Source organism: Cupriavidus pampae (assembly GCF_914271485.1).
Taxonomy (GTDB): domain Bacteria; phylum Pseudomonadota; class Gammaproteobacteria; order Burkholderiales; family Burkholderiaceae; genus Cupriavidus; species Cupriavidus pampae.
Genome location: NZ_CAJZAG010000001.1, coordinates 1 through 55876, shown reverse-complemented (window position 1 = coordinate 55876; position 55876 = coordinate 1). Strand labels below are relative to the sequence as shown.

Sequence of the window (55876 nt, the reverse complement as noted above, 5' to 3'; positions counted from 1 at the left end):
GCATCTGGCCGGCGCGATGTTCTCGCAGATGACGCAGGCGGGGCTCGTGCATGTGCCGTACAAGGGCAGCAGCCCGGCCATCAACGACATGCTGGGCGGCCACCTGCAGGTGATGTTCGACAACCTGCCGGCGTCGCTGCCGCATATCCAGGCCGGCAAGCTGCGCGCGCTGGCGGTGGCCGGCAAGACGCGTTCGCCGTCGCTGCCGAACGTGCCGACGCTGGCCGAGGCAGGCCTCGCCGGTTACTCGGTGGAGCCGTGGTTCGGGGTCTATGGTCCGGCCAATCTGCCGGCACCCGTGGTGCAGGCGCTCAACGCCGCGTTCGTGGAAGCGCTGGCCCGGCCGGACGTGCGCGACAAGTTGACCCAGGCCGGCTTCAATCCGAAGGGATCGAGCGCGGCGGAACTGCAGACGCTGACGCAGACCGAGTACGACCGTTTCGGCAAGGTCGCGAAGGACGCCGCCATCACCGTGGACTGAGCCATCGATCAGGCCATTGCGACCCGACCGCGGGCATTGCCATTACAATCGCGCTGCATCGGGTCCGCGCCGGCCATGCCGCGCGGCGCCCGCTCCTCTTATGCCGAGCCCCCTGCCCGGGGGCTCCAGACTGCCTGCCGCATGACACACGATCCGCGCTTCCCCAATCTGTTCATCCTCGACCACCCGCTGATTCAGCACAAGCTCTCACACATGCGCGACAAGGAAACGTCCACGCGCACGTTCCGCGAGCTGCTGCGCGAGATCACGCTGCTGATGGGCTACGAGATCACGCGTAACCTGCCGCTGACCACGCGTCATATCGAAACGCCGCTGACACCACTGGAAGCACCGGTCATCGCCGGCAAGAAGCTCACGATCGTGCCTGTGCTGCGCGCGGGCGTGGGCATGAGCGATGGCCTCGTCGAGCTGATTCCATCGGCCCGTATCGGCCATATCGGCGTATATCGTGACGATCAGCATCGCCCGGTGGAATATCTGGTGCGCCTGCCAGACCTCGAGGACCGCAGCTTTATCCTGTGCGATCCGATGGTCGCCACCGGCTACTCGGCCGCATATGCGGTGGACGTGCTCAAGAAGCGCGGCGTGAAGGATGAATCCATTACGTTCGTGGCGCTGGTCGCCGCGCCGGAAGGCGTGGAGGTGTTCCAGAAAGCCCATCCGGGCGTGAAGCTGTTCGTGGCCTCGCTGGACAGCCATCTGGATGCGAACGCGTACATCGTGCCCGGTCTCGGCGACGCCGGCGACCGGTTGTTCGGCACCAAGAATTGAGTTAATGGGCGGGTGGCCACACCCACCCGCCCGTACTGCGTGCCGCGTCAGAACTTATGGCGCAGGCCGATGGTCGTACCAAACTGGTTTGCGCCGATGGCAGCCGTACCATAGCCGCTGCCGCCGATACCCGTGGCGGCCACGCCCATGTTCGACCCTTCCCGGTTCATGGCATAGCTCAGGTTCCAGTACGCATCGGTCCGCTTGGAGAACGCGTAGTCAGCGGACAGCACGAAGGTCCACGGATCGGCGCCCGAGCCGCGCACATCCTGATAATAGGCCGCGCCCGTCATCGCAAACGCCGGCGTGATCTGATAGCCGAGACCCAGCCAGTACAGATTCGACGAGTTCTTGCCGTCCGTGCCCGGCAGCGTGGCGAAGCTGTAGGCCTTGGCCCAGCGATAGCCCGCATACATCTTGACCGGCCCGACGGCGTAAGAGCCGGCCAATGCCGCGCGGCGGATCTTCATGTCGTCCGACTTCGGAATGCGGGCAACCGTGCCGTTGGGCGCGCCGACATTGATCTGATCCACGACCACACCCACCGCGAACGGACCGGATGCATAGCCCAGTCCAAGGCTCGACTCCGCGCCAAGCTTCGCCTTGCCCGGCACTTCGCCCCAGCCGCCACCGCCCGTGTTTGCACCGAAGCTGTACAGCGCGTTGACCGTGACACCGCTGAAGTTCGCCGAATACTTGATCGAGTTGTCGGCACGACCCGCAAACGCGCCATCCTGCGTGGCCAGCGAGTAGTTGGCCAGGACCATCGGGTCGAACTGCAGCGCAAAATCGAAGGCCGGGGTCTCGTGACGGCCCAGGGTCAGTTGCCCCCAGTTTCCGGCCAGACCGACGTATGCCTTGCGACCGAACAGGCGATTGTTCTGTGCGGACGTGCCGGTATCGAGATTGAACCCGTTCTCGAGCACGAAGACCCCTTTGAGACCGCCACCGAGGTCTTCGGTACCGCGCAGGCCCCAGCGGCTGCCCGCCATGCCACCGGACGTCATGTCGAGCGAGGACTTGCCGCCCGCGGTCGGCAGACCGGTCCGATACTGAACGCCGACATCGAGCACGCCATACAGCGTGACACTCGATTGCGCAAAGGCCGAGGTGGAAAGCATGACTGCGGCAGCAATAGGCAGAACCTTGAAGTTCATAAATTCGACTCTCTTATATTTTCGCAAGCCAATTCTTGCGAGCGAGTGAATTATGAAATCATCGATTTGATATGCTCAATGCCATTGATTGCCGATGTTGCGTCCTGACAAGCCACTCACAAGTTATTTTTATCCTTATAAATCAACATCTTATCTACGTATTTACGCAAATATTGAACATTGTTTCACATAAATAAGGTTTGGCTTATTTTTAAAATTCAAATAAATCAATAAGCTTTCTCACGAGCATTTTCATCGGTGCTCTACTTTCCTTGCAGCAAAAACAAGGGCCGCCCAAAAGGCGGCCCTTGTTTCATTCGGCAGGCAATGTGGCGCTATTTCTTGCGGCCAGACCCCAGCAGGCTGCCGAGCACGCCTCGAATCAATTCGCGGCCGACCTGCGAGCCGACCGTGCGCGCCGCGGACTTGGCCATCGACTCGATGATCGAATCGCCGCGACCGCTCTTGCCGGTGCCACGCGTCAGCGTGCCGAAGATATCGCCGGCCTGGCCGAGCCAGCCGCCCGCACTGTCGCCCGCCCCGCCGCCTGTTGCACCGGTAGCGTCCGTTGACGCTGGCGCGGACGCGTCGGTTGGCACCTTCGCGGGCGTAGCGGCCTTGCCACGCCCTCCATTGCCGCCGCCGTTAGCTACCCCGGCGCGCAGCTTCTCGTAGGCGGACTCGCGGTCGATCGCCTGTTCGTAGGCCCCCGCCACCAGCGAGGTGGCAATCAACTGCCTGCGTTCCTCGTCGTTGATCGGACCGATGCGGCTGCCCGGCGCCAGCACCCACGCTCGCTCGGTAATACCCGGCGTGCCCTTGGCATCGAGGCACGACACCAGCGCCTCGCCCACACCAAGCTCGCCAATGGCCTGCTCCAGCGAGAGCTTCGGATTGGCACGCATGGTCGTCGCCGCTACCTTGACAGCCTTCTGGTCGCGCGGCGTGAACGCGCGCAGCGCATGCTGGACGCGGTTGCCGAGCTGGCCAAGCACGGTATCGGGAATATCAAGCGGATTCTGCGTGACGAAATACACGCCAACACCCTTCGAGCGCACCAGCCGCACCACTTGCTCGATCTTGTCGAGCAGGCCCTTGGGGGCGTCATTGAACAGCAGATGGGCCTCGTCGAAGAAGAACACGAGCTTCGGTTTGTCGAGATCGCCCGCCTCGGGCATCTTTTCGAACAGTTCCGACAGCATCCACAGCAGGAACGTCGCGTACAGGCGCGGCGCGTTCATCAGCTTGTCCGCGGACAGGATATTGATGACCCCCTGCCCTTTCTCGGTCTGGATGAAGTCCTCGAGGTTGAGCATCGGCTCCCCGAAGAACTGGTCGGCACCCTGCGACTCCAGCGCCACCAGTCCGCGCTGGATCGCGCCGATCGACGCCGCCGAGATATTGCCGTACTCGGTGGTGAACTGCGCCGCATTGTCGCCGACGTACTGCAGCATCGCGCGCAGATCCTTGGCATCAAGCAGCAGCAGGCCGTTGGCATCGGCAATGCGGAACACGAGGTTCAGCACGCCCTGCTGGGTGTCGTTGAGCTCGAGCATGCGCGACAGCAGCAACGGCCCCATATGGGACACCGTGGCGCGCACGGGATGGCCCTTTTCGCCGAACACATCCCACAGCGTGGTCGGGCACCCACCCCATGCGGGTTCGGGCAGGCCATGCTCGGCAAGCCGGGCCTTGAGTTTCTCGGAGGGCTGACCCGGCTGGGAAATGCCGGTCAAGTCACCTTTGACGTCAGCCATAAACACCGGCACGCCCAGGCGCGAGAATCCCTGGGCGAGGGTCTGCAGGGTGACGGTCTTGCCGGTGCCGGTGGCGCCGGTGATGAGGCCATGCCGGTTACCCATCTCGGGCAGCAGCACCAATTCGTGCTCGGCGTTCTTGGCAAGGAGGATGGGATCGGCCATGGGAGTCTCTGTTAGCACGCGCGGCGCGTCAGTGCGACTTGGCCGCGTGATAAAATCCTGCGCTGATTATAGCCAGCAGATTGGCACATCCATCACATCGCGCGCGCGGCGCAACTCGCTGCAAGACCCCGCGCCGTGAGACTCGCACCATCAAGCGTATCCGCCTCGGAGAGAAGAAATCATGGCCGGTCATTCAAAATGGGCCAACATCAAGCACAAAAAAGCCGCCGCTGATGCCAAGCGCGGCAAAGTCTGGACGAGACTGATCAAGGAAATCACCGTGGCCGCCAAGCTCGGCGGCGGCGATGCCGATTCCAACCCGCGCCTGCGCCTGTCGATGGACAAGGCGATGGACGCCAACATGCCCAAGGACAACATCCAGCGCGCGATCCAGCGCGGTGTGGGTGGCCTCGAGGGCGCCAACTACGAAGAAATCCGCTACGAGGGCTACGGCCTCGCGGGTGCCGCGATCATCGTGGACTGCCTGACCGACAATCGCACGCGTACCGTGGCCGAAGTGCGCCACGCGTTCTCGAAGCATGGCGGCAACATGGGCAACGAAGGCTCGGTGGCGTTCATGTTCACGCATTGCGGCCAGTTCCTGTTTGCCCCGGGCACGCCCGAGGACAAGCTGATGGACGCCGCGCTCGAAGCCGGCGCCGACGATGTGGTGACCAATGAAGACACCTCGATCGAAGTCATCTGCCCGCCCAACGACTTCTCCGCGGTGAAGTCCGCGCTGGAAGCCGCGGGCTTCAAGGCCGAGCTGGCGGACGTCGTGATGAAGCCGCAAAACGAAGTGAGCTTTACCGGCGATGACGCCGTGAAGATGCAGAAACTGCTCGATGCCCTGGAAAACCTGGACGACGTGCAGGAAGTCTTCACCAACGCGGTCATCGAGGAGTAACGCCTCGGCGCGACTCGAACCCGAAACGGCGGCGGGGCGGCGCGTGACAGCGCCCGCCTCTCGCATGCGTTTCATATCTGGCAGTGATCATGAAAGTATTGGTTGTCGGCTCCGGTGGCCGTGAACATGCGCTGGCCTGGAAGTTGGCCCAGTCGCCAAAGATTCAGGTCGTCTACGTAGCGCCCGGCAATGGCGGGACCGCGCTCGACAAGCGCCTGCAGAACGTGCCGCTGACCGACCCCGAAGTCCTTGCCGCATTCGCCGAACGCGAAGGCGTGAACTTCACCGTGGTCGGACCCGAGGCGCCGCTTGCCGCCGGCATCGTGGACGTGTTCCGCGCGCGCGGCCTGCGCATCTTCGGGCCGACGCGGGCGGCGGCGCAACTCGAGTCGTCGAAGGACTTCGCCAAGGCCTTCATGCATCGGCACCACATTCCCACGGCTGCCTACGAGACCTTCTCCGACGCGGCGCGCGCGCATGCCTATATCGATGCGCAGGGCGCACCGATCGTGATCAAGGCCGATGGCCTGGCCGCCGGCAAGGGCGTGGTGGTGGCGATGTCGCTCGAGGAAGCGCATGCGGCCGTGGACATGATGCTGGCCGACAACAAGCTCGGCGATGCCGGCGCGCGCGTCGTGATCGAGGAGTTCCTCGAGGGCGAGGAAGCCAGCTTCATCGTGCTGGTCGATGGCAAGAACGTGCTGGCGCTGGCCACCAGCCAGGATCACAAGCGCCTGCTCGACGCCGATGCCGGCCCCAACACGGGCGGCATGGGTGCCTATTCACCAGCCCCGGTGGTCACGCCGGCGCTGCATGCGCGCGCGCTGCGCGAGATCATCCTGCCGACGGTGCGCGGCATGGAGAAGGACGGCATTACGTACACGGGCTTCCTGTACGCCGGCCTGATGATCGACAAGGACGGGAACCCGAAGACGCTCGAGTTCAACTGCCGCATGGGCGATCCGGAGACGCAGCCGATCATGGCGCGCCTGAAGACCGACCTCGTCGACGTGATGGAAGCCGCGGTGACCATGCGCCTGGACGAAGTGGAGCTCGACTGGGACCGCCGCACCGCGCTCGGCGTGGTGATGGCCGCGTACAACTATCCCGACACGCCGCGCAACGGCGACGAGATCACCGGGATTCCGGCCGAAACCGCCGATGCCGTGACGTTCCACGCGGGCACCACGCTGCAGGACGGCAAGCTGCTGACCACCGGCGGACGCGTGCTGTGCGTGGTGGGTCTTGCAGATACTGTCAAGGCGGCACAAAAGAACGCCTACGCGGCCGTGGAGCAGATTCGCTTCGACGGCGCGCAATACCGCACCGACATTGGCTATCGCGCCATCCGCCGCTGACGCGGCCGGACGCTCCCCCGACCGGCTCGCATTCCACGTCACGTGGGGCGGGCCCAGCCGGTACAATCGTGACATGACACCACGATGACCGCCGACGCTGTTGTTACCGACCGTCGGCGGTTTTGCTACCGGCCCATACGATCTACTCGATCATGATCGATTCCCAGGCAGTCCGTGCCTATCTGCTCGGTCTGCAAGACCGCATCACCGATGCCATCGCAGCCGTGGATGGTCAGCCGTTTCTGACCGACGCCTGGGAGAAGCCGCCCACCGAACGTCTGCGCGGCAGTGGCCGTACCCGGATTCTCGAGGGCGGCGCCGTCATGGAGCGCGCGGGCGTGGGGTTTTCCGACGTGCGCGGCGACACCCTGCCCCCGTCGGCCACGGCCAACCGCCCCGAACTCGCGGGGCGCAGCTTCGAGGCCACCGGCGTCTCGCTGGTGTTCCATCCGCGCAATCCGTACGTCCCGACCGTGCATATGAACGTGCGCTGCTTCATGGCCGTCAAGCCCGATGCAGAGCCGGTCTGGTGGTTCGGCGGCGGCATGGATCTGACGCCCTACTACGGCAATACCGACGATTGCGTGCACTTCCATCGCACCAGTGAACAGGCGCTCAGCCCCTTTGGCGATGACCTGTACCCGCGCTTCAAGCAGTGGTGCGACGAGTATTTCTTCCTGCGTCATCGCGGCGAGGCGCGCGGCATCGGCGGCGTGTTCTTCGACGATTTCTCCGCGCTCGGTTTCGACCGCAGTTTCGCGATGATGCAGGCCGTCGGCGATGCGTTCCTGGACGCGTACCTGCCGATCCTGCTGGCGCGCAAGGACACACCGTATGGCGAGCGGGAACGCGAGTTCCAGGCCTATCGCCGCGGTCGCTACGTCGAGTTCAATCTGGTGTTCGACCGCGGCACGCTGTTTGGGCTGCAGTCGGGCGGCCGCGCCGAATCGATCCTGATGTCGATGCCGCCGCAGGCCAACTGGCGCTACGACTGGCAGCCCGAGCCGGGCAGCCCCGAAGCGGCGCTGTACACGGATTTCCTGCCGCCAAAAGACTGGGCGGCAATCGGCGGCGCGGCGCGATGACGACTTCCGCTTCTTCGTTGCAGCGCAACAACGGCGGTCCCGCCGATCGTCCCTACCGCCTCGGCATCCTCGGCGGCACCTTCGATCCGCCCCATCGCGGGCACGTGGCACTGGCACAGTTGTTCGTCGAACACCTCGCACTCGATGAACTGGTGTGGATTCCCACCGGCCAATCGTGGCAAAAAGGCGACGACGTGACGCCCGCCGCGGACCGTCTGGCCATGACCGAACTGGCCGCCGCCGCGGTCGGCAAGACCGACGCCGTGGTGCACGCCAGCCGCATGGAGGTCGATCGCGCGGGCCCGAGCTACACGATCGACACCGTGCGGCAATTGCGCGAGGAGTATGGCCCCGAGGCGTCGCTGTCCTGGCTCATGGGGGCCGATCAATTGCTGCGCCTGCATACCTGGCATGGATGGGAAGACCTGTTCGCGCACGTGCACCTGTGCGTGGCCACGCGACCCGGTTTCGACCTTGCCGAGCTCGAAGGGCCGGTGCGCGCCAGCATGGCATCGCGGCTCGGGGACAAGCACCTGATACAATCCACGCCCTCCGGCCGCATGTGGCTCGATCAGACGCTTGCCGTCGATCTGTCGTCCACCGGCCTGCGCGCCCGTCTGGCCCGTGGCACGCCGGACGATGATCTGGCTGATGACCAGTTGCCGGACGGCGTGGCACACTACATCGCGAGTCACGGCCTGTACCGCAAGGCACGAAGCGACTCGCCTCCCAATCCGAATCAAGGCTGAACAAGAACACACCATGGATATTCGCAAACTGCAACGCGCCATCGTCGACGGGCTCGAGGATGTCAAAGCGCAGGACATCAAGGTGTTCGACACCACTCACCTGACCGAATTGTTCGACCGGGTGGTGATCGCCAGCGGCAGTTCGAATCGGCAGACGAAGGCGCTGGCCGCCTCGGTGCGCGACACCGTCAAGGAAATCGGCGGTCATATCGTGGCCGTCGAAGGTCTGGAGACCGGCGAGTGGGTGCTGGTGGACTGCGGCGACGCGGTGGTCCACATCATGCAGCCGCAGTTGCGCCTGTACTACAACCTCGAGGAAATCTGGGGCGACAAGCCGGTGCGCATGAAGCTCACCAGCGGCAAGGGCCTGGCCAAGGCCAGCGAGCCGATGGATGAGGAAGAGGAAGACACCGCACCGCGCGCCAAGCGGGCGACGAACCTCAAGCCCGCGCTGGCCCGCCTGCCGGAAGGCATGAAGGAGCCGTCGCCGCCGATGGGTCACGAGGACTCCGATCCGGACGCGCTCGCCGTGACCGGCCGCAAGGCCATCGCGCGCAAGACGACGTCCACGGGCGTGCCCCTCAAGGCTCCGGTGCGCAAGACGGCCGGCACCACCGCGCGCAAGACCGCGGCGGGTACCGCCACGCGCAAGGCCCCGGTGAAGACGGTTGGCACCAAGACCGCGACTAAAACGGCTGGCAAAACGGTGGCTACCAAATCGGCGGCTACCAAAGCGGCGGCTACCAAAGCGGCTGCGCCCAAGACCGCCGCCAGGAAGGCCCCTGCCAAGAAAGCGCCGGCCAAGACCGCGGCTCGCAAGCGCACTGCCTGATAGCACCATAACGGGCGGATTCCGGCATGCAACTCGTGATCGTGGCGGTTGGCCACAAGATGCCTGCCTGGATCGAAGCTGGTTTTGGCGAATATGCCAAACGGATGCCGCCCGAGTTGCGCATCGAACTGCGTGAAATCAAGCCGGAAGCGCGCTCGTCGAGCAACAACGCGGCAACCGTGATGCAGCGCGAGGCGACCCGCATCGAGGCCGCACTCGCACCGCTGACACGTCCACGCATCGTCGCGCTCGATGAACGCGGCAAGGACCTCACGACCGTCAAGCTGGCCGAGCAACTGACCGGTTGGCAGCGCGAAGGCGGCGATGTGGCCTTTCTGATCGGCGGCGCAGACGGGCTCGATCCCGCGCTGAAGGCGCGCGCGACCACGCTCATTCGTCTGTCCAGTCTCACGCTGCCGCACGGCATGGTGCGCGTGCTGCTGGCCGAGCAGCTCTACCGCGCGTGGTCCGTCACGCAGAACCACCCCTATCATCGCGTTTGAGGCACCGTGTCTGACTGGCGTGGTGCCATGCTTATACCCATGGACCCGTCCCTCTACGACATTCTTTACCTCGCCTCCCAAAGCCCGCGCCGCCGCGAACTGCTCACGCAGTTGGGCGTGCGCTACGAACTGCTGCTAGCCGATGCCGCTGAAGATGCCGAGGCGCTCGAGGTCGTGCTTCCTGGCGAGTCGCCGGATGCCTACGTCCAGCGCGTGTGCGCGCTCAAGGCCAACGCGGCACTGCAGCGCCGCCAGGGGCGCTCGCTACCCGCCCGGCCGATTCTGACCTCCGACACCACCGTCTGCCGGGGCGGCGACATCCTCGGCAAACCCGCCGATGCCGCCGAAGCGACTGCGATGCTCGCCGCGCTCTCCGGCACCACGCATCGCGTGCTGACCGCGGTGACGGTGATCTCGGCGGCCGGTACCAACCATGCGTTGTCGATCTCGGACGTCACATTCCGCACGCTGCATGCCGACGAAATCGAGCGCTATGTCTCCAGCGGCGAGCCGCTCGGCAAGGCCGGCGCCTATGGCATTCAGGGCCGTGCGGCCGAGTTCATCGAACGTATCTCCGGAAGCTATTCGGGTATCATGGGACTGCCCCTGTTCGAGACGGCCGCGCTGTTGCGCGAGGCGGGATTGCGGTTCTGAGACGAAACCTTTCGTCCCGCGGGAGCCGGCCCATTCCGGAAAGACGCGCATCCATCGCCATGACTGAAGACATCCTCGTCAACATCACACCGCAAGAGACTCGCGTCGCCATCGTGCAGCAGGCCGCGGTCCAGGAATTGCACGTCGAGCGCACGCTCACGCGCGGACTGGTCGGCAACATCTACCTCGGCAAGGTCGTGCGCGTGCTGCCGGGCATGCAGTCCGCGTTCATTGATATCGGACTCGAGCGCGCGGCCTTCCTGCACGTGGCCGACATCTGGCATCCACGCGACCCGGACAACAAGAACGGCGCGCCGCTCGCGATCGAGAAAACGCTCTACGAAGGCCAGGCACTGATGGTGCAGGTCATCAAGGACCCGATCGGCACCAAGGGCGCGCGGCTCTCCACGCAGGTCAGCATTGCCGGGCGCACGCTCGTCTATCTGCCGCAGGACCCGCATATCGGCATCTCCCAGCGCATCGAGGGCGAGGTCGATCGCGAAGCGCTGCGCGCGCGCGTGCAGAGTCTCGTGCCCGCCGAGGAACGTGGCGGCTTTATCGTCCGCACGATTGCGGAGGAAGCGAGCAACGACGAGCTTGGCAATGACATCTCGTATCTGCGCAAGATCTGGTCGTCGATCAAGCTCAATGCCACGACGTTACCCGCGCCGAGTCTGCTCTATCAGGATCTGAACCTTGCGCAGCGCGTGCTGCGCGATTTCATCAGCGAAGCCACCGGCTCGATCCAGGTGGACTCGCGCGAGAACTACCTGAAGCTCGTGGAGTTCGCGCAGGAATACACGCCCGCCGTGTTGCCCCGGCTGTCGCATTACACCGGCGAGCGGCCGATCTTCGATCTGTTCAATATCGACGCCGAGATCGAACGTGCGCTGTCGCGTCGCGTCGATCTGAAATCGGGTGGCTACCTGATGATCGACCAGACCGAGGCGATGACGACGATCGACGTCAACACGGGCGGCTACGTCGGCGCGCGCAACTTCGACGACACGATCTTCAAGACCAACCTCGAAGCGGCACATACGATCGCGCGCCAGCTGCGCCTGCGCAATCTCGGCGGCATCATCATCATCGACTTTATCGATATGGAGAACGCCGAGCATCGCGATCAGGTGCTCTCCGAACTCAAGCGCGCGCTCTCGCGCGACCGCACGCGCATCACGGTCAACAATTTCTCGCAGCTCGGGCTGGTCGAGATGACGCGCAAACGCACCCGCGAATCGCTTGCGCACGTGCTGTGCGAGCAGTGCCCGGTGTGCACGGGCAAGGGCCAGGTGAAAACGCCGCGCACGATCTGCTACGACGTGCTGCGCGAGATCATGCGCGAGTCCCGTCAGTTCAACCCACGTGAATTCCGCATCCTCGCCTCACAGGAAGTCATCGACCTGTTCCTCGAAGAGGAAAGCCAGCATCTGGCGATGCTCGGTGACTTCATCGGCAAACCGATCTCGCTGCAGGTCGAATCTACGTTTCATCAAGAGCAGTACGACATCATCTTGATGTAGACGCTGAAGCAGGCTTGGCAGTCCACTGCATGCGCAAACGCCCCGCCCCAGAGCGGGGCGTTCTTTTTGGTGCATGTGGCGTCGCCCCCACTCCTCTGACGCCCGCGAGCGGCGCGCATCTTCCTTCTTCCCGCCGTCATCGTTCTGTCATCCACCCCGGCCAGAATGCGCCGTGTCATTCAACGAGGAGTGGACATGACGCATGCAATCGAGGTCCGCGGACTTTCGAAGACGTTCCGTGCGGATCGCAAAGCGCTTGACGATGTCACGCTGACGGTCGCGCCCGGTGAAATGGTGGCACTGCTGGGCGCGTCGGGCTCCGGCAAGTCCACGCTGCTGCGGCACGTGGCGGGATTCGTCACGGGCGATGCCGGTGCGGGAGAGATCCTCGTCAACGGGCGCGTCGTGCAGCGCAACGGCCGTCTCGCGCGCAATGTGCGCAGCGTGCGCGCCGAAATCGGTTTTGTGTTTCAGCAGTTCAATCTGGTCGGCCGTCTGCCGGTGATCACCAACGTGCTGGTGGGTCTGCTCACGCGTGTGCCGAAATGGCGCAGCCTGCTGCGAATCTTTCGTGCCGCCGAAGTCCAGGCTGGGCTCAATGCACTTGCTCAGGTTGGTATAGACGACTATGCGTTTCAACGCGCGTCGACGCTGTCCGGCGGACAGCAGCAGCGTGCCGCGATCGCGCGCACGCTCGTGCAGAACGCCAACGTGATTCTCGCTGACGAGCCCATCGCCTCGCTCGATCCCGAGTCGTCGCGCCGCGTAATGACGCTGCTGGCCGAGATCAATCGCGCACGCAAGGTGGCCGTGGTGGTGTCGCTGCATCAGGTGGATGTGGCGATGCGTTACTGCCCGCGCGTGGTCGCGCTGCGTCATGGCCGGGTGGTCTACGACGGCCCTTCCGCCTCGCTGACGCCGTCGATGCTGCGCAACCTCTATGGCACCGAAGCCGACGAACTGTTGCACGACATTGGGCACGACATCGCGCACGACATCGGACACCACGCCGGTCACAACCCCGAACACGATGCCGAGCCGCGCGTGCCGGCCCCGGTGTCGATGGCTGCTGCCTGACGAATCTTTCCGAGCTTTCACCTCAACGTTTCCAAACCGGAGTCATCCATGCTTCGCAGAACTTTCTTCGCCGCTGTCGCCGCCATGGCCGTCATCGCCACGCCCGCGCTGGCGCAGGACGCCAAAGTCCTGAACATCGGCTTTATCTCGACGGAGTCGTCGTCGAACCTCAAGAACGCGTGGCAGCCCGTCATCGACGATATGAGCAAGGCGCTCGGCGTGCAGGTGAAGCCGTTCTTCGCCTCGGACTATGCCGGCATCATCGAAGCCATGCGCTTCAACAAGGTGCAGATCGCCTGGTTCGGCAACAAGGCCGCCATCGAGGCTGTCGATCGCTCCAACGGCGAAGTGTTCGCATCGGTGATCGACAAGGACGGCAACCCCGGCTACTGGTCGGTGCTGCTGGTGAACAAGGACAGCGAACTGAAGTCGGTCGAGGACGTGATTCGTCGCGGCAAGGATCTGTCGTATGGCGCCGGCGATCCGAACTCGACATCGGGTACCGCGGTGCCGGGCTACTACCTGTGGGCCGCCAACAAGGTCGAGCCGAAGACGCTGTTCAAGGCCGTGCGCATCGCCAACCATGAAACCAATCTGCTGTCGGTGATGAACAAGCAGGTGGACGTGGCCGTCGCCAACACCGAAGCGATTGAGCGCTATCGCATCAGCACCGGCAAGAACGCCCTCGACCAGGTGCGCGTGCTGTGGAAGTCGCCGCTGATTCCGGCGGATCCGCTGGTCTACCGCAAGGACCTGCCGGCCGACACCAAGACCAAGATCAAGACGTTCTTCGTGAACTACGGCAAGGGTGCCGACGCCGCGCGCGAGAAGCAGTTGCTCGCCGCACTGACGTATCAGGGCTTCCGTCCGTCCACCGACGCGCAGCTGGTGCCGATTCGTCAGCTCGACCTGGCCAAGGAAAAGGCCAAGATCGAGTCCGACAACTCGCTTGCCGCCGCCGACAAGGAAAAGCAACTGGCCGATGTGTCGCGTCGCCTGGCCGAGCTCGACAAGATCGCTGCCAGCACGCAGTAATCACGTAGCGCGCACGCAGTCATTTCGCGTCTAAATCGCGTCTTAATCGCGTCGAGTTGCGCACGGAGCCGGTGGTGCCCATGCACCCCGGCTCCAGGCACTTCGATCCGCACTGTTTCACCCGAACACCCCCTATTCCCGCCATGTCCCTGACCCTCAAACCCGGTATGCCGCCACCCAGCAATCCGTCGACCGTGCGCCCACCGCGCACGTCGCTCGCCGTGATGATGATCTGGGCGATTCTGCTGGCTACGCTCGCGTGGTCGTGGCAGGGCGCCGATATGCGCCCGCTCGACCTGTTGAAGGACTCCGGCAACATGGCGAAGTTTGCCGCCGATTTCTTCCCGCCCGATTTCCGCGAGTGGCGTAGCTACCTCGACGAAATGCTCGTGACCGTGCAGATCGCCGTATGGGGCACCGCGCTCGCCGTCGTGCTCGCCGTGCCGCTGGGCCTGCTGTGCTCGGCCAATATCGTGCCGCCGTGGGTCTATCAACCGGCGCGCCGTCTGATGGATTCCTGTCGCGCGATTAACGAGATGGTCTTCGCGATGCTGTTTATCGTCGCGGTGGGCCTGGGCCCGTTCGCGGGCGTACTGGCGATCTGGGTGCACACCACCGGCGTGCTGGCCAAGCTGTTTGCCGAGGCCGTCGAGGCCATCGATCCGCGTCCTGTCGAAGGCGTGCGCGCCACCGGCGCCGGCCCGATCGAGGAGATCGTCTACGGCGTGATTCCGCAGGTGCTGCCGCTGTGGCTGTCGTTCGCGCTGTATCGCTTCGAGTCTAACGTGCGCTCGGCCTCGGTGGTCGGCATCGTGGGCGCGGGCGGCATCGGCACCGTGCTGTGGGAGATCATCCGCAGCTTTCAGTACGCGCCGACTTGCGCCGTGATGATCATCATCGTGTTGTTCGTCACCGCGATCGACATGATGTCCGCGCAGATCCGCAAGGTGCTGGTCTGAACGATATACGAGAACCTTTGAACATCATGCTGACGTTACCGCAGATCGAAAACCTGTTTGCCGCTCACGGCACCAACTACTACGGCGACGAGGCCATCAGCCAGACCGCGCACGCGCTGCAGTGCGCGCTGCTGGCCGAGCAGGCCGGCGAGCCCGAGCCGTTGATCGTCGCGGCGCTGCTGCACGATGTTGGCCATCTGATGCTGGCCGAGAGCTCCACCACGGATATGCGTCATCAGGAAGCCGCAGCCAGCGCGCTGGCCGAGCTGTTCGACGACGCCGTCACCGAACCCGTGCGACTGCACGTGGCCGCCAAGCGCTATCTGTGCGCGCGCGATCAGGGCTATCACGATACGTTGTCGCCGGCGTCGGTCCACAGCCTGGTGCTGCAGGGCGGTCCGTTCGACGCGACGCAGGCCGATGCGTTCGCCGAGCAGCCGCATGCGCTGGCCGCGGTACGCCTGCGCCGTTATGACGATCTGGCGAAGGTGGTCGATCTGCCGACCCCGCCGCTGTCGCACTACATGGAAATGGCCGCGCGGTGTGCGCGCATCTGATGAGTTCGAGATAAGCCCCTTGCGGGGCTTATCTCAACCGGCCACGATCGTGGCCAGATTTTCCACGGCAACGTTCAGATCGCCGCTGTTGTCGAGTTCGATCAGCCGGCAGTGCGCGGGCACAGCGAACGGTTGCGTGGCGCGTGCCAGACGCGCCGCGATCGCGGCCTCCGACTCTCGCCCGCGCTGACGCAGCCGCGCGCCCAGCACCTCGGGCCGCACGCGCACATGCACCGCGCATAACGCCGGATAGCGCTTCACCGCCTGGTGCAGATACTCCCGCGAACCATTGATGATCACGCGCAGACCCTGCGCCAGCCAGGTCTCGATCTCGATGCCGATACCGTAGTGCAGGCCATGGCTATGCCAGTGCAGCGCCATGCAGCCAAGCGCTTCGCGGCGATGAAACTCGTCGGCGGACAACGCCACCGACGCTTCATTGGCATCGGCCTCGCGCGTGATGTAGCGATGCGCGATAACGATGCGATCACTGTGCCCGAGCCGCTCGCGCAACGCGCGCAGCAGCGAGTCCTTGCCACTGCCCGACGGGCCCATGACGTAGAACAACCCACCGCCTGGCTCGGATGCGTGCGAAGTTGTCGTCCCGCTCATCATGGCACCAGATACGCAGCGCCAGCCCCATCGGTGACGGTCCCGTCGAATGCGTAATGCCGTCCGATCATGAAGTCGTCACCGGCCGCGGGCTGCACAAAGATGCTGATGCCATCCACATGCAGCGGCACATCGCGCAGCGGTGCCGACAGGCGCTCCAGCAGCGCCATCGCGTCGTGCAGGTCCGGCTCGGCCAGCATGCCGCTCAGCGTGATATGGAACGCAAACGTCTCGAACAGATACGGATAGCCCCATTGCGTCAACATCGCGCGTTGCGCATCGCTGAGCCGATCGGGATTGCGCCGCGCGAGCTCGGCCGGCGTGGCCGGTGCGCGAAACGGCTCGAACGCGCGCACGGCATCGTCGGCCAGCGCGTGCATCTGTCGCACGCCTTCGGGATGCTCGCCGAGACACCACGCGATAAAGCCGCGCAGCGCGCGCAGTTCGAGCGGCACATTGAACGCCATGCGTCCGCGCGCGAACACGCGGGCGGTGCGATCGAGCAGTCCCGCATCGGTGCCCTCGGCCAGGCGGAACGGCGGCTTCAGCGTGGCATGCAGTCCGTAATGCGCGGGCGCTTCGACCCACGCCGGGCGACGCGCGTCATCATCGGCGGGCGCAGGCAAGGCTGCCGCGCCGAGCCATTGCGCGCCAAACGTGCGGAACGGCTCCGCGGGCGCGAGGTAGATCGCGTAGCGATGCGCTTGCATGCAGCGCCCGCTCAAGCCGCGAGACTGGCGCCACCCGCAGCCAGCGCGCTCGCCTCGACGGTCGACAACGGCATGGTCGCGTGCCGCAGCTGGCCACCGACGATCGCCGCGCACACACGCGGCAGGCCGGGCTGGCTGTCATCGACAAGAATCGCATCGGCACGCAGGCCGGGCAGCAGGACACCGCGATCGGTGAGGCCACCCGCGCGCGCCGGATTGCGCGACACGAGGTTCCACGCGCCAGCCAGATCGGCCGCACCCAGCTGCACGAGCTTGAACGCGGCCTGCAGCGGCGCCGGATAGTAGTAGTCGGAGGCCAGCACCGTGCACAGCCCGGCAGCAACCATCTCGGTCGCATTGGGCGCGCCGGTATGGCTTTGCCCACGCATGACGTTGGGTGCGCCGAATACGGTCTCGTTGCCAAGCTGGCGCGCCGCGCGCGCGGCATCGACAGTCAGCGGAAACTCCGCGATCGCGCAGCCCTGCTGGTGGTAGTGCTGACGCGTGACCACATCGGGATCGTCATGCGAAGCCACCGGCAGACCGGCGGCGCGCGCGGCGGCGATCAGGCGCGCCATCGCCGCGGGCACATCGGGTGCATGGCGACTGGCCGTGCGCAGGCGTTCGCGGAACGTTTCCACGTCGCACTCGGCGCGATCGGCGTATTGCGCCATCTTGCGATCGTCGGTCATGCGGCGCGCGGTCGTCGGCAGATGATCGTTGATCGCCAGCAGGCCCACGCGGCCGTCGGCGATCCACGCGAGTGCCGTCTCCAGACCCGACAGGTGATACGCCTCGAAGCGCAGATGCACGCGGTGCGAAGCACCGAGCGTGTGCTGCAGTTGGGACAGCGCCTCGAACATGCGCAGCGCATACGCTTCGCCGCGCAGCCCGCCTTCCCACGACAGCGTCACGCCATGGAATTCGGTCGTGATGCCGTGGGCCAGCAACTGGCGATCGACGTCGAGCAGCGCGCTCGCGTACGGAAAACTCACACCGGGGCGCGGCATCACCGCGCGCTCGAACGCATCGCCATGGATATCGACGATGCCCGGCAGCACGAGCAGATTGCCCGCATCGATGCAGGTACCACTGTGTGAGGGGCGCTCAGCGAGACGGCTGCCGTCGATACCGAGCGTGGCGGGAGCAATGCCGCCGGTGCCAAGCACCCGGCGGCCCGTAATGCCGGCAAGCGGCTGATGAGAAGAAGTGGTCGTATGCATGAACGTCACGTTAGCGTTAGGACATGACAAACAGATGTCTAGACCAATATGCTGAGCACGCTGCACATGCCCGCGCACATGCCCACACCCTTGGTCCGAAATTCAAGCCTGCATTACTCGTTGTCGCTGACCGTCAACTGCACCCAGTCGCCCGCGAAACGGGTCATGCTGTACTGCAGCGGCTGCCCATCGAGGTCCACGTTGAGCGCCTCTACCTGCAGTATGGGCCGCGTCTTCGGTTGGCTCAGCAGGCGCGCGACCGGCGCCGACGGCATGGCCGCCGTGATGCGCGACCATTTGCGCGTGTAATCGGCAATGCCGTACTGCGCTAGCGCGCGCGAAATCGAACCCGTCTCGTGCAGGCGCTCCGCCAGTTCCGGAAAGCGCACGGGGTCGAGGTAGTGTTCGGCCACATCGATGGTGCGGTCCTCGGCCTTGCCGATCATCTGCACATGCAGGACCTGCGCGGTGCGCGGCAGGCCCAGATGCTTGGCGACCTCGGGCGCGCGCACCAGTTGTGCTTCGAGAATTTCGCTGTGACCGCGCATGCCCTGCGCGGCCAGGTTGCGCGAAAAGCGCGTGCGTCGGCCGATTGCGTAGTCGATCGCATGTTCCTGCACGAACGTACCGCGGCCCTGCTCGATGCGCACCAGCCCGCTGAGCTCGAGCTCACCCATCGCGCGACGGATGGTATGGCGATTGACCGAGAAGCGCGTGGCCAGCTCGGGCTCGGGCGGCAACTGCTCGCCGGGCCCGTACAGTTTGTTGCGAATGTCATCCGCCAGCGCTTCTCCAATCTGGCGCCACACAGCTACACCCGAGCCGCGTTCGACTTCCCGTTCAGACATCTCGTCCCGCCTCGTGTCATCAAGCATTCATCAAAACCATGAGATTGTGCCTCAGTGCAGCGCCGGCCGCGAGCCGATATGCGGGATGGAAAAGCACGTCAGACCATCCGTGCACGCGTCATCAAAGCGTCATCCGCGTATGGTCTAGTTACGCCCTGTTGTGGTAGTGTACATCTAAACGTATAGACGTATAGGGGTAAGAATGAACACCCAGATTTCCAGCGAGGCTGACGTAACCGGCAACGCTAACGTGGCGCGCGCCGCATGGATGCGGATTCTCGCGCTGGCGGGACCGGACGCGCTCGATGCCGCGTGGGACCGACTGACGCGCGATGGTGAAGTGCCCGCGTATCGCTTTCTGCGCAAGCCCGAGAGCGGCATGACGATGGTGCGTGCGCGTGCCGGCGGTACCGGCGCGCAGTTCAACCTCGGCGAAGTGTCGGTGACGCGCTGCGCGGTGGTGCTCGACATCGGTGGCGACGTCGGTGGCGATGGCGATGGCGTGGCCGGCGTGGCTTATCTGCAAGGCTGCGGCGCCCGTGGCGCGCGCCACGCGGAACGCGCGGCCGTGCTCGATGCGCTGATGCAACTGCCCACGTGGCAGGCGCGCGTGCAGGCATCGGTCATCGCCCCGCTCGATGCCGACCTCGCCGCACGCGCCGCACGCGAAGTTGCCGAGACCGCGCAAACCCGCGTGGAATTTTTCACCATGGTGCGTGGAGAAGACTGACATGAGCCAGCACGCCCCGACCTCCGGACACGCCCCCATGTCTTCCCAGACGTCCATGGCTGCCGCCAGTGCGGCAAACAGCGCGGCAACCGGTGCGGTAACCAGCGCATTGCTGCCTGGCTTCGACAATCCCGTCGATGATGCGCAGCAGGTCTTCCGCGCCGCGCTCGACGCGTTCGCCCACCCGGGCATGCTGCAGGCGCTGCCCGCGGCCAGCGTCGGCCGGCCCGCCGGCCTCTCGCCAGCGATGACCGCACTGCTGCTCACGCTCGCGGACAGCGACACGCCGGTCTGGCTGCCCGCCGACATCGGCGGCGAAGCCCGCGCGTTCCTGCGCTTCCATTGCGGCTGCCCGCTTGTCGATAACGCGGCGCAAGCCACGTTTGTCTGCGTGCCAATGGGCGATACGCTGCCATCGCTGGCGCAATGCGCGCAAGGCGACCCCGCCTATCCGGATCGCTCCGCCACGCTGCTCGTGGAACTGGCCGCGCTGTCGAACGATGCCGCCACCGGCAGCGACAAGGGCGGTGACAAGGGCAGCGACAAGGGCGGCGACAACGCCAGCGACGCCTACACGCTGCGCGGCCCCGGTATCGAGACCACGCAGACGCTGCTGGCCAGCGGTCTGCCCAACGACTTCCGCGCGCAATGGCGCGCCAACAACGCGGGCTTTCCGCTCGGCGTGGATCTGTTGTTGACCGCCGGCGATCGCTTCTGCGCGCTGCCGCGCACCACGCATCTGGAGGACTGACATGTACGTAGCCGTCAAGGGTGGCGAACGCGCGATCCTCAACTCCTACCGCCGGCTCGACGCCTATCGGCGCGGCAACGTTGCGGTGCCCGAACTCACACTCGCACAGATTCGCGAGCAGATGCCACTCGCCATCTCGCGCGTGATGGCCGAAGGCTCGCTCTATGATCCGCATCTGGCCGCGCTCGCGTTGAAGCAAGCGGCTGGCGATCAGGTCGAGGCGATCTTCCTGCTGCGCGCCTACCGCACCACGCTCGCGCGCTTTGGTTATACGCAGCCGATCGATACCGGCGCGATGCGCCTGCAACGCCGGATCTCGTCGACGTTCAAGGACGTGCCGGGCGGACAGGTGCTCGGACCCACCTACGATTACACGCAGCGGTTGCTCGACTTCTCGCTGGAGATCGAAGGCAATGTCGAAGGCAGCGCCGCCGCGGAAGCCGCGGTGCCCACGCCACCCGCGCCCCAGCCCGACACCGCCATGCCGCGCGTGACGAGCCTGCTCGAAGCCGAGTCGCTGGTCGAGACCGATGCGATTCCCGCCGGCGACCCCGCGCCGCCCGATCTCACGCGTGAACCGCTGACGCTGCCCGCCGGCCGCGCGGCGCGCCTGCAGAACCTCGCGCGCGCCGATGAAGGCTTTCTGCTGTCGATGGGCTATTCGACGCAGCGTGGCTACGGCAACACGCACCCGTTCGCGGCCGAGATTCGCTACGGCACCACCGAGGTCGAACTGTTCGTCGAGGAGCTCGGCTTCGCCGTGACGATCGGCGAGATCGAAGTCACCGAATGCCAGATGGTGAGCCAGTTCGCGGGCAGCGCCAACGAAGCCCCTCGCTTCACGCGTGGCTATGGCCTCGTGTTCGGCTACGGCGAGCGCAAGGCCATGTCGATGGCGCTGGTGGATCGCGCGATGCGTGCGGAAGAACTCGGTGAAGGCGGCGATGCGCCGGCCAACGATATCGAGTTCATGCTCTATCACAGCGACAACGTGGAAGCCTCCGGCTTCGTGCAGCATCTGAAGCTGCCGCACTACGTGGACTTCCAGGCCAACCTCGAGCTGCTGCGCCGTCTGCGCGCAGAGCAGGCACCGCAGGAAGGTGCCACCGCCGGCGCGGACGCCGCCACCCCTGATACTTCCCCCGCGCCCCAGCCGCAAGAGGAGACGCTCGCATGAGCCAGTTTTCCGATCGTGAAGCCGCCACCACCACCGTGGCGCGCGACGACCACTACAACTTCGGTTACCTCGACGAGTCGACCAAGCGCATGCTGCGGCGCGCGCTGCTCAAGGCCGTCGCGATTCCCGGCTATCAGGTGCCGTTCGGCAGCCGCGAGATGCCGCTGCCGTATGGCTGGGGTACCGGTGGCATTCAGGTGACTGCGGCGATCATCGGTACGCGTGACGTGCTCAAGGTGATCGACCAGGGCTCCGACGACACCACCAACGCCATCAACATCCGCCGTTTCTTTGGCCGCGTGACCGGCGTGCCGACCACCGAACGCACGGCCGAGGCCACCATCGTGCAGACGCGCCACCGCGTTCCGGAAACGCCGCTGCGCGCGGGTCAGGTCATGGTGTTCCAGGTGCCCATTCCCGAACCGCTGCGCTGGCTCGAGTCGAGCGAAGCGGAAACGCGCACGATGCATGCGCTGGCCGAGTACGGCGCGATGCACGTCAAGCTATACGAGGATATCGCGCACCACGGCCATATCGCGACCACCTACGACTACCCGGTGATCGTCAACCAGCGTTACATGATGCGTCCTTCGCCGATTCCCAAGTTCGACAATCCGAAGCTGCACAACAACCCCGCGCTGATGCTGTTCGGCGCCGGGCGCGAGAAGCGCGTCTATGCGGTGCCGCCGTACACGTCCGTGAAGAGTCTCGACTTCATCGATCATCCGTTCACGGTCGAGAAGTGGGCGAGCTGCTGCGCGCAGTGCGGCGCCACCGACAGCTATCTGGACGAGATCATCACCGATGATGCCGGCACGCGCATGTTCGTGTGCTCGGACACCGAATACTGCGCCGATCGTCGCGCGGCGGGACACACCGGCACCAACGCTACTGCCGATACCATCGTTCAGGAAGGAGCCGCAGCATGAGTGCCACGCCCCTGCTTTCCGTGCGCAACGTGAGCCGCACGTGGGACGGCATTCATGGCTGTCATGACGTCAACTTCGATCTTTACCCCGGCGAGGTGCTCTGCGTGGTCGGTGAGTCCGGCTCCGGCAAGAGCACACTGCTGCAGGCCCTGTCGATGCAGGCCGCACCGCAACGCGGCAGCGTCCTCTACGATGTGCGCGAACAGGGCCTGACCGATCTGGCCTCGCTGTCGAGCGCGCGCATGCGCTTGCTGGCACGCACCGACTGGGGCTTCGTGCGCCAGCATGCGCGCGATGGCCTGCGTATGCAGGTAAGCGCCGGCGCGAATATCGCCGAGCGGCTGATGGCCGTGGGCGAGCGCAACTATGGCGACCTGCGCGAGATCGCCGGAGCCTGGCTCGAGAAGATGGAGATCGACCTCGGGCGCCTCGACGATATTCCCGCCACGTTCTCGGGCGGCATGCAGCAGCGGCTGCAGATCGCGCGCAATCTGGTCACGCATCCGCGCCTCGTGTTCATGGACGAGCCCACCGCGTCGCTCGACGTCTCGGTGCAGGCGCGTCTGCTGGACCTGCTGCGCCGGCTCGTGAACGACCTCGGCCTGGCCGCGATCCTCGTCACGCACGACCTGGCCGTCGCCCGTCTGCTCGCTCATCGCACGCTTGTAATGCAGGGCGGTCGCGTGGTCGAGCAAGGCCTGACCGACCAGATCCTCGACGATCCGCAACATCCGTACACGCAGCTGCTCGTGTCCTCCATCCTGCAAGGCTGATCGCAATGCACGACGATTCCCAACGCATGCTCGAGGTCCGTGGCCTCGGCAAGATGTTCACGTTGCACAACCAGGGCGGCATCCGCCTGCCCGTGCTGCAGGCGATCGACTTCGACGCCGCGCGCGGCGAATGCGTGGTGCTGTCGGGCCCGTCTGGCACCGGCAAGAGCACGCTGCTGCGCTGCCTCTATGGCAACTACCTCGCTACCGAAGGCTCCATCCGCCTGCGCGATACCAGTGTCGAGGGCGAGCCGTGGATGGAGCTGACCACCGCGCCCGAGCAGCACGTGCTGCGCCTGCGCCGCGACGTGATCGGCTACGTGAGCCAGTTCCTGCGCGCGATTCCGCGCGTCAGCACGCTCGACGTCGTCGCCGAGCCGCTGCAGCAGCGTGGCACCGCGCTGGCCGAGGCCCGCGAACGCGCCGCCGACTTGCTCGGCCGTCTCAACGTGCCGCGCCGGCTGTGGGACCTGCCGCCCGCGACGTTCTCCGGCGGCGAGCAGCAGCGCGTGAATATCGCGCGTGGGCTGGTCGGCAATCATCCGATCCTGCTGCTCGACGAACCGACCGCATCGCTCGATGCCGGCAACCGCGCGGTGGTGGTCTCGCTGATCCAGGAGGCGCTCGACGCGGGCCGCTGCCTGATCGGCATCTTCCACGACGAAGCCGTGCGCGACGCGGTGGCCACGCGCCTGCTGCCACTGCAGCCGGTATCGCAGCCGGTATCGCGTCAAACGGGCGCCGCCTGACCCAACTCTTCCGAACCTACCGACATGTCCACTAGCTACCTTACGCACGCCACGCTCGTGCTGCCGGACCGGCTGCTGACCGACAGCGCGCTGCTGATCGACGACGGTCATATCGTCGCCATCGAACCCGACGCGGCGCAGGTGCCCGCGCACGCGAACGTGGTCGACCTGCGCGGCCATACCGTCATGCCCGGCCTGATCGACGTGCACTGCGATGCCATCGAGAAAGAGGTCGAGCCGCGCGCGGGCGTGCTGTTCCCGCTCGACTTCGCCGTGGCGCAGGTCGATCGGCGCAATGCCGCGGCCGGCATTACCACGCCGTATCACGCGCTGTCGTTCGCCAGCAACCAGTTTGGTGTGCGCAGCAACGAGACCGCCGCCACGCTCGTGCGCGCGGTAGCCGCGTTCGGCGCGCACAGCCTGGTCGACAATCGCATCCACTGCCGCTACGAAGTCACCGATCCAGCCGCTGTGCCGGTGCTGGAAGCGCTGATGGACGAAGGCGTGGTCGATCTGCTGTCCGTGATGGACCACTCGCCGGGTCAGGGTCAGTTCAAGACCGTGGATGCATACCTCACGTACATGATGGGCAACCATGGCATGTCGCGCGAGGAAGCCGCCGATGCGGCCGCGAAGAAGCAGGCCGAACTGGAAGGTGCGCCCGAGCGCGTCAACCGGCTGCTCGACCGCGCGCGCCTGCATGGCATTCCCACCGCGAGTCATGACGACGATTCGCCGCAGCGCATTGCCGCGATGCACGCGCTGGGCGTGAGCATGAGCGAGTTTCCCATCAACGTGGAGACGGCGCGCGCCGCCAAGACGGTGGCACTGCCCACCATCCTGGGCGCGCCCAATGTGCTGCGCGGCAAGAGCCAGAGTGGCTCGATGCGGGCGCTCGATGCGATCCTTGCGGGCGTGGCCAGCATCCTGTGCTCGGATTACCAACCCTCGACGCTGATCGCGGCCGCATTTGCGGCGGCGCGTCAGGCCGAACTGCCGCTGAACGAGGCGCTCGCGCTGGTCACGGCCAATCCGGCCGACGCCTGCGGTCTGAGCGACCGTGGTCGCCTGCGCACGGGTGCGCGCGCGGACCTCATCGCGGTACGCACGGTTGCCGGTCAGCCGCTGGTCACGCATACGTGGTCGGCGGGACGATTGGTGTTTGCGGCTGGATATCCAAACGCGCGTATGGAAACCGTGCGGCAATGGGAGCCGCAAACCGCAGTCGCCTGACCATCTCTGACTATAGACGGCAAGCCTGACGCCGCCTCTAGGACTTGCACCAATCACGTTCCCCGGCGCGCCCCCTATAACTGATCATGTAGGGGCCGTCGAGGAACCGCCATGTCATCCCGTATCACCGTGCCAGCAGTGCTGCTGGCCACGTTGCTTTGCACCGCGTGCACGCCGCCGATGCTGGCGGATCGGTCCAAGCCGATACAGGGCCCGACCGCACCCAAGCTCTACCCCCCTGCCCCCGAGACCCGGTCGACACCGATCCCCGCGCGCGCGATCGACATGGCTGGCGACTGCAAGCGCACCGAGGAAGACGGCTTCCGGGAAGAGGCGATGATGCGCGTCTCGCACAACGATGTGCAGACGCTGAGCTGGAGGCTCTGGGTATCGAAGCGCGGCTCGTGCGAATTCAATCTGTCCGAATTCAAACAGACTCAGCAGACACCGCATATCGAACTGGTCGCGCTGGACGGCAGCGCCTGCAAGCTCATGGTCTGGCAGGATCCGCGCCGCGTCACGCTCGCGCATGCGCGCTGCGAGAAGCACTGCACCGCCGGTATCTACGAGCAGGCGTGGCCCGTGCTGTTCGATCCACGCAGCGGTCACTGCGCCGATATCAAGTAGCGAGGGCTATTTCGCCTTGGGCACCCGTCCCATCAGGTAGAACTCGTCGTTCGGGCGCATGGCAATGGTGTTGGCCATGCGATTGGAGAGCCCGAAGAACGCCGTGATGGCCGCGATATCCCACGCGTCCTCGTCGCTGAAGCCATGCGCCCGCAGCGCTTCGTAGTCGGCTTCGCCGACGTTTCGCGCGTCTTCGCTCACCTTCATCGCGAAGTCGAGCATGGCACGCTGGCGTGCCGTGATATCGGCCTTGCGGTAATTGGTGGCCACCTGATCGGCGATCAGCGGCTTCTTCTCGTAGATGCGCAGGAGCGCGCCGTGGGCCACCACGCAGTAGAGACATTGATTGGCGCCCGACGTGGTCACCACGATCATTTCGCGGTCGCCCTTGGTCAGGCTGCCCGTCTCCTTGAGCATGAGCGCGTCGTGATAGGCGAAGAACGCCCGGAACTCGTCGGGCCGGTGCGCGAGCGCCAGAAAGACGTTGGGAACGAACCCGGCCTTCTCCTGCACCTCGACGATGCGCGCCCGGATGTCGTCGGGCAGGTCCTTCAGCTCCGGTACCGGAAATCGGCTGATGGGCTGATTGATGGCGGTCATGCGTGTCTCCTCGGGGTATCGTCCCCGTCTGAAGCGCATCTTACCGCCATCGGGCGGAGTCGCTGCTTACTGCTGCGTCGCGAACTGGATGCGATGCAGCCCGGCGTACAGCCCATTGGCCGCCAGCAGTTCGGCATGGCTGCCCTGCTCGGCCACGCGGCCGTGCTCGAGCACGACGATGCGGTCCGCGTTCTCGATCGTCGACAGCCGGTGCGCGATCACGAGCGTGGTGCGGCCGGCCATCAGCGACTCGAGCGCGGCCTGCACCTGGCGTTCGGACTCGGAGTCCAGCGCCGAGGTGGCTTCGTCGAGGATCAGGATCGGCGCATCCTTGTAGATCGCGCGCGCGATCGCCAGACGCTGGCGCTGGCCGCCCGACAGCTTCATGCCGTTGTCGCCGATATTGGTATCCACGCCGTCCGGCAGGCCCTTGACCACGTCGGTCAGATACGCGGCCGCCAATGCGCGGTCCACGCGCGCCATGTCGATCGCCTCGCGCGGATGCACGCCATACGCCACGTTGGCCGCCACGGTATCGTTGAACAGCACCACGTCCTGGCTCACGAACGCGATCTGGCGACGCAGGTCGGCCAGCCCGAACGCGTCGATCGGCTGGCCGTCCAGCAGGATGCGGCCCTCGGTCGGATCAAAGAAGCGCGGCACGAGGTTGACGAGCGTGGTCTTGCCGCTGCCCGACGGCCCCACCAGCGCCACCACCTCGCCCGCCGTCACATGGAAATTGATATTCGATAGCGCCGCACGGCCCGCATCGCCATAGCGGAAGCCGACGTGGTCGAACGCGAGGTCTCCCTTCGCGCGCGTCAGCGGCAGGCCGCCTTCCTGCGGTTCGATCGGCTCGTCGATCAGGCCGAAGATCATCTCGGCCGCGGTCACGCCGCGCTGCAGCGGCTGGTTCAGGTCGGTCAGGTGCTTGAGCGGCGAGATCAGCAGCAGCATCGCCATCACGAAGCCCGTAAAGCCGCCCACCGTGGTCTGGTTGGCCTGCGACTGCACCACCGCGATGGTAAGGATCACCGATAGCGCCAGCGAGGCCAGGAACGCCGTCACGGGCTGGTTGAGACCGCCGGCGATCGCCATGCGCATCGAATAGCCACGCAGGCGCTCGGCCATGCCCTGGAAGCGATGCATCTCGTATGCTTCGCCGCCATGCAGCTTGACCACCTTGTAGCCACCGGCCGCTTCCTCCACCACGTACGCGGCGGTGTTGGTCATCGCCTGATGCTCGCGATTGAGGCGGCGCAGGCGGCGGTTCACGCGCGACATCACGAAGCCGATCGTCGGCAGCAGCACGGCCACCACCAGCGTCAGGCGCCAGTTCGTGTAGAACAGGTAGACCAGCAGCGCAAGTACAGTCAGCGAATCGCGCACGAGCGTGATCAGCACGCCCGTCAGGATCTGCATCACCTGGTTGACCTCGAAGATCACCGCATTGATCAGCGTGGAGGCGGTATTGCGGTGATAGAACAGCGCGGGGGCCTGCAGCATGCGCTCGAACATCTGCAGCCGCATGGTCTTGAGCACGTTGTTGGACACGCGGGAGAGCCAGTAGCCCGAGGCGAACTGCGCCACGCCGCGGATCAGCGCCACGCCGGTCAGCAGCGCCGGCACATGCCAGAGCTTGCCCACGTACGCGCCGCCAAACCCTTTGTCGAGCAGGTCGTTGACGATCTTCGGGATAATCCCCTCGCTGGCCGCGACCACACCCATCGCGAGAATCGCGATGATGAAGGTGCGCAGCTCGGGTCGCAGGTAAGTCCAGACGCGCCGCAGCGTGTCGCGCTCCTGGAGCGACGTCTTGACCAGCGAGGATTGCGTTTGCTTATCGTTCACATTGACTCCACCCCGCTCGCGCGGGGAGTGCATATCTCTGGGGGGCGCTGGGCCGGTAAGGAACAGGGTGGCGGGCGCAAGTCCCGCTAGAATAGCGAGCCTGTCGGAGCGCCTCACCGGGGCCAGCGGCCCCATCGCCACCATCTCTATGAAAATCTCAGTCGTCCTGATCACCAAGAACGAGGCACACAACATCGCGGAGTGCCTGGCGTCCGTTTCCTGGTGCGACCGCGCGATTATAGTGGATTCGGGTAGCACGGACGGCACCGTGGAGATCGCCCGTTCGCTGGGCGCCGACGTGTACCAGACCGACACCTGGCCGGGCTTCGGGCCGCAGAAGAACCTCGCGCTGTCCAAGGTGCAGACCGAATGGGTGCTGTCGATCGATGCCGATGAACGCGTCACGCCCGAGCTGCGCGACGAGATCCTCGCCGCGATCGAGGCCGGCACCGCCGATGCGTACGAGATGCCTCGTCTTTCGCGTTTTTGCGGCCGCTTTATCCGCCATGGCGGCTGGTATCCGGATTACCTGACACGCGTGTTCCGTCACGGCAAGGCCCGTTTCACCGATGACCTCGTGCACGAGAACGTGATCACCGGTGGTCCCGTCGCACGGCTGCGCACCCCGCTGCTGCACTACACCTACGACGATTTCTCGCAGGTGCTGCGCAAGATCGACCAGTACTCGACGCTTGGCGCGCAGCAGGCCTTCCGGCGCGGCAAGACCGCCACCCCCGCCAGCGCGCTGGGCCACGGGCTATGGGCGTTCCTGCGGACCTGGCTGTTCCGGCGCGGCTTTCTCGACGGCGCGCAGGGACTCGGCGTCGCGCTGATGAACGGCCAGGCCAGCTACTACAAGTACGTCAAGCTGTGGCTGCTGTGCCAGCAGGCGCGGCAATCGGGCGACCCGTCAGCGACGCCACCACGCGGCTGAACGCCTCCGCGGTAGGCGCAAGCCCCATGCGTGCGACGAATTCCATCGCATGGGCCAGCAGGGCCTCGCGCAGCGCTTCGTCGCGCAGCGCGCGCGTCATCGCGTCCGCCAGCGCGTCCACCTCGCCCACGGGGACCAGCAACCCCGCGCGGCCATCGTCCAGCATCTCGCGCGGCCCCACCGGACAGTCGGTACTCACTACCACCTGCCCAAGCGCCAGCGCTTCCACGAGGACGTTGCCAAGCCCCTCCATGCGCGAGCTGAATGCCATCAGCCGCGCATGGCGCATCCACGCAAACGGATTGGCCTGAAAGCCCGCAAAACGCACGCGTGCCTCCAGCCCCAGTTCCCGCGTCAGTTCCTCCAGCTTCTGCCGCGACGCGCCGTCGCCAACAATCACGAGATCTTCCTCGATACCGTCGCGCACGAGCCGCGCATAGGCCTTGAGCAGCGTGGTGAAATCCTTCTGGCTTTCTTCGAGCCGCCCGACAGAGACGATGTATGGCACGGTCGGAAGCTCCGGCAGCGTTTCGTCACCGAGCGCACGGATGCGCGCGAGGTCGAACGCGTTGTACAGCCGGACGAACTTGTCGGCCGCCTCGGGAATCAACCGCTTCGCATCTGCGAGCATGGTCTCGTTGAGCATGACCACGCGGTCATAGTCCACGCTGCACTGGTGCCGCAGCTTGCGCAACTTGCGCGCGTGCCCCTGCGCAAGGTGAGCGACGCTGAAATGCTGATAGCCGATCATCGGCACCGGCAGGCGCCCGGTCAGCCGCGACAGCGACATGTCGTAGTCCACCACCACCTCGTAATCCGCCAGAATCCTGCGGAAGCGGCGATTCATCAGCGGCTTGCGCACCGGCGGCAGCAGCACCTCTTCGTAGAACTTGCCGAGCGGCCCGAGCTTGCGCGCCTTCTTGAGCTGGCGGCAATGCGAGAGCCAGCGCTCGGGCGCGAGCACATGCACCTTCACATGCGCGGGCAGCCGCGCGCGAAAGTGGTTCTCGAGCGCATCGGACGGATAGGTCACGGTGAGCCCCACGTCGAAACGCGCCGGATCCAGCGAGGCCAGCAGCGAGACCAGCGCGGTCTCGATGCCGCCATGCAGCAGATGCGTGACGTGGAACAGGATGCGGGTACGGGTTTCAGCCATAGATCATGCGCACGCCGTCGCCCGTCAGCGCATTGCGCAGGCTCGTGAGTGCGTCGTCGGACGGCGTGATCTGCCACTGCGCGCCAAGCGTCGCCTCGCACTGCGCATCGTGATTCGCATAACGGATGCGCACCGGCACGCCGGGCGTGCGCGCGGCATTGGCCAGGTACGGGGTCAGCAGTTCGCGCAGCCGCTCGGTCGACGCGTTGCCGTTGAACGCCAGGCACACCGCATCGGCGTATTCGGCGCGCGCGGAGATCAGGTCCATCACCGATTCCGCGGTAAAACGCACCCCGCCGGTAAACGTGTCGTGGCGCGCGTTGCCCTTGGCAATCAGCAATTCGTCCTCGCGGAACATATGCCGGTTGGCGTCGAACAGTTCGTTGAACACCGTCATCTCGACCTGCGCGGTACCGTCGTCGATCATCACGATCAGCATCTTGCCGCGCTGCGTCATCTGCGTACGGATGCCCGCGATCACGCCGGCGATGATCTTGCCGCGCACGTCGCGGCCATAGCCACCGCCATTGCCTTGCACTTCCTTCTCGAGATTGCCGAGCGTGCCCTTGACGAAGCGCCGCACTTCCTCGCGCCACGCATCGAACAGGTGGCCGGAGAAGTAATAGCCGAGCGCCTGCTTCTCTTCCTGCAGCGTGCGCTTCATCGACCAGCGAGGCTCATCGACGAGCTCGGGCCGGTGCGCCTCGGCGGCGGCATCGTCCATCAGATCGAACAGCGACACCTGGTTGGCCGAGTCGGCCTTCTGCTCGGCGGCTTCCATCGCGATCGACACCGACGCCAGCAGCTGGCCGCGATTGTCGTTGAGGCTGTCGAACGCGCCGGCGCGAATCATCGCCTCGATCGTGCGGCGGTTGACCTGACGGCGATCGACGCGCTCGCAGAAGTCGAACAGATCCTTGAACGGCCGCTCTTCGCGCGCGCGCAGGATGTCCTCGATCGCGCCCTGCCCCGAACCCTTGATGCCGCCGAGACCATAGCGAATGGTTTTGGCATCGGTCGGCGCAAACCGGTATTCGCTGGCGTTGACGTCGGGCGGCAGCACCTTGAGGCCGTTGGCGCGGCAATCCTCGTACAGGATCTTGACCTTGTCGGTATCGTCCATGGCCAGCGACATATTGGCCGCCATGAATTCGGCCGGATGATGCGCCTTGAGCCATGCCGTGTAGTACGCGAGCAGCGCGTACGCGGCCGCGTGCGACTTGTTGAAGCCGTAGCCCGCGAACTTTTCCATCAGATCGAAGATGTCGTCGGCCTGCTGCGCCGACAGGCCGTTCTTCGCGGCACCCTCGCGGAACAGCTCGCGATGCTTGGCCATCTCCTCGGCCTTCTTCTTGCCCATCGCGCGGCGCAACAGATCGGCGCCACCGAGCGAGTAGCCGCCGATGATCTGCGCCATCTGCATCACCTGCTCCTGATAGACCATGATGCCGTAGGTCTCCTGGAGCACCGGCTTCACGCGATCATCCGGATATTCCACCCGCTCGCGCCCGTGCTTGCGCGCGCAGAAGCTCGGAATCAGGTCCATCGGACCCGGCCGGTACAGCGCCACCAGCGCGATGATGTCCTCGAATCGGTCAGGCTTGGCGTCCTTCAGCATGCCCTGCATGCCGCGGCTTTCCAGCTGGAACACGGCGACCGTGTTGGCCGTCTTGAGGATGTCGAATGCGGGACCGTCGTCGAGCGGGATCTGGCTGCAGTTCCAGTCCGCCTTCGACGGATCGAGCCGGCGGATATAACGCTCGGCCCAGTCGAGAATCGTGAGCGTGGTCAGGCCCAAGAAGTCGAACTTGACCAGACCCGCCGCTTCCACGTCGTCCTTGTCATACTGGCTCACCACGCCGCTCATGCCGTCGTTCTGCGCGCCCTGCGTGTACAGCGGGCAGAAGTCGGTAAGCTTGCCCGGGGCGATCAGCACCCCGCCCGCGTGCATGCCGACGTTACGCGTCATGCCTTCCACGCGCTGCGCCAGCTCCAGCAGCTGGCGCACTTCTTCCTCGTTGTTCTCGCGCTCGGTCAGCAGCGGCTCTTCCTTCTTCGCCTCCGCAATCGTCACGAGCTTGCCCGGCTTGAACGGGATGAGCTTGGCCACGCTATCGACAAAGCCGTAGCCGAGGTCGAGCACACGGCCCACGTCGCGCACCGCGGCCTTGGCCGCCATGGTGCCGAACGTCGCGATCTGCGACACCGCGTCCTTGCCGTATTTCTCCTTCACGTACGTGATCACGCGATCGCGGCCGTGCTGGCAGAAGTCGATGTCGAAGTCGGGCATCGATACCCGTTCCGGATTCAGGAACCGCTCGAACAGCAGCGCGTACTTGAGCGGATCGAGGTCGGTAATGCCAAGCGCGTACGCCACCAGCGAACCGGCACCCGAACCCCGGCCAGGCCCGACCGGCACGCCGTTGTTCTTGGCCCAGTTGATGAAGTCCGCCACGATCAGGAAGTAGCCCGGAAAACCCATCTTGATGATGGTGCCGGTCTCGAACTCCAGTCGCGCGTAGTACTCGGGCCGCTTCGCTTCGCGCGCGGCCTCATCCGGGTAGAGCACCTCCATCCGGCGCTCGAGCCCTTCGCTCGCCAGTTGCACGAGGTAGTCGTCCAGCGACATGCCGTCCGGCGTCGGAAACAGCGGCAGGCGCGGCTTGCCGAGTTCGAGCGTCAGGTTGCAGCGGCGCGCGATTTCCACGGCGTTCTGCAGCGCGGACGGGATGTCGGCGAACAGCTCGCACATCTCGTCCTGCGTCTTGAAATACTGGTCCGTCGTGAACTTGCGCACGCGACGCGGATTGGCCAGCAGTTCGCCTTCGGAAATACACACGCGCGCTTCGTGCGCGGTGAAGTCGTCGGGGGTCATGAACTGCACCGGATGCGTAGCCACCACGGGTAGCTGCTGCGAGGCCGCCAGCTGCACCGCCTGCTGCACGTAGGCGTCGGTACCGGGCAGGCCCGCGCGCTGCAGCTCGATGTAGAAGCGCTGCGGGAACACGCGCGCCCAGTGCTGCGCCGCGCGGCGCGCGCCTTCCACATTGGCGTTGGCCAGCGCCAGACCGATATCGCCGCCCATCGCGCCAGACAGCGCGATCAGGCCGGTCGAGAGCGGCAGGCCCTCCTCGCCCGGTTCGTCGAACCAGCCGGCCTCCAGTTCCGCGCGGCCGCGATGCTGGTTGCCGAGCCACGCGCGCGACAGCATCGCGCACAGGTTCAGATAGCCGCGCTTGTCCTGCACCAGTAGCAGCAGCCGCGACGGCTTGTCGCGATCGTCGCCATTGGCGATCCAGACGTCGGCGCCGACAATCGGCTTGACGCCGCCGCCGCGCGCCTCCTTGTAGAAGCGGATCAGGCCAAAAGCGTTGGCGAGATCGGTCAGCGCAAGCGCGCCCATGCCATCGGCGGCGGCGGCCTGGACGGCGTCCTCCAGGCGGACGATGCCGTCCACGATGGAGTATTCGGAATGCAGGCGGAGGTGGACGTAGCGGAGCGCGGACATTGGCAGGCAGGAATATAGGCCGCCATTGTAACGGCACGCCCCGCGCGCGGGGTTCGCGAATTTTGTCCCCGATCATGCGACGAGCACGCCCGAGGCGTATAATTTCGCGTTTCCAATCAGGCAGTTACTATGTGCGCAGGCACATGGTCAGGCAGTCCTTCCATGCAGATCGTCAACATTTCCGCTTACAAATTCGTCTCCATCGACGATATCGAACCGTTGCGTTCTGCCATGCGGGAGCGCTGCGAGGCGCTTGCGCTCAAAGGCACGATCCTGCTGGCGCCCGAGGGCATCAACATGTTCCTGGCCGGCCCGCGCGAGGCCATCGACGGCTTTATGGCATGGCTGCACGCCGATGCGCGCTTTGCCGACATCGCGCCGAAGGAGAGCCTGTCCGAGGATCAGCCGTTCAAGCGGATGCTCGTGCGCGCCAAGAAGGAAATCATCACGATGAAGATGCCGCTGATCCGGCCCGAAGCCGGACGCGCGCCGTCGGTCAAACCCGTCGATCTCAAGCGCTGGCTCGACCAGGGCCACGACGATGCGGGCCGTCCAGTGGTGATGCTCGACACCCGCAATGCGTTCGAGGTGGCGGTGGGCACGTTCGAGCAGGCGGTGGAATACGACATCGCCAAGTTCAGCGATTTCCCGCCGGCCGTGGCTGCGCATCGCGCCGATTTCGAGGGCAAGACCGTGGTGTCGTTCTGCACGGGCGGCATCCGTTGCGAAAAAGCCGCGATCCATATGCAGGAAGTGGGCATGGAGAACGTCTACCAGCTCGAAGGCGGCATTCTCAAGTACTTCGAGGAAGTCGGTGGCAGCCACTATCGCGGCGACTGCTTCGTGTTCGACTACCGTACGGCGCTGAACCCGAACCTCGAGCCGGCCGGACCGGTGCAGTGTTTCGCGTGCCGTGCCGTGGTCTCGGCCGAACAGCAGCAGGATGCGGCGTATGTGGTCGGCAAGAGCTGCCCGCAGTGTGCAAGCACCAGTACTACCAGCGCGGCCGCCTGAGATTTACGCCGCCAGCAGCAGATAGAGATTACGCAGCATTGCCGCGGTGGCACCCCAGATAAAGCGGTTGCCACCGCCTTCGCGCGGATACGGCATCGCGTAAAACTTGCGTTCGCCATCGACCCAGCGCAGCAGTCGGCGCTCGTGGCGGGTCGGATCCATCAGGAAGGCCAGCGGCACCTCGAACACTTCCGCCACCTCGCCGGCGTCTGGCCGCAGCGTAAAGCCCGGGCGCATCATCCCCACCACCGGGCTCACGTGGTAACCCGTGCCGGTAATGTAGTCCGGCAGCGACCCCAGCACCTCGACGTAATCGGCGCCCACGCCAATCTCCTCCTCCGTCTCGCGTAGCGCGGTGGCCACACGATCGACGTCGTAGGACTCCTGACGCCCACCCGGGAAGCTGATCTGCCCCGCATGCGCATTGAGGTTGGCGTTGCGCTCGGTGAACAGCACCCACAGCCCATCCTCGCGCACGACCAGCGGCACCAGTACCGAGGCATCGCGCAATGCGCGGGACTTGTCGTAGACGCGAGATTCGTCGGTCAGCAGCGGCTCCCACGCCGGTGGCGGAGACTGCAGCCGGCGCCGGATGAATTCCGGTTCCATGCGGGATGGGGAAAGCGGGATGCCGCGGATGTCGGTGTCGATGACAGGCAGCGTTTCGGGATCGAATATGGGACGCATAGCGAAGCAAGTATGACAGAGCCCCGCGCGGCGCGCTTTGGGCGACAATTCGGGCAACAATTCGGGCAACAAAAAAGGCACCCGAAGGTGCCTTTCGCAACGCCATGCGTCGCCGGTTGCCCGGCGCGGATGCCGGTCCTTACTCCGCAGCAGCAACCTTGGCGGCAGCAGCAGACTTCGACACCAGCTTTTCCTTGATACGTGCGGACTTGCCCGAACGTTGACGCAGGTAGTACAGCTTGGCGCGACGGACATCGCCGCGACGCTTCACTTCGATCGCGGCGATCAGCGGCGAGTACAGTTGGAACGTACGCTCCACGCCTTCGCCCGACGAGATCTTGCGCACGATGAACGACGAATTCAGGCCGCGGTTGCGCTTGGCAATCACGACGCCTTCATAAGCCTGAACACGCTTGCGGGTGCCTTCGACCACGTTCACGCTGACGATCACGGTATCGCCAGGAGCGAATGCCGGAATGGTCTTGTTGGCGGTCAAACGGGCGATCTCTTCCTTCTCGATCTGCTCGATGATGTTCATCGTTTTCTCCTTGACCATCGTACCGGCGTTGAATGCCCAGACTGTTTTGCTGGGGCCCCGGCAGAGGATGGGGTTGTCACTTGGCGGAAGCGAGCTCCCGCCCTTCTTTCGCAGCCCATTCCGACAAGAATTTCTCGTCGGCACGAGTCAGCAAACCTTGCCCACGCGCGGCCACGATCAGGTCGGGACGCTTGCGCGCGGTATTGACCAGCGCCTGCTGGCGCCGCCATTTCTCGATCTCGGCATGATGGCCCCCAAGCAAAATCTCGGGCACCGTCACGCCTTCATATTCTTCCGGCCGCGTGTAATGCGGGCAGTCCAGCAGCCCATTGACGAAGCTGTCCTGCACAGCCGACTGCGCATCGCCGAGCACACCCGGCAGATGCCGCACCACCGCGTCGATCAGCGCCATCGCGGGCAACTCGCCACCCGACAGCACAAAATCGCCGAGGCTGATTTCCTCGTCCACGCGACGGTCGATCAAACGCTGGTCGATCGCCTCGTAGCGCCCGCACAACAGCACGAGTCCGGGCTGCTGGGCCAGCGACATGACCTTCGCATGCGTCAGTGGCGCACCCTGCGGCGACATCAGCACCACATGGGGCTTGCCCACACCCGCCTGCGACTGCGCTTGTGCCTGAGCTGCGGCTGCGGCGTCGATCGCGTCCTCCAGCGGCCTGGCCAGCATGACCATACCGGGACCGCCGCCGTACGGCCGATCATCGATCGTACGGTAGTTGTCTACGGTGAAGTCGCGTGGATTCCACGTCCGCAGCGCATACTTCTGCTGCTTGGCCGCCCGGCTGGTGATACCCCAGTCGGTCAGCGCGCGAAACATCTCGGGAAACAGCGTGATCACATCGAACTGCATCCGCGCCTCCCTTTGTTCCCTGTGCTTCAGTAATCGAGTCCCCAGTCCACCACGATCCGCTTGCCGGCGATATCGACGGTGCGCAGATAGGCGTCCACGAAGGGGACCAGACGTTCGCCAGCGCCGCCTTCGGGCAGCTGGTAGGCTACCTGCAGGATCTGGTGCGCGCCGTTGTCGATCAGGCCCGACACCTCGCCGAGCGACTCGCCCTGCTCGTTGAGCACGGTACAGCCGATCAGATCGACCCAGTAGAACTCGTCTTCTTCCGGCGTTGGAAAATCCACTCGCCGGATCCAGACACGACGACCCTTGAGTGCCTCGGCGACATTGCGCTCCGAGACGCCCGTGGCCTGCGCCACGACGGTACCGCTGTGCTCGCGCGACTGTGCGATCTTGATGCCAACCACTTCCACACCGGTTGCCGGTGCGACCGATGGTGTCACCACACCAGGCGCGGGGGCCGGCAGCAACCACCAGCGACGCGCATGGAGCAACGCGGAAGCGTCGTCCGCATGCGGCTCGACCTTGATCCAGCCACGAATACCATACGCGGCTGCGACGTAGCCCACCTCGATGAGATCATCGGGCAGCGGCTCCGTGTACAACAGTGCCTGTGGCAGGGCTTTGGGTTGACCGCTCGCGCGATCTTCGCCCGCGGCGGACCGGGGCGGCAGGTTCAGTGGTTTGAGCCCACTGCGGCGCCCGCTACCCGATGCCGATGCCACTTGCGCGTCCTGAACGATCAGGCTGCGACGGCGGCAGACTTGGCTTGCTTGACCAGACGGGCAACGGTCGGCGACAGCTGCGCGCCAACACCTTCCCAGTAGGCCAGGCGGTCCTGCACCAGACGCAGACCTTCGTCCTTGCCGGTAGCCAGGGGATTGTAGAAACCAACGCGCTCGATAAAGCGGCCGTCACGACGGTTGCGCGAATCGGTAGCGACGATGTTGAAGAACGGGCGCTTCTTGCTGCCGCCGCGAGCCAGACGGATTACGACCATGGGTTATTCCTCGAAAAAACGGGGTGTGCGAACACGAAACGCAAGAGTATAGCTGATTAAGCGGGGCCGAACAAACAAATGCCACCCCTGCTGCCACGTGCAAAGGAATCCGCACTTTTGGATGCGCGCCAAAAGTGCCACGAAACCTGTCCTCGAACCGCTCGGCGACCGTGCCGAATCCGTGCCGAATTCTAGCTGAGACCGGGCCAGTTTCGCGCGCCCGGACGGCCCTGCCCCATCCCCCTGAAAGCGGCCACCACGGCGCGATTCCGGTCCCACCGGAAGTGAGGAAACAATCCGTTACACCGGTAACGGTATTGGCATAGGCGGTCACGCGGACGCATGCGTAACATGAAGCCATCGCCCGGTTTTTTCTTTTGCATCTTCTGCAACTGCAATGACTCTCACCGCTTTCATCGCAGTGGCTTTATCAAGGGCTTTTGGGATTTCGCATGCTTGACCGCTCTCGCTTGCGCAGACTCGTGGCGGGCAGCCTGGTTGCCACCGGGCTGCTCGGCGGTATTGCCGCCAGCCATGCGCAAGTTTCCTTATGGCAACACCTCCGCGACGGCGCGCATATCGGCAAATTTGCGCCCCGCGTCTCCGGGGGCATGGAAGTCGCCAGCATTCGCGCGGAGAGTCGCGACCACGTGCGCGCACAGATCGAGCGCATGGAAGCGCGCGCACGCGCCGACGATCGCCTGAGTGGCCGTCCTGATCCGGACCGCCGCGAGGACTCGCGTACCCGGCCATCTGACCGCTCGGGACGTACGGACTCGCCATCGGATGCGCAGGCCGCGAACGACGCACGCCCCTCGGGCATGGGCCCGGGCTGGCAGGCCCGTAGCCGCGACGGCGGCCGTTAAGCGCCCGCCGTTAAGCGCCCTGGCGGGCGTACAATGTGCGCCAATGCCGCTCTGGGCGGCGCTCCCCCATCGACGCACGATGCCTGTCGCCAGCCCCGGCTCTACCAGCGTGTCTTCCTCCGCGCCGCACCCATCCGCCACCGCCGCTGTCGCGCGTGGCAAATCCAAGCTGATCACCGTTGCACTCGCGTTCGTCGCGGGCAGCCTCGGTGCGCATCGCTTCTATCTCAGAGGATTCGGTGACAAGTTTGGCTGGCTCCATTTGCTGGCCACGCTCGCGGGAGCCATCGGCTTTGCCTCGCTGCTGATCGACGCCGGCAACGCCGCGTGGAACTGGACCTTCGCGGTGGCAGGCGGTACTTCCGTGATCAGCGCGTTCCTCACCGCGATCGTGTTCGGCCTGCGGCCGGACGAACAATGGGACGCGCGCTACAACCCGCATGGCCAGCCCACACGATCCGGATGGCCCGTGGTGATTCTGGTCATCCTGTCGCTGCTGATCGGCACCGGTCTGCTTATGGCCGGCCTCGCAATCAGCTTTCAGACTTTCTTCGAATCGCAGGTCGAGGCCGCCAAAGCGCTCTCGCAATAAGCGGGAAGTCGCGTCGCAGGCAACCGCCGTTTAAAACAGCGAGCCCTGTCCGTCGTCGGCATGCGCACGCGCACGCGGTGCCGCGGCAGGCGCCGCGGGCGGGCGAAATTGCGAGGTATCGAGGCCGTAACGGTCATAGCGAAAACCGAGCCGGTCCGCGGCCTTGTAGAAGCGCTGACGCATCAGGTCGGCCCAGATGCCGGTGCCGCGCATGCGCGAAGCAAAATCCGAGTCGTAGGCTTTGCCGCCGCGCATATCGCGCATGCGGTTCATCACGCGTTCGGCACGATCGGGGAAATGCGCCTGCAACCATTGCTCGAACAGCGGCTGCACCTCCCACGGTAATCGCAGCACGATGTAATTCGCATACACCGCGCCGGCCTCGCGCGCGGCTTCGAGCACGCGCTCGAGGTCGGGTTCGGTGACGAACGGAATCACCGGGGCCACACTCACACCGACCGGAATGCCGGCCTCCGTGAGCGTGCGAATCGCGCGCAGACGCCGGCTTGGTGTGGCCGCGCGCGGCTCCAGCGTACGGGCGATGTCGGCATCGAGCGTGGTGATGGTCAGCGCCGCCACCGCGAGCCGCTTCGCGGCCATTGGCGCCAGCAGATCGATATCGCGCTCGATCAGAGAGGACTTGGTGATCAGCGCGACCGGGTGGTCGCACTCGTGCAGCACCTCGAGAACGCCGCGCGTAATGCGATGCTCGCGCTCGATCGGCTGGTACGCATCGGTGTTGACGCCGAGCGCGATGGTCTGGCATCGATAAGACGGCTTGGCCAATGTGTCGCGAAGCCGTTCGGCCGCGTTGGTCTTGGCGAATAATCGGGATTCGAAGTCGAGGCCCGGGGACAGGTCCAGGTACGCATGGGTCGGGCGCGCAAAACAGTAGATGCAACCATGTTCGCAACCCCGATAGGGGTTGAGCGAGGTGTCGAACGGAATATCGGGCGACGCATTATGCGTGAGAATCGTGCGGGCGCGTTCGATCGACACCTGCGTGACCAGCCGCGGCGGCGCATCGTCCTCCTCCGCCGCCCAGCCATCGTCGAAACCTTCGCGCTGATCACGCTCGAACCGCCCCCGCACGTTGGCGACCGCGCCCCGGCCCTTGATAGGTACCCTGGGTGCCCGGAGTGCCTGCGGAGGCTCATCGTCATACGCGTCCATGCAGCGATGATACTGTATGTTTATACAGTATCCAAGACGCACCGCTCATTGTGCCGCGTCGCGCCCTTCCACCATGATCTCCAGCGTCTCCTTGATCTCTTCCATCACGACGTAGCTCTTCGACTGCGCCGCGCCCGGCAGTTGCAGCAGGATGTCGCCGAGTAGCCGCCGGTACTCCGCGATCTCGCGGATGCGCGCCTTGATCAGATAGTCGAAGTCGCCCGACACCAGATGGCACTCGAGCACCTCGGGAATGCGCAGCACCTCGCGGCGGAATTTGTCGAACATATTGCCGGCCTTGTTGCCCAGCGAGATCTCGACGAACACCAGCAGCGCGCTGCCGAGCAGTGCCGGGTTCAGCCGCGCGTAGTACCCCATGATCACGCCGTCGCGCTCAAGCCGTTTCACGCGCTCGATACAGGGCGTGATGGTCAATCCCACCGCCTCTGCCAGGTCTTTCATCGACATGCGACCGTCGCCCTGCAGCAGCGTCAGGATGCGTCGGTCGAGTCGATCGAGGCTGCGTACCGGTTGTCGGCTCGTTCTCATGAAGTATTCCTGTTTCCTTAAGAAATACGGTAACTCTGACTGGTTTGAACGCAATAGTATAGAGATGTTTCCTATTTAACCTTCAACGCCTGGCAGTCTGGTCGGGAGCGACAGAAAAATGCGAGTACTGGTCCTTGGCAGTGGTGTGATTGGCGTGACGAGCGCCTGGTATCTGGCCCGCGCGGGTCACGAGGTAACCGTCATCGATCGCGAGGCTGCACCCGCGCTCGGCACGAGCTTTGCCAACGCCGGCCAGATCTCTCCCGGCTACGCGTCGCCATGGGCCGCGCCCGGCGTGCCGCTCAAGGCCATCAAGTGGATGTTCCAGGAACACGCGCCGCTCTCGATCAAGCCGGACGGCACGCTGTTCCAGCTGCAGTGGATGTGGCAAATGCTGCGGAACTGCACCGAGGCGCGCTATGCGGTGAACAAGGAGCGCATGGTGCGGCTGGCCGAGTACAGCCGCGACTGCATCCGCACACTCCGCGCCGAGACCGGCATTTCTTACGAAGGCCGCCAGCAAGGCACGCTGCAACTGTTCCGTACAGCCGAGCAATACGATGGCGCCGCCAAGGACATCGCCGTGCTCCAGGAAGCTGGCGTGCCCTATCAACTGCTGACCCGCGAACAACTCGCCGCGAGCGAGCCCGCGCTGGCCGCGGTGAGCGGCAAGCTGGCGGGTGGCCTGCGCCTGCCGAACGACGAGACCGGCGACTGCCAGTTGTTCACGCAGCGTCTGGCGGCGCTCGCCGAATCGATCGGCGTGAAGTTCCAATACAACCGCTCGATCGACGGCCTGCTGACCGAAGGCGATGCCATCACCGGCGCGCTGATCGAAGGCAAGCCGATGCTGGCCGATGCCGTGGTGGTCGCGCTCGGCAGCTGGTCCACGCCGTTTGTGCGCCATGTGCTGCCGGGTCTGTCGAACCTGCCGGTGTACCCGCTCAAGGGCTTCTCGATCACCGTGCCGATGACCGATGCTTCGCGCAGCCCAGTATCGACGGTGCTCGACGAAACCTACAAGGTGGCCATCACGCGTTTCGACGATCGCATCCGCGTCGGCGGCATGGCGCAGATCGTTGGCTACGACCGCACGCTGGACCCGGCCAAGCGCCGTACGCTCGAGCACGTGGTGACCGATCTGTTCCCGGGCGCCGGCGACGTCAGCCGCGCGACGTTCTGGACTGGCCTGCGTCCGATGACGCCGGACGGCACGCCCGTCGTGGGCCCGGCAGGCATTCGTGGCCTGTGGCTCAACACCGGCCATGGCACGCTCGGCTGGACCATGGCGTGCGGTTCGGGCAAGCTGCTGTCGGACCTCGTGTCGGGCACGCGTCCCGCGATTCGCGCCGACGACCTCTCGGTCGATCGCTATCGCAGCGTGCCGCGCTCACACGGCGTCGCGCGTCCGCTGCCGGCCTGAGTTCGGGGCTGAATACCGGGCTGACACAAACCGCCTGAACGACAAAGGGCCCCGCAAGGGGCCCTTTGTCGTTTGCAGCCAGCGCGTCAGAACTGGTCTTCGCTCAGCGCATTGACCGACGCGGCGCCTTCGACAATCGCGTCGCGCAGCGCGGTGGCCTGCGGCAGCAGATGCTGCGCATAAAACTGCGCGGTCGCAACCTTGGCATCGTAGAACGACGGATCGTCACCACGGCGTGTCTCGGCCGCCAGCAACGCACGCGCCATCTGCCAGCCTGACAGCACGATGCCGCACAGGCGCAGATACGGCACGCTACCCGCGAACACCGCGTTGGGATCAGCCTTCGCATTCTCCACGACGAACGCCACCACGTCTGCCAGCGCCTCGCGGCCGCGCGCGAGCTGTTGCCGCACGGCGGGATGTCCGCTCAGCGCGGCTTCGGTCTCGGCGATGCGCGCGAGGATGTCGCGCGCCATCGCGCCACCGTCGCGCAGGGTCTTGCGGCCCACGAGGTCGTTGGCCTGAATCGCCGTGGTGCCTTCGTAGATCGGCAGGATGCGCGCGTCGCGATAGTGCTGCGCCGCGCCAGTCTCCTCGATAAAGCCCATGCCGCCATGCACCTGCACGCCGAGGCTCGTCACGTCGATCGACATCTCGGTGCTCCACCCCTTGATCACCGGCACGAGAAATTCGTAGAACGCCTGGTTACGCGCGCGCTCGTCAGCATCGGGATGGCTGTGCGCGGCATCGCTCGCGGCGGCGCCCACATAGGCCACCGCACGCGCGCCCTCGATCAGCGCGCGCATCGTCATCAGCATGCGCTTGATATCGGGATGGTGAACGATGGTCACCGCCTGACGCGCCGAGCCATCGACGGGCCGGCTCTGCACGCGTTCGCGCGCAAACGCCACCGCCTGCTGATACGCGCGCTCGGACACCGCAATGCCCTGCATGCCCACCGAGAAGCGCGCGGCATTCATCATGATGAACATGTACTCGAGCCCGCGATTCTCCTCGCCGACCAGCGTACCGAGCGCGCCGCCATGGTCGCCGAACTGCAGCACCGCGGTCGGGCTCGCCTTGATGCCAAGCTTGTGTTCGATCGACACGCAATGCACGTCGTTGCGCGCGCCGAGGCTGCCGTCATCGCCGACGAGAAATTTCGGCACGATAAACAGCGAGATACCCTTCACGCCTTCGGGTGCGTCAGGCGTGCGCGCAAGCACCAGATGGACGATGTTCTTCGCCATATCGTGCTCGCCGTACGTGATGAAGATCTTGGTGCCGAACACCTTGTACGTGCCATCGCCCTGCGGCTCCGCGCGCGTGCGCACCGCGGCGAGGTCGGAGCCGGCCTGCGGCTCCGTGAGGTTCATCGTGCCGGTCCATTCGCCCGAGATCAGCTTTGGCAGGAACGTGTTCTTCTGCGCGTCGGTGCCCGCGGTCAGCAATGCCTCGATCGCGCCGTCGGTCAGCAGCGGGCACAACGCGAACGACAGGTTCGCGGTGTTGAGCATCTCGTTGCACGGCGTGGCCACGAGCTTCGGCAAACCCTGGCCACCAAACTCGGCCGGATGCAGCACGCCCTGCCAGCCACCCTCGCCAAACTGGCGGAACGCGTCGCGGAATCCGGGCGTGGTCCTGACCTCGCCATCCTTCCAGCTGCTGGGGTCGGTATCGCCGATGCGATTGAGCGGGGCCACCACCTGTTCGTTGAAGCGCGCGGCTTCCTCGAGCACGGCCTGCACCGTATCCGGTGTAGCCTCTTCGAAGCCCGGCAGCTGACTCACGGCGTCGAGACCCGCCAGCTCGTTCATCACGAACAGCATGTCCTTGAGCGGTGCGCGATAGGTCATCGATGTCTCCTCTGTTGTAAAAAAGCCGTTCGCGGGACACCCGGAACGGCTTGTTTTTCTTTCTTGTATCGATGGATCAACCCAGCGCGGCCACCAGTTCCGGCACCACGGTGTTCAGGTCACCCACCAGGCCGTAGTCAGCCACCGAGAAGATCGGTGCCTCGGCGTCCTTGTTGATCGCCACGATCACCTTGGAGTCCTTCATGCCGGCCAGATGCTGGATCGCACCCGAGATGCCCACCGCGATATACAGCTGCGGCGCGACGATCTTGCCGGTCTGGCCCACCTGATAGTCGTTCGGCACGAAGCCCGCGTCCACTGCCGCGCGCGAGGCGCCCAGTGCGGCGTTGAGCTTGTCGGCCAGCGGCGTCAGCACCTTGGTGTAGTTGTCGCCCGAACCCACGCCACGGCCACCGGACACGATGATCTTGGCGGCGGTCAGTTCCGGACGATCGCTTTTGGTGACTTCGCGCGACACGAATTGCGAGATGCCCGCATCGGCCACAGCCTGCAGCGTATCGACGCTGGCCGAGCCACCTTCGGTAGCGGCCGGATCGAACGCCGTGCCACGCACGGTGATCACCTTGATCTTGTCGGACGACTTCACGGTGGCAATCGCGTTGCCTGCGTAGATCGGGCGCTCGAACGTGTCGGGCGAGTCGATCTTCGTGATGTCCGACAGCTGCGCGACATCCAGCTTGGCTGCCACGCGCGGCAGGATGTTCTTGCCGTACGCGGTGGCCGGAGCCAGGATGTGCGAGTAATCGCTGGCCGCATTGGCCACAAGCGCCAGCACCTGGTCGGCCACGTTCTCGGCCAGGCCATCGGCAAAGTACGGTGCGTCGGCCAGCAGGACCTTGCTCACGCCCGCGATCTTCGCGGCGGCGTCGGCGGCGGCGCGGGCGTTGGCCCCGGCCACGAGTACGTGAACCTCGCCGGTCTGGGCGGCGGCCGTCACCACGTTCAGCGTGGCGGACTTGATCGATTGATTGTCGTGTTCAGCAATGACGAGTGCAGTCATGTTTTTCTCTCCCCGCGCTCAGATAACCTTGGCTTCGTTCTTCAGCTTTTGCACCAGCGTCGCAACGTCCGGCACCATCACGCCCGCGCTGCGCTTGGCAGGCTCCACCACCTTCACGGTGGCCAGGCGCGGCTTGACGTCCACGCCGAGGTCTTCCGGCTTGACGATCTCGAGCGGCTTCTTCTTCGCCTTCATGATGTTCGGCAGCGTCACGTAGCGCGGCTCGTTCAGGCGCAGGTCGGTGGTCACCACGGCCGGCAGCTTGACCGAAATGGTTTCCAGGCCGCCATCGACTTCACGCGTGACCGAAGCCTTGCCATCCGCGACCACGACCTTCGAAGCGAACGTCGCCTGCGGCAGGCCGGCCAGCGCGGCCACCATCTGGCCGGTCTGGTTGGAGTCGTCGTCGATGGCCTGCTTGCCGAGGATCACCAGCTGGGGCTGTTCCTTGTCGACCAGCGCCTTGAGCAGCTTGGCCACGGCCAGCGGCTGCAGGTCCTCGGTGGACTCCACCAGGATGCCGCGATCGGCACCGATGGCCATCGCGGTACGCAGCGTTTCCTGGCATTGCGTCACGCCGCAGGACACCGCGATGACTTCGGTCACGACGCCCGCTTCCTTCAGACGCACCGCCTCTTCCACGGCGATTTCGTCGAACGGGTTCATGCTCATCTTCACGTTGGCCAGATCAACGCCGGATCCGTCCGACTTGACGCGGACCTTCACGTTGTAGTCCACCACCCGCTTGACTGCGACGAGTACTTTCATGCGCTCACTCCACTGATTGCTGGATAGTCCAAATGATGGATCGCCAAGGATCCCGAATCGCCCGCCATTATACCCACCGGGTCAGCGCCGATCCGGATTTCCGAACGATCGTACTATTTTCTTGGCTAAGATTGCCGGGCATCGCCCGGCAGACCCAAATTCGCTGCCCATTGTGCCGCAGGTTCAAGGCCATGGACAGCGTTTCGACGAAAACCTCGGTTGCCTTCAGGGAAAACCCGAGGCGAATGGGACGTCGCCCGTGTGCACCCATCACCAGGCGGCGATCACCGATTCCTTGAAGGTCGTCGTGATGTATTGCTTCACTTCCGGCGAATGGTAGGCCTTCACCAGCTTGGCTACCCACGGCTTGTCCTTGTCAGCGGTGCGCACGGCCAGCAGGTTCGCGTACGGGCCGGTCGGGCCTTCGGTCGCGATGGCATCGCGCGTCGGCGACAGACCGGCCGACTCCGCGTAGTTACCGTTGATCGCGGCGGCGTCGAGGTCGTCCAGCGAGCGCGGCAGCTGGGCGGCATCGAGTTCGACGATCTTGAGCTTGCGCGGGTTCGCGACGATATCGAGCGGCGTAGCCTTGAGGCCCGCGTCCGGACGCAGCTTGATCAGGCCCTTGGCCTGCAGCAGCAGCAGACCGCGGCCGCCGTTGGTCGGGTCGTTGGGCACGCCCACGCGCGCGCCATTCTTGAGCTGGTCGAGCGACTTGACCTTCTTCGAGTACACGCCCATCGGAAACGTCACCGTGAAGCCAGCGTTGCTGAACTTGTAGCCGCGGTCCTTGATCTGCGCCTCGAGGTACGGCAAATGCTGGTAGCTGTTGGCGTCGAGGTCGCCGGCCTGCAGCGCGGCGTTCGGCTGGATGTAGTCGCTGAATTCGACCACCTGGATGTTGAGGCCGTCCTTCGCGGCGACCTTCTTCACCTGCTCCATGATCTGCGCGTGGGGGCCGCCGGTCACGCCGACCTTGATCGGCTTCTCCTGCGCGCCCGCGCCCGTGGACAGTACCAGCGTCGCCGCGCCCAGTGCGGCAATGGTCTTCAGCATGTTGCGTCGTTGCATGTCGGTTTCCCTGTGTTTCTAATTGAATCTGTTTTTTTGGTATCGGTGATCGCTCAGCGGTGACTGATCCGGCGGACCAGCCAGTCGCCGAAGCTCTGCACGGCCTGCACGAATACGATCAGGATGATCACCACCGCGACCATCACCTCGGTGATATAGCGCTGGTAGCCGTAACGGATGCCGAGATCACCCAGCCCGCCACCGCCGATCGCGCCGGCCATCGCCGAATAGCCGACCAGGCTTACGAACGTGATGGTCAGCCCCGCGACGATGCCCGGCATCGCCTCGGGCAGCAGCACCTTCCACACGATCTGGCGCGTGGTCGCGCCCATCGCCTGCGCGGCCTCCACGAGGCCCTTGTCCACTTCACGCAGCGCCGCTTCCACAAGGCGCGCGATAAACGGCACGGCGGCAATCGTCAGCGGCACCACCGCGGCGGTGGTACCGATCGACGAGCCCACGATAAAGCGCGTGAACGGGATCACAACCACCAGCAGGATGATGAACGGGATCGAGCGCACCGCGTTGACCAGAATGCCGATGCCGCGATTGAACAGCGGGTGCGAGACCACGCCGCCGCGATTGGTCAGGTGCAGCAGCACGCCCAGCGGCACGCCGAACAGCGCGCCGACCACGCCCGAGATGCCCACCATCAGCAGGGTCTCGCCGAACGAGCCCAGAAACAGGTCCAGCAATTCCTCAGACCACATGGTCGATCTCCTCTACCACCACACCCTGCGCGCGCAGGTAATCCATCGCGGCCCGCACGTCGTCGGGCGCCCCGGTTGCCATGATCGCGAGCGAACCAAAGGCCTGCCCCTGGATCTCGTCGATATGGCCGTGCAGGATGTTGAAGTCGAGCCCGTACTGACGAATCGCCTGTGCCAGCACCGGCTGGTCCACGCCCTCGCCCGTGAAGGCCAGGCGGTAGACGTGGTCGCGGCCGTTACCAAGGCGCGACTCCACGCGCTTGAGCACGCTCGGCGGCAGTTCCTGCGCAATCACGTCGCCGATCATCGCGCGTGTGACCTCGTGCCGCGGTCGCAGGAACACATCGATCACGCGGCCGGACTCGACCACCCTGCCGGCTTCCAGCACCGCCACGCGATCGCAGACCTGTTTGATCACCTCCATCTGGTGCGTGATCATCACGATGGTCAGGCCCAGCTCGCGATTGATCTTGCGCAGCAGGTCGAGAATCGAGCGCGTCGTCTCGGGATCAAGCGCGGAAGTCGCTTCATCGGAGAGCAGCACCTTGGGCTTGCTAGCCAGTGCGCGCGCAATGCCCACGCGCTGCTTCTGGCCGCCGCTGATCTGGGCGGGATAGCGGTCGCGCAGCGCGGACAGCCCCACCAGGTCGAGCAGAGGCAGCACGGTCTCTGCGATCTCGCGCTTCGACTTGCCGGCCAGCTCCAGCGGCAGCGCGACGTTGTCGTACACCGTGCGCGACGACAGCAGGTTGAAGTGCTGGAAGATCATGCCGATCTCGCGTCGCGCCAGACGCAGCGCGCCGTTATCGAGCGAGGTCAGGTCCTGGCCGTCGACGATGACGCGGCCCGCGCTCGGGCGGTTCAGCAGGTTGATGGCCCGCACCAGCGTGCTCTTGCCGGCGCCGCTGCGGCCGATGATGCCGAAGATCTCGCCGGCGGCAATGTTGAGGCTGACGTCGCGCAGCGCGTACACCTCTCCCGACCCACTGGGAAAGCGCTGCGAGAGTCCTTGCAGTTCGATCATAAGAAATGAAAACGGCAACAGGCGAGACGAGACTCGAGCGCTGTTGCCGCTTGGAATTTGGGCGAAGCCCGCATTTTATGCGAAGGCCTTCATACCTCAAACGAGATTTTTTCGATTCCCTTATGCGAAGACGGTATATAAAAAGCCGCGTGAGATGCCTTTTAGATTACATTTCCAGCAATACTTTCAGGTGCGCGAGCACGCTGCGGCCGAGCGCGCTGAGGTTGTAGCCACCTTCGAGACAACTGACGATGCGGCCCTGCGCATGCGCGCGCGCCACGGTGATCATTTGCGCGGTGATCCACGCATAGTCCTGTTCGACCAGCCCCATCTGGCCCATGTCGTCCTCGCGGTGCGCATCGAAGCCGGCCGAAATAAACAGCATCTCGGGCTTGAACTCGTTGAGCCGCGGCAGCCAGATCGTCTCCACCACCTCGCGCACGGCCATGCCGTTGCTGTATGCGGGCAGCGGGATATTCGACATGTTCGGCGCGATGCGTTCGGCACCGCTGTACGGGTAGAACGGATGCTGGAAGAAGCTGCACATCAGCACCCGCGGATCGTCGCGGAAGGCCGCCTCGGTACCGTTGCCATGGTGGACATCGAAGTCGATGATCGCCACGCGCTCCAACCCGTGCGCGGCCAGCGCATGGCGCGCGGCAATGGCCACGTTGTTATAGAAGCAGAACCCCATCGCGCGGTCCGGTTCGGCGTGATGGCCGGGCGGACGCACGCAGCAGAACGCGTTCTCGAGCTCGCCCGCGATCACCGCGTCGGTCGCCGCCACGGCCGCGCCGGCCGCGTGCCGCGCGGCGGTCAGCGTATGGCGGTTCATGCTGGTATCGGGATCGATCTGGTAATAGCCCGCGGCGGGACTGATCGACGTCAGCTCGCTGACATAGGCGGGCCGATGCACGCGCTCGATCTGTTCTTCGGTGGCGGCGGGCGCTTCGCGGTGATCGAGCAGGCCGTCGACCGCATGCGAGATCAGATGGTCTTCGATCGCCTGCAGCCGCTCCGGACATTCCGGATGGAAATGGCCCATCTCGTGCAACAGAAACGCCGGGTGAGTGTAATAGCCCGTTGGCATCTTGTTTGTGGGTTCAAGTTTGTCTCCGAACGTTACGTTAGCACAGGACGTGGGATGGGTCCGTTATACTCGTCCGCGACTGGCAAAGGACAACATGACCGAGAAACAGCGATCCCTGCGACGCCCCCTGCTGGGCGTTGCACTTAGCGCTGCCGCATTGAGCCTCTGCGGCATCTCTCCCGCCCTGCTGGCCGCCGGCAAACGCCGCGTCAGCGTACGGGAAGAAGAAATCGACCCGGGCCGTTATCAGAATCATCCGCAGGCCCGCGCCTTTATCGACGACATGGTGACGCGCCATGGCCTGGCGCGCGCCGACCTCGACAGCTGGTTCGCCCAGACCGCGTATTCGGCCACGGTAGCACGGCTGATCATGCCGCCGAGCACGCCCGGCAAGAAGAGCTGGCGCGCCTATCGTTCCCGCTTTATCGAACCGATCCGCATCAACGCGGGCGTCCGCTTCTGGCAACAGAACCGCGAGACCCTGCGCCGCGCGGAAGCCGAGTTCGGCGTACCCGCTTCGGTCATCGTCGGCATCATCGGCGTGGAAACGATCTACGGCCGCGACATGGGCACGTTCCGCGTGATGGATTCGCTGTCGACGCTGGCGTTCGACTATCCCGACACGCCCAATCGCGAAGCCCGCACCAGGCTGTTCCGCGACCAGCTGGCCGACTACCTGCTGTGGTGCCGCGATACGCGTACCGACGTGTTCTCGGTGACTGGCTCGTATGCCGGCGCGATCGGCATTCCGCAGTTCATGCCGACCAGTCTGCGTGAATACGCGATCGACTACGACAACGATGGCCATATCGATCTGCGCAACAGCCCCGTCGATGCAATCGGCAGCGTTGGCCGCTTCCTGCAGTTGCATGGATGGGAACAGGGTCGACCCGTGGCGTGGCGCATTGCCGGCGATGCCGGCAGCCTGGGCGTGGCCACGGCCGCAGCCGATGGCGAGCCATGGCCCACGCGTACGCTGAACCAGCTGACGCGCGCGGGGTTACGCGTCGATGAGCCCATCGACGTGGCGCGCGAAGGCGAGACCGGCGTGCTGGTGGTGGATCTGCCCACGCCGGATCAGCCGACCGAGTACATGATCGGCCTGCGCAATTTCTATGTGCTGACGCGCTACAACCGCAGCTTCTTCTACGCGTTGTCCGTGTATCAGCTGGGCGAGGCGGTGAAAGCCGCGATGGGCTGAAGGCAGGGGCCCTCTCCCCTGCGGGAGAGGGAATCGCTATCAGGCGGGAAACACGCCTGTGGACAGGTAACGATCGCCACGATCGCAGACGACGAACACGATCGTCGCGTTTTCCACTTCCTCGGCGATACGCAGCGCCACGCACAGCGCGCCCGCGGCCGAGATGCCGGCGAAGATGCCTTCCTCGCGTGCCATGCGGCGGGCCATATGCTCGGCATCCGCCTGGCTGACCGACTCGGTACGATCGATAAAGGTCGGATCGTAAATCTTCGGCAGGTACGCCTCCGGCCACTTGCGAATGCCCGGAATGCGCGAGCCTTCGGCCGGCTGCGCGCCGACGATCTGGATGCCCGCGTTCTTTTCTTTCAGATAGCGCGAGACGCCCGTGATCGTGCCCGTGGTGCCCATCGCCGAGACGAAATGCGAAATGCGGCCTTCGGTATCGCGCCAGATCTCGGGACCGGTGGTCTCGTAGTGCGCGAGCGGATTGTCGGGGTTGGCGAACTGATCGAGGATCACGCCCTTGCCCTCGCGCTCCATCGAGTCGGCGAGGTCGCGCGCGTATTCCATACCGCCCTTGACCGGCGTCAGGATGATCTCCGCGCCGTAGGCGGCCATGCTCTGGCGACGCTCGAGGCTCAGGTCCTCGGGCATGATCAGCACCATGCGGTAGCCGCGAATCGCGGCCGCCATGGCCAGGGCGATGCCGGTATTGCCGGACGTCGCCTCGATCAGCGTGTCGCCGGGCTTGATGCGACCGCGCTCTTCGGCGCGGCGGATCATCGAGGCTGCGGGCCGGTCCTTGACCGAGCCTGCCGGATTGTTGCCTTCCAGCTTGCCAAGGATCACATTGCCGCGCGCTTCCAGGGCAGCGCCCGGAATGCGTTGCAGTCTGACCAGCGGCGTGTTGCCGATGGTGTCTTCAATCGTCTTGTAGGCCATGTGATGCGCTGATTGGGGGGTTCGGCGGCCATTGTAATGCAGCACCGACACCCCCGTAGCCAACGCGGATATGTGGCCAGGGCCGGATGGCTTAAAGCGCGGCGTCCTTGGCCGACTTGCCCTCGCCCAGGACGTGGTACAGCAGGATCGCGCCGAAGGTCGTGGTACCGATGCCGCCCAGCGTCAGCCCACCCAGGCGCAGCGTCAGGTCACCGGCGGCTACCGTCAGCGTGGCGCCCACGGTGATCAGATTGCGCGAGCTCGAGAAGTCCACGTTGTTCTGCACCCAGATGCGGCCCGCCGTGGCGGAGATCAGGCCGAACACGACGATCGTCAGGCCACCGATCACGGCGCCCGGAATCGTCAGGATCAGCGCGCCGAACTTCGGCGAGAAGCCGAGCAGGATTGCCACGACCGCGGCCACGATAAAGATCAGCGTCGAGTAGATGCGCGTGACAGCCATCACGCCCATGTTCTCCGCATACGTGGTCACGCCGGTGCCGCCACCGCTCGCGGACAGCATCGTCGCGATACCGTCGCCGATGAACGCGCGGCCGATATACGGGTCCAGATTACGGCCGGTCATCACGCCGATGGCCTTGATATGGCCGAGGTTCTCGGCCACGAGCACCACCGCCACCGGCGCGATCAGCAGCATCGCGCTGATATCGAACACCGGTGCCGTGAAGGCGGGCATGCCGAACCATGCGGCCGACGCCACGCCGGAGAAGTCGATCGGCTTGCCCATGCCCATCAGGTTGGTCGCCACGAAGTAGGCCAGGTAACCGGCCAGCCCGCCCAGCAGCACGGGCAGCCGCCCGGCCATGCCGGGCGCCCGCACCGCGACCAGACCCACCGCGAGCACCGTCAGCAGACCGATCCACGTGTCGAGCGGCGCCGCGCTCACGGCCTTGACCGCTACCGGCGCGAGGTTCAGGCCGATGGCCGCGACGATCGCGCCCGTGACCACGGGTGGCATCAGGCGTTCGACCCAGCCATAGCCAATGGCCTGCACGATCAGGCCAATGACTGTATATAACGCGCCGGCCGCGATAATGCCGCCGAGCGCGAGCGGGATATTGGTATTGGGACCGCTGCCGCCATAGCCGGTGGCGGCGACGACCACCGCGATAAACGCGAAGCTCGAGCCCAGATAGCTTGGGACGCGGCCGCGCACGCAGAGGAAGAAGATCAGCGTGCCGATGCCCGAGAACAGGATGGCGATATTGGGCGCAAAACCCATCAGGATCGGCGCGATCGCGGTGGAGCCGAACATGGCCACCACGTGCTGGACGCCAGCCAGAATGGTCTGCCCCGCGGGTAGCCGTTCGTCGGGCGCGATCACGCCCTCGGTCTTGAGTCGCCACTTGGGCAGAAAGCCCGTGTCCTCGCCATTGCTCATGTTTTTCTCCCTGTCTTCGCTGGCTCTGGTTATCGTGCCATCCGGCGCGGAGGATCGCCCCGGCCCGGGTGCGCCCCTGATGGCGCCCGCATGATACCGCGCGCCCGTACGGGCGCGCGTCAGCGAAGCACAACACGTACCCAGGGATGTCAGCGTTTGACAGCCGCCGGTGCGCTGCCCTTTGTCGGCGGCTTCGCCCCCGTGCCCGTCTTGCCGAACGTCAGCCCCGCCGCCTCCAGGTTCGCCGCGGACTTCGGGCCCACGCCTGCCACGCGGTCCACCAGATCGTCGGCATTGCGGAACGCCCCACCCTGAGCGCGCGCCTCGATGATGCGCCGCGCCATGGCTGGGCCAATGCCGCGCACCGCGGTCAGCGCAGCCTCGTCGGCACTGTTCACGTCAACGCTTGCGAACGCCGGCATGGCCCCCGCGCACCACAGGATCATGGCCAGCGCCACCTTGCGTAGCTGGCGCCTGTACGAATACCTGCACAAATCGATCATCGGAAATCTCTCCTTTCACTGAGTGGAAAGGGGGCGCACCACAGCATAGGACGGCACCCGCTCCTCGGACGCTTCCGACACAAGCTGCCACGCACCCGATGCGGATATGTGTCTGCCCCCGATCGGTGCGCGCGGCACGATAGCGCAGTCAGTCCAGTCGCAGTTCGCCTCGTCGTTGTGCAAGCGTGGCCGCAAACCCGTGGCATGGATGTTGCGAATCCCTGCCATTCAAGTGACTTGAATGGTTTGAATGTCCCTGTACTTCACCGCAAGTCGCTTGAATCCATTCTCGATCAAGGGGAGCAGCGTGCGAAAGATTCAATACGGATTTGCGGCGGCCATGCTGGGCACGACGGTGGCCATGGCCATCGCGTCGATGCCCGCGATGGGCAAGGAAGTCGTCAAGATTGCGTTCGTCGGACCGCTCACGGGCGGCGTGTCGTCGATTGGCCTCGGCGGCCGCAACTCCGCGGACCTCGCGGTAAAGCTGCGCAATGCCGATCCGGCATCGAAGTACACCTACGAGCTCGTGACGCAGGACGACGAGTGCAAGCCGAACGTCGGGGTGCAGGTGGCCACCAAGATCAGCGCGGACCGCGGCATCGTGGCCGGCGTCACGCACTTCTGCTCCGCCGTGGCGATGGGCACCGTTGGCGTGTACAACCGCTTCGGCCTGCCCGTGGTGGTGTGGGGCGCGGTGCTGCCCGACATCACCTATGGCAACAACTTCAAGGAAGTGCATCGCGTCAACGGCACGATGATCAACCAGAGCGAAGTGGCTGCCAAGTTCATGACCGGCCTCGGCTACAAGAAGTGGGCGATCATTCATGACACCACCGACTACGGCAAGGGCCACAACAAGTACTTCAGCGAGTTCCTCAAGCGCGATGGCGGCACGGTGGTCGGCACCTTCGGCGTAACGGCGGACCAGCAGGACTTTACGAGCGAGCTGACCAAGATCCGCGAGCTCAAGCCCGACGTGGTCTACTTCGGCGGCCTCACGCCGCTGGGCGTGCGCATTCGCACGCAGATGGAAAAGCTCGGCATCAAGGCGCAGTTCGAAGGCACCTCGGGCATCAAGTCCGATGCGTATATCGAAGGCGCCGGCAAGCAGATGTCCGAGGGCTCGCTCGCGTTCATCGAAGGCGCGCCGTGGGAGAAACTGCCCGGCGGCCTGTACTTCACGGGCAAGTATCAGCAGCAGAAGTATGGCGAGCCGCCCGAGGCGTATGGCGTGTTCGCGTTTGCCGCGACCAACCTGATCATCGATGCGGTCGAGAAGGTGGGCCCGGATCGCAAGAAGGTGCGTGACGTGCTCAACGGCACGCGCGATGCGGAGACCATCATCGGCAAGGTCACGTTCGACGATCATCGTCAGAACGTGGTGCCGCTGGTCACCAAGTATGTCGTCGAGGACGGCAAGTGGGTGATCTGGGAAGACAGTAGCTACGCCAAGGGCAAGAAGAAGCTGGCCGGCCTGTAAGCGCCGCCAGATTCGCGGCCTGTCTGTCGTCGTGGGGGGGGGCGGGGCGGCGCGGGGGCCCGGGGCCCCCCCCGCCCGCCAGTGGGGGTG

At 65.1% G+C, this 55876-nt stretch carries 56 protein-coding genes (1 of these 56 cut by a window edge); 29 read left to right on the top strand and 27 right to left on the bottom strand.

All coding sequences use genetic code 11. From position 1 onward, the window contains the following. Together LDO41_RS00285 and upp are read left to right on the top strand one after the other, a co-directional pair. Positions 1–481 carry the 3' portion of a Bug family tripartite tricarboxylate transporter substrate binding protein gene (locus LDO41_RS00285; RefSeq protein WP_377741179.1) on the top strand. Its footprint begins 491 nt before the window's first position, so only the last 481 of its 972 coding nucleotides appear in the window; its start codon lies off the left edge, out of view; the stop codon is at positions 479–481. A 141-nt stretch (positions 482–622) separates the two neighbouring features. Further along, positions 623–1273 carry a uracil phosphoribosyltransferase gene (upp, locus tag LDO41_RS00280; RefSeq protein ID WP_223980403.1) on the top strand — a complete coding sequence of 217 codons (651 nt, stop codon included), beginning with the start codon at positions 623–625 and terminating at the stop codon, positions 1271–1273. A gap of 47 nt (positions 1274–1320) precedes the next feature. Here upp and LDO41_RS00275 read toward each other — a convergent pair whose 3' ends face one another. Both LDO41_RS00275 and LDO41_RS00270 read right to left on the bottom strand, forming a co-directional pair. Beyond that, a complete protein-coding gene (locus LDO41_RS00275; protein ID WP_223980399.1) occupies positions 1321–2430 on the bottom strand; it encodes a porin in 1110 nt (369 codons plus the stop codon). A gap of 335 nt (positions 2431–2765) precedes the next feature. Continuing rightward, on the bottom strand, positions 2766–4352 hold the full coding sequence (locus LDO41_RS00270) for a helicase HerA-like C-terminal domain-containing protein (protein ID WP_223980397.1): 1587 nt from the start codon (positions 4350–4352) through the stop codon (positions 2766–2768). A gap of 181 nt (positions 4353–4533) precedes the next feature. Between LDO41_RS00270 and LDO41_RS00265 the strand changes: the two genes are divergently transcribed. From LDO41_RS00265 to LDO41_RS00210, 12 genes are all read left to right on the top strand, one after another. Further along, entirely contained in the window at positions 4534–5259 is a 726-nt protein-coding gene (locus LDO41_RS00265) for a YebC/PmpR family DNA-binding transcriptional regulator (protein ID WP_223980395.1), read from the top strand. An 89-nt stretch (positions 5260–5348) separates the two neighbouring features. Then, positions 5349–6617, top strand: a complete 1269-nt coding sequence (purD, locus tag LDO41_RS00260) for a phosphoribosylamine--glycine ligase (protein ID WP_223980393.1) — start codon at positions 5349–5351, stop codon at positions 6615–6617. Positions 6618–6769: 152 nt separating this feature from the next. Further along, positions 6770–7702, top strand: a complete 933-nt coding sequence (gene hemF, locus LDO41_RS00255; protein WP_223980391.1) for an oxygen-dependent coproporphyrinogen oxidase — start codon at positions 6770–6772, stop codon at positions 7700–7702. Further along, entirely contained in the window at positions 7699–8451 is a 753-nt protein-coding gene (locus LDO41_RS00250) for a nicotinate-nucleotide adenylyltransferase (protein ID WP_223980389.1), read from the top strand. Before hemF ends, LDO41_RS00250 begins: the two co-directional genes overlap by 4 nt. Before the next feature lie 13 nt (positions 8452–8464). Further along, on the top strand, positions 8465–9283 hold the full coding sequence (gene rsfS, locus LDO41_RS00245; RefSeq protein WP_223980387.1) for a ribosome silencing factor: 819 nt from the start codon (positions 8465–8467) through the stop codon (positions 9281–9283). 26 nt (positions 9284–9309) lie between these two features. Then, positions 9310–9786, top strand: a complete 477-nt coding sequence (rlmH, locus tag LDO41_RS00240) for a 23S rRNA (pseudouridine(1915)-N(3))-methyltransferase RlmH (protein ID WP_223980384.1) — start codon at positions 9310–9312, stop codon at positions 9784–9786. A gap of 39 nt (positions 9787–9825) precedes the next feature. Continuing rightward, complete coding sequence (locus tag LDO41_RS00235) at positions 9826–10440, top strand: Maf family protein (RefSeq protein ID WP_223980381.1); 615 nt, start codon at positions 9826–9828, stop codon at positions 10438–10440. A gap of 59 nt (positions 10441–10499) precedes the next feature. Beyond that, the gene (rng, locus tag LDO41_RS00230) at positions 10500–11963 is read left to right on the top strand and encodes a ribonuclease G (protein ID WP_223980378.1); all 1464 of its coding nucleotides are present in this window, start codon (positions 10500–10502) and stop codon (positions 11961–11963) included. Positions 11964–12158: 195 nt separating this feature from the next. After that, positions 12159–13040 (top strand): phosphonate ABC transporter ATP-binding protein, encoded by an 882-nt coding sequence (phnC, locus tag LDO41_RS00225; protein WP_223980375.1) that lies wholly within the window; start codon positions 12159–12161, stop codon positions 13038–13040. A gap of 48 nt (positions 13041–13088) precedes the next feature. Then, a complete protein-coding gene (phnD, locus tag LDO41_RS00220) occupies positions 13089–14075 on the top strand; it encodes a phosphonate ABC transporter substrate-binding protein (protein ID WP_223980372.1) in 987 nt (328 codons plus the stop codon). 143 nt (positions 14076–14218) lie between these two features. Then, positions 14219–15034, top strand: coding sequence for a phosphonate ABC transporter, permease protein PhnE (gene phnE, locus LDO41_RS00215; RefSeq protein WP_223980370.1), 816 nt, complete (start codon positions 14219–14221; stop codon positions 15032–15034). A gap of 26 nt (positions 15035–15060) precedes the next feature. Next, entirely contained in the window at positions 15061–15591 is a 531-nt protein-coding gene (locus LDO41_RS00210) for a phosphonate degradation HD-domain oxygenase (protein ID WP_223982289.1), read from the top strand. Between the two features lie 33 nt (positions 15592–15624). Here the strand turns inward: LDO41_RS00210 and phnN are convergent, their stop codons facing one another. The 4 genes from phnN to phnF form a co-directional block, all read right to left on the bottom strand. Further along, complete coding sequence (gene phnN / locus LDO41_RS00205; protein ID WP_223980368.1) at positions 15625–16203, bottom strand: phosphonate metabolism protein/1,5-bisphosphokinase (PRPP-forming) PhnN; 579 nt, start codon at positions 16201–16203, stop codon at positions 15625–15627. Beyond that, positions 16203–16913, bottom strand: a complete 711-nt coding sequence (locus LDO41_RS00200; RefSeq protein ID WP_223980366.1) for a DUF1045 domain-containing protein — start codon at positions 16911–16913, stop codon at positions 16203–16205. The genes phnN and LDO41_RS00200 overlap by 1 nt, the downstream gene beginning before the upstream one ends. 11 nt (positions 16914–16924) lie before the next feature. Next, on the bottom strand, positions 16925–18136 hold the full coding sequence (locus tag LDO41_RS00195) for an alpha-D-ribose 1-methylphosphonate 5-triphosphate diphosphatase (protein WP_223980364.1): 1212 nt from the start codon (positions 18134–18136) through the stop codon (positions 16925–16927). Positions 18137–18249: 113 nt separating this feature from the next. Continuing rightward, positions 18250–18984: a phosphonate metabolism transcriptional regulator PhnF gene (gene phnF / locus LDO41_RS00190; protein ID WP_223980362.1), complete on the bottom strand. Its 735-nt coding sequence runs from the start codon at positions 18982–18984 to the stop codon at positions 18250–18252. Positions 18985–19186: 202 nt separating this feature from the next. Here phnF and phnG point away from each other — a divergent pair, with 202 nt between their 5' ends. The 8 genes from phnG (at position 19187) to LDO41_RS00150 (ending at position 25953) form a co-directional block, all read left to right on the top strand. Next, on the top strand, positions 19187–19714 hold the full coding sequence (gene phnG / locus LDO41_RS00185) for a phosphonate C-P lyase system protein PhnG (RefSeq protein WP_223980360.1): 528 nt from the start codon (positions 19187–19189) through the stop codon (positions 19712–19714). Positions 19715–19769: 55 nt separating this feature from the next. Next, positions 19770–20465 carry a phosphonate C-P lyase system protein PhnH gene (phnH, locus tag LDO41_RS00180; protein ID WP_223982287.1) on the top strand — a complete coding sequence of 232 codons (696 nt, stop codon included), beginning with the start codon at positions 19770–19772 and terminating at the stop codon, positions 20463–20465. A gap of 1 nt (position 20466) precedes the next feature. Beyond that, positions 20467–21642, top strand: coding sequence for a carbon-phosphorus lyase complex subunit PhnI (locus tag LDO41_RS00175; protein WP_223980358.1), 1176 nt, complete (start codon positions 20467–20469; stop codon positions 21640–21642). Beyond that, on the top strand, positions 21639–22571 hold the full coding sequence (locus tag LDO41_RS00170) for an alpha-D-ribose 1-methylphosphonate 5-phosphate C-P-lyase PhnJ (RefSeq protein WP_223980355.1): 933 nt from the start codon (positions 21639–21641) through the stop codon (positions 22569–22571). The genes LDO41_RS00175 and LDO41_RS00170 overlap by 4 nt, the downstream gene beginning before the upstream one ends. Beyond that, a complete protein-coding gene (gene phnK / locus LDO41_RS00165) occupies positions 22568–23344 on the top strand; it encodes a phosphonate C-P lyase system protein PhnK (protein WP_223980352.1) in 777 nt (258 codons plus the stop codon). The genes LDO41_RS00170 and phnK overlap by 4 nt, the downstream gene beginning before the upstream one ends. A gap of 5 nt (positions 23345–23349) precedes the next feature. Then, complete coding sequence (phnL, locus tag LDO41_RS00160; protein WP_223980349.1) at positions 23350–24093, top strand: phosphonate C-P lyase system protein PhnL; 744 nt, start codon at positions 23350–23352, stop codon at positions 24091–24093. Positions 24094–24117: 24 nt separating this feature from the next. Then, positions 24118–25326: an alpha-D-ribose 1-methylphosphonate 5-triphosphate diphosphatase gene (locus LDO41_RS00155; protein WP_223980346.1), complete on the top strand. Its 1209-nt coding sequence runs from the start codon at positions 24118–24120 to the stop codon at positions 25324–25326. 111 nt (positions 25327–25437) lie between these two features. Continuing rightward, on the top strand, positions 25438–25953 hold the full coding sequence (locus LDO41_RS00150) for a hypothetical protein (RefSeq protein WP_223980343.1): 516 nt from the start codon (positions 25438–25440) through the stop codon (positions 25951–25953). A 6-nt stretch (positions 25954–25959) separates the two neighbouring features. Here LDO41_RS00150 and LDO41_RS00145 read toward each other — a convergent pair whose 3' ends face one another. Further along, positions 25960–26553: a peroxidase-related enzyme gene (locus LDO41_RS00145; RefSeq protein ID WP_223980339.1), complete on the bottom strand. Its 594-nt coding sequence runs from the start codon at positions 26551–26553 to the stop codon at positions 25960–25962. A 66-nt stretch (positions 26554–26619) separates the two neighbouring features. Beyond that, a complete protein-coding gene (msbA, locus tag LDO41_RS00140) occupies positions 26620–28437 on the bottom strand; it encodes a lipid A export permease/ATP-binding protein MsbA (protein ID WP_377740960.1) in 1818 nt (605 codons plus the stop codon). A gap of 115 nt (positions 28438–28552) precedes the next feature. Between msbA and LDO41_RS00135 the strand changes: the two genes are divergently transcribed. Next, a complete protein-coding gene (locus LDO41_RS00135; protein ID WP_223980336.1) occupies positions 28553–29338 on the top strand; it encodes a glycosyltransferase family 2 protein in 786 nt (261 codons plus the stop codon). Here LDO41_RS00135 and LDO41_RS00130 read toward each other — a convergent pair. Next, positions 29268–30494 (bottom strand): glycosyltransferase, encoded by a 1227-nt coding sequence (locus tag LDO41_RS00130; RefSeq protein ID WP_223980334.1) that lies wholly within the window; start codon positions 30492–30494, stop codon positions 29268–29270. The genes LDO41_RS00135 and LDO41_RS00130 overlap by 71 nt on opposite strands. After that, positions 30487–34002 carry a DNA polymerase III subunit alpha gene (dnaE, locus tag LDO41_RS00125; RefSeq protein WP_223980330.1) on the bottom strand — a complete coding sequence of 1172 codons (3516 nt, stop codon included), beginning with the start codon at positions 34000–34002 and terminating at the stop codon, positions 30487–30489. The genes LDO41_RS00130 and dnaE overlap by 8 nt, the downstream gene beginning before the upstream one ends. A gap of 162 nt (positions 34003–34164) precedes the next feature. Between dnaE and LDO41_RS00120 the strand changes: the two genes are divergently transcribed. After that, entirely contained in the window at positions 34165–35016 is an 852-nt protein-coding gene (locus LDO41_RS00120) for a sulfurtransferase (protein WP_223980327.1), read from the top strand. A gap of 3 nt (positions 35017–35019) precedes the next feature. Here the strand turns inward: LDO41_RS00120 and LDO41_RS00115 are convergent, their stop codons facing one another. From LDO41_RS00115 to rpsP, 5 genes are all read right to left on the bottom strand, one after another. Next, positions 35020–35703 (bottom strand): CoA pyrophosphatase, encoded by a 684-nt coding sequence (locus LDO41_RS00115; protein WP_223980325.1) that lies wholly within the window; start codon positions 35701–35703, stop codon positions 35020–35022. Positions 35704–35842: 139 nt separating this feature from the next. Then, positions 35843–36241 carry a 50S ribosomal protein L19 gene (rplS, locus tag LDO41_RS00110; RefSeq protein WP_223980323.1) on the bottom strand — a complete coding sequence of 133 codons (399 nt, stop codon included), beginning with the start codon at positions 36239–36241 and terminating at the stop codon, positions 35843–35845. A gap of 76 nt (positions 36242–36317) precedes the next feature. Beyond that, a complete protein-coding gene (gene trmD, locus LDO41_RS00105) occupies positions 36318–37112 on the bottom strand; it encodes a tRNA (guanosine(37)-N1)-methyltransferase TrmD (RefSeq protein ID WP_223980321.1) in 795 nt (264 codons plus the stop codon). A 26-nt stretch (positions 37113–37138) separates the two neighbouring features. Then, the gene (gene rimM, locus LDO41_RS00100; protein WP_377740964.1) at positions 37139–37837 is read right to left on the bottom strand and encodes a ribosome maturation factor RimM; all 699 of its coding nucleotides are present in this window, start codon (positions 37835–37837) and stop codon (positions 37139–37141) included. 17 nt (positions 37838–37854) lie between these two features. After that, positions 37855–38112 carry a 30S ribosomal protein S16 gene (rpsP, locus tag LDO41_RS00095; protein WP_223980319.1) on the bottom strand — a complete coding sequence of 86 codons (258 nt, stop codon included), beginning with the start codon at positions 38110–38112 and terminating at the stop codon, positions 37855–37857. 452 nt (positions 38113–38564) lie between these two features. Here rpsP and LDO41_RS00090 point away from each other — a divergent pair, with 452 nt between their 5' ends. Beyond that, a complete protein-coding gene (locus LDO41_RS00090; protein ID WP_223980317.1) occupies positions 38565–38978 on the top strand; it encodes a hypothetical protein in 414 nt (137 codons plus the stop codon). Positions 38979–39057: 79 nt separating this feature from the next. Further along, positions 39058–39570, top strand: a complete 513-nt coding sequence (locus LDO41_RS00085) for an NINE protein (protein WP_223980315.1) — start codon at positions 39058–39060, stop codon at positions 39568–39570. Positions 39571–39600: 30 nt separating this feature from the next. Here LDO41_RS00085 and LDO41_RS00080 read toward each other — a convergent pair whose 3' ends face one another. Continuing rightward, positions 39601–40743, bottom strand: coding sequence for a PA0069 family radical SAM protein (locus tag LDO41_RS00080; protein WP_223980313.1), 1143 nt, complete (start codon positions 40741–40743; stop codon positions 39601–39603). A 45-nt stretch (positions 40744–40788) separates the two neighbouring features. Further along, positions 40789–41292 carry an Lrp/AsnC ligand binding domain-containing protein gene (locus tag LDO41_RS00075; protein WP_223980311.1) on the bottom strand — a complete coding sequence of 168 codons (504 nt, stop codon included), beginning with the start codon at positions 41290–41292 and terminating at the stop codon, positions 40789–40791. A gap of 118 nt (positions 41293–41410) precedes the next feature. Between LDO41_RS00075 and LDO41_RS00070 the strand changes: the two genes are divergently transcribed. Further along, positions 41411–42715, top strand: coding sequence for a D-amino acid dehydrogenase (locus tag LDO41_RS00070; RefSeq protein WP_223980308.1), 1305 nt, complete (start codon positions 41411–41413; stop codon positions 42713–42715). 86 nt (positions 42716–42801) lie between these two features. Here the strand turns inward: LDO41_RS00070 and LDO41_RS00065 are convergent, their stop codons facing one another. The 7 genes from LDO41_RS00065 to LDO41_RS00035 form a co-directional block, all read right to left on the bottom strand. Next, positions 42802–44571 (bottom strand): acyl-CoA dehydrogenase, encoded by a 1770-nt coding sequence (locus LDO41_RS00065; protein ID WP_223980304.1) that lies wholly within the window; start codon positions 44569–44571, stop codon positions 42802–42804. Positions 44572–44647: 76 nt separating this feature from the next. Next, the gene (locus tag LDO41_RS00060; protein WP_223980301.1) at positions 44648–45592 is read right to left on the bottom strand and encodes an electron transfer flavoprotein subunit alpha/FixB family protein; all 945 of its coding nucleotides are present in this window, start codon (positions 45590–45592) and stop codon (positions 44648–44650) included. Between the two features lie 18 nt (positions 45593–45610). Then, on the bottom strand, positions 45611–46360 hold the full coding sequence (locus LDO41_RS00055) for an electron transfer flavoprotein subunit beta/FixA family protein (RefSeq protein WP_223980298.1): 750 nt from the start codon (positions 46358–46360) through the stop codon (positions 45611–45613). A gap of 270 nt (positions 46361–46630) precedes the next feature. Next, on the bottom strand, positions 46631–47431 hold the full coding sequence (locus LDO41_RS00050; RefSeq protein ID WP_223980296.1) for a MetQ/NlpA family ABC transporter substrate-binding protein: 801 nt from the start codon (positions 47429–47431) through the stop codon (positions 46631–46633). Between the two features lie 53 nt (positions 47432–47484). After that, positions 47485–48141 (bottom strand): methionine ABC transporter permease, encoded by a 657-nt coding sequence (locus tag LDO41_RS00045; protein WP_223980295.1) that lies wholly within the window; start codon positions 48139–48141, stop codon positions 47485–47487. Next, a complete protein-coding gene (locus LDO41_RS00040; protein ID WP_223980293.1) occupies positions 48131–49165 on the bottom strand; it encodes a methionine ABC transporter ATP-binding protein in 1035 nt (344 codons plus the stop codon). Before LDO41_RS00040 ends, LDO41_RS00045 begins: the two co-directional genes overlap by 11 nt. A gap of 166 nt (positions 49166–49331) precedes the next feature. Next, complete coding sequence (locus LDO41_RS00035; RefSeq protein ID WP_223980291.1) at positions 49332–50255, bottom strand: histone deacetylase family protein; 924 nt, start codon at positions 50253–50255, stop codon at positions 49332–49334. A 94-nt stretch (positions 50256–50349) separates the two neighbouring features. Here LDO41_RS00035 and mltB point away from each other — a divergent pair, with 94 nt between their 5' ends. Continuing rightward, positions 50350–51456 carry a lytic murein transglycosylase B gene (gene mltB, locus LDO41_RS00030; protein WP_223980289.1) on the top strand — a complete coding sequence of 369 codons (1107 nt, stop codon included), beginning with the start codon at positions 50350–50352 and terminating at the stop codon, positions 51454–51456. Positions 51457–51495: 39 nt separating this feature from the next. Here the strand turns inward: mltB and cysM are convergent, their stop codons facing one another. From cysM to LDO41_RS00015, 3 genes are all read right to left on the bottom strand, one after another. Then, entirely contained in the window at positions 51496–52398 is a 903-nt protein-coding gene (gene cysM / locus LDO41_RS00025) for a cysteine synthase CysM (protein ID WP_223980287.1), read from the bottom strand. 91 nt (positions 52399–52489) lie between these two features. Next, positions 52490–53800, bottom strand: coding sequence for a solute carrier family 23 protein (locus LDO41_RS00020; protein ID WP_223980283.1), 1311 nt, complete (start codon positions 53798–53800; stop codon positions 52490–52492). Positions 53801–53949: 149 nt separating this feature from the next. Beyond that, positions 53950–54303 carry a ComEA family DNA-binding protein gene (locus tag LDO41_RS00015; protein WP_223980281.1) on the bottom strand — a complete coding sequence of 118 codons (354 nt, stop codon included), beginning with the start codon at positions 54301–54303 and terminating at the stop codon, positions 53950–53952. A gap of 340 nt (positions 54304–54643) precedes the next feature. On the opposite strand from LDO41_RS00015, the gene LDO41_RS00010 reads away from it, so the two are divergent. Beyond that, positions 54644–55786 carry a branched-chain amino acid ABC transporter substrate-binding protein gene (locus LDO41_RS00010; protein WP_223982280.1) on the top strand — a complete coding sequence of 381 codons (1143 nt, stop codon included), beginning with the start codon at positions 54644–54646 and terminating at the stop codon, positions 55784–55786. Positions 55787–55876 lie beyond the last annotated feature (90 nt).

What these genes read in the sequence shown, in the direction of transcription:
- upp (WP_223980403.1), top strand. Translation starts at nt 623, where the DNA reads ATGACACACGATCCGCGCTTCCCCAATCTGTTCATCCTCGACCACCCG.
- LDO41_RS00275 (WP_223980399.1), bottom strand. Translation starts at nt 2,430, where the DNA reads ATGAACTTCAAGGTTCTGCCTATTGCTGCCGCAGTCATGCTTTCCACC.
- LDO41_RS00270 (WP_223980397.1), bottom strand. Translation starts at nt 4,352, where the DNA reads ATGGCCGATCCCATCCTCCTTGCCAAGAACGCCGAGCACGAATTGGTG.
- LDO41_RS00265 (WP_223980395.1), top strand. Translation starts at nt 4,534, where the DNA reads ATGGCCGGTCATTCAAAATGGGCCAACATCAAGCACAAAAAAGCCGCC.
- purD (WP_223980393.1), top strand. Translation starts at nt 5,349, where the DNA reads ATGAAAGTATTGGTTGTCGGCTCCGGTGGCCGTGAACATGCGCTGGCC.
- hemF (WP_223980391.1), top strand. Translation starts at nt 6,770, where the DNA reads ATGATCGATTCCCAGGCAGTCCGTGCCTATCTGCTCGGTCTGCAAGAC.
- LDO41_RS00250 (WP_223980389.1), top strand. Translation starts at nt 7,699, where the DNA reads ATGACGACTTCCGCTTCTTCGTTGCAGCGCAACAACGGCGGTCCCGCC.
- rsfS (WP_223980387.1), top strand. Translation starts at nt 8,465, where the DNA reads ATGGATATTCGCAAACTGCAACGCGCCATCGTCGACGGGCTCGAGGAT.
- rlmH (WP_223980384.1), top strand. Translation starts at nt 9,310, where the DNA reads ATGCAACTCGTGATCGTGGCGGTTGGCCACAAGATGCCTGCCTGGATC.
- LDO41_RS00235 (WP_223980381.1), top strand. Translation starts at nt 9,826, where the DNA reads ATGGACCCGTCCCTCTACGACATTCTTTACCTCGCCTCCCAAAGCCCG.
- rng (WP_223980378.1), top strand. Translation starts at nt 10,500, where the DNA reads ATGACTGAAGACATCCTCGTCAACATCACACCGCAAGAGACTCGCGTC.
- phnC (WP_223980375.1), top strand. Translation starts at nt 12,159, where the DNA reads ATGACGCATGCAATCGAGGTCCGCGGACTTTCGAAGACGTTCCGTGCG.
- phnD (WP_223980372.1), top strand. Translation starts at nt 13,089, where the DNA reads ATGCTTCGCAGAACTTTCTTCGCCGCTGTCGCCGCCATGGCCGTCATC.
- phnE (WP_223980370.1), top strand. Translation starts at nt 14,219, where the DNA reads ATGTCCCTGACCCTCAAACCCGGTATGCCGCCACCCAGCAATCCGTCG.
- LDO41_RS00210 (WP_223982289.1), top strand. Translation starts at nt 15,061, where the DNA reads ATGCTGACGTTACCGCAGATCGAAAACCTGTTTGCCGCTCACGGCACC.
- phnN (WP_223980368.1), bottom strand. Translation starts at nt 16,203, where the DNA reads ATGAGCGGGACGACAACTTCGCACGCATCCGAGCCAGGCGGTGGGTTG.
- LDO41_RS00200 (WP_223980366.1), bottom strand. Translation starts at nt 16,913, where the DNA reads ATGCAAGCGCATCGCTACGCGATCTACCTCGCGCCCGCGGAGCCGTTC.
- LDO41_RS00195 (WP_223980364.1), bottom strand. Translation starts at nt 18,136, where the DNA reads ATGCATACGACCACTTCTTCTCATCAGCCGCTTGCCGGCATTACGGGC.
- phnF (WP_223980362.1), bottom strand. Translation starts at nt 18,984, where the DNA reads ATGTCTGAACGGGAAGTCGAACGCGGCTCGGGTGTAGCTGTGTGGCGC.
- phnG (WP_223980360.1), top strand. Translation starts at nt 19,187, where the DNA reads ATGAACACCCAGATTTCCAGCGAGGCTGACGTAACCGGCAACGCTAAC.
- phnH (WP_223982287.1), top strand. Translation starts at nt 19,770, where the DNA reads ATGGCTGCCGCCAGTGCGGCAAACAGCGCGGCAACCGGTGCGGTAACC.
- LDO41_RS00175 (WP_223980358.1), top strand. Translation starts at nt 20,467, where the DNA reads ATGTACGTAGCCGTCAAGGGTGGCGAACGCGCGATCCTCAACTCCTAC.
- LDO41_RS00170 (WP_223980355.1), top strand. Translation starts at nt 21,639, where the DNA reads ATGAGCCAGTTTTCCGATCGTGAAGCCGCCACCACCACCGTGGCGCGC.
- phnK (WP_223980352.1), top strand. Translation starts at nt 22,568, where the DNA reads ATGAGTGCCACGCCCCTGCTTTCCGTGCGCAACGTGAGCCGCACGTGG.
- phnL (WP_223980349.1), top strand. Translation starts at nt 23,350, where the DNA reads ATGCACGACGATTCCCAACGCATGCTCGAGGTCCGTGGCCTCGGCAAG.
- LDO41_RS00155 (WP_223980346.1), top strand. Translation starts at nt 24,118, where the DNA reads ATGTCCACTAGCTACCTTACGCACGCCACGCTCGTGCTGCCGGACCGG.
- LDO41_RS00150 (WP_223980343.1), top strand. Translation starts at nt 25,438, where the DNA reads ATGTCATCCCGTATCACCGTGCCAGCAGTGCTGCTGGCCACGTTGCTT.
- LDO41_RS00145 (WP_223980339.1), bottom strand. Translation starts at nt 26,553, where the DNA reads ATGACCGCCATCAATCAGCCCATCAGCCGATTTCCGGTACCGGAGCTG.
- msbA (WP_377740960.1), bottom strand. Translation starts at nt 28,437, where the DNA reads ATGCACTCCCCGCGCGAGCGGGGTGGAGTCAATGTGAACGATAAGCAA.
- LDO41_RS00135 (WP_223980336.1), top strand. Translation starts at nt 28,553, where the DNA reads ATGAAAATCTCAGTCGTCCTGATCACCAAGAACGAGGCACACAACATC.
- LDO41_RS00130 (WP_223980334.1), bottom strand. Translation starts at nt 30,494, where the DNA reads ATGGCTGAAACCCGTACCCGCATCCTGTTCCACGTCACGCATCTGCTG.
- dnaE (WP_223980330.1), bottom strand. Translation starts at nt 34,002, where the DNA reads ATGTCCGCGCTCCGCTACGTCCACCTCCGCCTGCATTCCGAATACTCC.
- LDO41_RS00120 (WP_223980327.1), top strand. Translation starts at nt 34,165, where the DNA reads ATGCAGATCGTCAACATTTCCGCTTACAAATTCGTCTCCATCGACGAT.
- LDO41_RS00115 (WP_223980325.1), bottom strand. Translation starts at nt 35,703, where the DNA reads ATGCGTCCCATATTCGATCCCGAAACGCTGCCTGTCATCGACACCGAC.
- rplS (WP_223980323.1), bottom strand. Translation starts at nt 36,241, where the DNA reads ATGAACATCATCGAGCAGATCGAGAAGGAAGAGATCGCCCGTTTGACC.
- trmD (WP_223980321.1), bottom strand. Translation starts at nt 37,112, where the DNA reads ATGCAGTTCGATGTGATCACGCTGTTTCCCGAGATGTTTCGCGCGCTG.
- rpsP (WP_223980319.1), bottom strand. Translation starts at nt 38,112, where the DNA reads ATGGTCGTAATCCGTCTGGCTCGCGGCGGCAGCAAGAAGCGCCCGTTC.
- LDO41_RS00090 (WP_223980317.1), top strand. Translation starts at nt 38,565, where the DNA reads ATGCTTGACCGCTCTCGCTTGCGCAGACTCGTGGCGGGCAGCCTGGTT.
- LDO41_RS00085 (WP_223980315.1), top strand. Translation starts at nt 39,058, where the DNA reads ATGCCTGTCGCCAGCCCCGGCTCTACCAGCGTGTCTTCCTCCGCGCCG.
- LDO41_RS00080 (WP_223980313.1), bottom strand. Translation starts at nt 40,743, where the DNA reads ATGGACGCGTATGACGATGAGCCTCCGCAGGCACTCCGGGCACCCAGG.
- LDO41_RS00075 (WP_223980311.1), bottom strand. Translation starts at nt 41,292, where the DNA reads ATGAGAACGAGCCGACAACCGGTACGCAGCCTCGATCGACTCGACCGA.
- LDO41_RS00070 (WP_223980308.1), top strand. Translation starts at nt 41,411, where the DNA reads ATGCGAGTACTGGTCCTTGGCAGTGGTGTGATTGGCGTGACGAGCGCC.
- LDO41_RS00065 (WP_223980304.1), bottom strand. Translation starts at nt 44,571, where the DNA reads ATGACCTATCGCGCACCGCTCAAGGACATGCTGTTCGTGATGAACGAG.
- LDO41_RS00060 (WP_223980301.1), bottom strand. Translation starts at nt 45,592, where the DNA reads ATGACTGCACTCGTCATTGCTGAACACGACAATCAATCGATCAAGTCC.
- LDO41_RS00055 (WP_223980298.1), bottom strand. Translation starts at nt 46,360, where the DNA reads ATGAAAGTACTCGTCGCAGTCAAGCGGGTGGTGGACTACAACGTGAAG.
- LDO41_RS00050 (WP_223980296.1), bottom strand. Translation starts at nt 47,431, where the DNA reads ATGCAACGACGCAACATGCTGAAGACCATTGCCGCACTGGGCGCGGCG.
- LDO41_RS00045 (WP_223980295.1), bottom strand. Translation starts at nt 48,141, where the DNA reads ATGTGGTCTGAGGAATTGCTGGACCTGTTTCTGGGCTCGTTCGGCGAG.
- LDO41_RS00040 (WP_223980293.1), bottom strand. Translation starts at nt 49,165, where the DNA reads ATGATCGAACTGCAAGGACTCTCGCAGCGCTTTCCCAGTGGGTCGGGA.
- LDO41_RS00035 (WP_223980291.1), bottom strand. Translation starts at nt 50,255, where the DNA reads ATGCCAACGGGCTATTACACTCACCCGGCGTTTCTGTTGCACGAGATG.
- mltB (WP_223980289.1), top strand. Translation starts at nt 50,350, where the DNA reads ATGACCGAGAAACAGCGATCCCTGCGACGCCCCCTGCTGGGCGTTGCA.
- cysM (WP_223980287.1), bottom strand. Translation starts at nt 52,398, where the DNA reads ATGGCCTACAAGACGATTGAAGACACCATCGGCAACACGCCGCTGGTC.
- LDO41_RS00020 (WP_223980283.1), bottom strand. Translation starts at nt 53,800, where the DNA reads ATGAGCAATGGCGAGGACACGGGCTTTCTGCCCAAGTGGCGACTCAAG.
- LDO41_RS00015 (WP_223980281.1), bottom strand. Translation starts at nt 54,303, where the DNA reads ATGATCGATTTGTGCAGGTATTCGTACAGGCGCCAGCTACGCAAGGTG.
- LDO41_RS00010 (WP_223982280.1), top strand. Translation starts at nt 54,644, where the DNA reads ATGCTGGGCACGACGGTGGCCATGGCCATCGCGTCGATGCCCGCGATG.